Annotated in this window: 46 protein-coding genes and 1 pseudogene; 26 read left to right on the top strand and 21 right to left on the bottom strand. The window is 72.5% G+C overall.

Annotated features, from left to right (window positions below):
- From ABD211_RS13180 to ABD211_RS13155, 6 genes and pseudogenes are all read left to right on the top strand, one after another.
- A pseudogene (locus tag ABD211_RS13180) lies at positions 1–867 on the top strand (hypothetical protein); the annotation flags it as partial.
- 20 nt (positions 868–887) lie between these two features.
- Positions 888–1,184, top strand: coding sequence for a GrpB family protein (locus ABD211_RS13175; protein WP_344130102.1), 297 nt, complete (start codon positions 888–890; stop codon positions 1,182–1,184).
- 161 nt (positions 1,185–1,345) lie between these two features.
- Positions 1,346–2,911 carry a hypothetical protein gene (locus tag ABD211_RS13170; RefSeq protein ID WP_344130099.1) on the top strand — a complete coding sequence of 522 codons (1,566 nt, stop codon included), beginning with the start codon at positions 1,346–1,348 and terminating at the stop codon, positions 2,909–2,911.
- Positions 2,912–3,054: 143 nt separating this feature from the next.
- Positions 3,055–3,813, top strand: coding sequence for a hypothetical protein (locus ABD211_RS13165; RefSeq protein ID WP_344130096.1), 759 nt, complete (start codon positions 3,055–3,057; stop codon positions 3,811–3,813).
- 111 nt (positions 3,814–3,924) lie between these two features.
- Positions 3,925–4,398, top strand: coding sequence for a SigE family RNA polymerase sigma factor (locus ABD211_RS13160; protein ID WP_425560402.1), 474 nt, complete (start codon positions 3,925–3,927; stop codon positions 4,396–4,398).
- Entirely contained in the window at positions 4,388–5,803 is a 1,416-nt protein-coding gene (locus tag ABD211_RS13155; protein ID WP_344130091.1) for an outer membrane protein assembly factor BamB family protein, read from the top strand. Before ABD211_RS13160 ends, ABD211_RS13155 begins: the two co-directional genes overlap by 11 nt.
- 35 nt (positions 5,804–5,838) lie before the next feature.
- Here the strand turns inward: ABD211_RS13155 and ABD211_RS13150 are convergent, their stop codons facing one another.
- Both ABD211_RS13150 and ABD211_RS13145 read right to left on the bottom strand, forming a co-directional pair.
- Complete coding sequence (locus tag ABD211_RS13150; RefSeq protein WP_344130088.1) at positions 5,839–6,816, bottom strand: tetratricopeptide repeat protein; 978 nt, start codon at positions 6,814–6,816, stop codon at positions 5,839–5,841.
- Positions 6,817–6,823: 7 nt separating this feature from the next.
- Positions 6,824–7,585 (bottom strand): class I SAM-dependent methyltransferase, encoded by a 762-nt coding sequence (locus tag ABD211_RS13145; RefSeq protein ID WP_344130086.1) that lies wholly within the window; start codon positions 7,583–7,585, stop codon positions 6,824–6,826.
- A gap of 100 nt (positions 7,586–7,685) precedes the next feature.
- Between ABD211_RS13145 and ABD211_RS13140 the strand changes: the two genes are divergently transcribed.
- Positions 7,686–8,183 (top strand): SRPBCC family protein, encoded by a 498-nt coding sequence (locus ABD211_RS13140; RefSeq protein WP_344130083.1) that lies wholly within the window; start codon positions 7,686–7,688, stop codon positions 8,181–8,183.
- 56 nt (positions 8,184–8,239) lie between these two features.
- Here ABD211_RS13140 and ABD211_RS13135 read toward each other — a convergent pair whose 3' ends face one another.
- Genes ABD211_RS13135 through ABD211_RS13105 form a run of 7 tightly spaced genes read right to left on the bottom strand, consistent with a single transcriptional unit; the run spans position 8,240 to position 15,042 of the window.
- Complete coding sequence (locus ABD211_RS13135) at positions 8,240–9,379, bottom strand: ABC transporter substrate-binding protein (protein WP_344130080.1); 1,140 nt, start codon at positions 9,377–9,379, stop codon at positions 8,240–8,242.
- A gap of 22 nt (positions 9,380–9,401) precedes the next feature.
- On the bottom strand, positions 9,402–10,166 hold the full coding sequence (locus tag ABD211_RS13130; protein WP_344130077.1) for an ABC transporter permease: 765 nt from the start codon (positions 10,164–10,166) through the stop codon (positions 9,402–9,404).
- Positions 10,163–10,939 carry an ABC transporter ATP-binding protein gene (locus tag ABD211_RS13125; RefSeq protein WP_344130074.1) on the bottom strand — a complete coding sequence of 259 codons (777 nt, stop codon included), beginning with the start codon at positions 10,937–10,939 and terminating at the stop codon, positions 10,163–10,165. The genes ABD211_RS13130 and ABD211_RS13125 overlap by 4 nt, the downstream gene beginning before the upstream one ends.
- Positions 10,936–11,793, bottom strand: coding sequence for an ABC transporter permease (locus tag ABD211_RS13120; RefSeq protein ID WP_344130071.1), 858 nt, complete (start codon positions 11,791–11,793; stop codon positions 10,936–10,938). The genes ABD211_RS13125 and ABD211_RS13120 overlap by 4 nt, the downstream gene beginning before the upstream one ends.
- Entirely contained in the window at positions 11,790–12,785 is a 996-nt protein-coding gene (locus ABD211_RS13115) for a TIGR03842 family LLM class F420-dependent oxidoreductase (protein ID WP_344130068.1), read from the bottom strand. Before ABD211_RS13115 ends, ABD211_RS13120 begins: the two co-directional genes overlap by 4 nt.
- 6 nt (positions 12,786–12,791) lie before the next feature.
- Positions 12,792–14,192 carry a dihydropyrimidinase gene (gene hydA, locus ABD211_RS13110; protein WP_344130065.1) on the bottom strand — a complete coding sequence of 467 codons (1,401 nt, stop codon included), beginning with the start codon at positions 14,190–14,192 and terminating at the stop codon, positions 12,792–12,794.
- A 10-nt stretch (positions 14,193–14,202) separates the two neighbouring features.
- Positions 14,203–15,042, bottom strand: a complete 840-nt coding sequence (locus ABD211_RS13105) for a nitrilase-related carbon-nitrogen hydrolase (RefSeq protein WP_344130062.1) — start codon at positions 15,040–15,042, stop codon at positions 14,203–14,205.
- 135 nt (positions 15,043–15,177) lie between these two features.
- Between ABD211_RS13105 and ABD211_RS13100 the strand changes: the two genes are divergently transcribed.
- The 3 genes from ABD211_RS13100 to ABD211_RS13090 all read left to right on the top strand — a co-directional run bounded on the left by ABD211_RS13100 (position 15,178) and on the right by ABD211_RS13090 (position 17,748).
- Positions 15,178–16,560, top strand: coding sequence for an aminotransferase class I/II-fold pyridoxal phosphate-dependent enzyme (locus ABD211_RS13100; protein WP_344130059.1), 1,383 nt, complete (start codon positions 15,178–15,180; stop codon positions 16,558–16,560).
- Between the two features lie 91 nt (positions 16,561–16,651).
- The gene (locus tag ABD211_RS13095; RefSeq protein WP_344130057.1) at positions 16,652–17,116 is read left to right on the top strand and encodes a CAP domain-containing protein; all 465 of its coding nucleotides are present in this window, start codon (positions 16,652–16,654) and stop codon (positions 17,114–17,116) included.
- A gap of 89 nt (positions 17,117–17,205) precedes the next feature.
- Positions 17,206–17,748 carry a CAP domain-containing protein gene (locus ABD211_RS13090; protein ID WP_344130054.1) on the top strand — a complete coding sequence of 181 codons (543 nt, stop codon included), beginning with the start codon at positions 17,206–17,208 and terminating at the stop codon, positions 17,746–17,748.
- Between the two features lie 16 nt (positions 17,749–17,764).
- Here ABD211_RS13090 and glgC read toward each other — a convergent pair whose 3' ends face one another.
- Positions 17,765–19,000, bottom strand: coding sequence for a glucose-1-phosphate adenylyltransferase (glgC, locus tag ABD211_RS13085; protein WP_425560401.1), 1,236 nt, complete (start codon positions 18,998–19,000; stop codon positions 17,765–17,767).
- A 72-nt stretch (positions 19,001–19,072) separates the two neighbouring features.
- On the opposite strand from glgC, the gene glgA reads away from it, so the two are divergent.
- Positions 19,073–20,566, top strand: coding sequence for a glycogen synthase GlgA (gene glgA, locus ABD211_RS13080; protein ID WP_344130051.1), 1,494 nt, complete (start codon positions 19,073–19,075; stop codon positions 20,564–20,566).
- The gene (gene glgB, locus ABD211_RS13075; protein WP_344130048.1) at positions 20,559–22,670 is read left to right on the top strand and encodes a 1,4-alpha-glucan branching protein GlgB; all 2,112 of its coding nucleotides are present in this window, start codon (positions 20,559–20,561) and stop codon (positions 22,668–22,670) included. The genes glgA and glgB overlap by 8 nt, the downstream gene beginning before the upstream one ends.
- Here the strand turns inward: glgB and ABD211_RS13070 are convergent, their stop codons facing one another.
- The 4 genes from ABD211_RS13070 to ABD211_RS13055 are packed head-to-tail and all read right to left on the bottom strand — an operon-like array spanning position 22,671 to position 26,231.
- The gene (locus ABD211_RS13070) at positions 22,671–23,303 is read right to left on the bottom strand and encodes a response regulator (protein WP_344130045.1); all 633 of its coding nucleotides are present in this window, start codon (positions 23,301–23,303) and stop codon (positions 22,671–22,673) included.
- Positions 23,300–24,577 (bottom strand): sensor histidine kinase, encoded by a 1,278-nt coding sequence (locus ABD211_RS13065; RefSeq protein WP_344130042.1) that lies wholly within the window; start codon positions 24,575–24,577, stop codon positions 23,300–23,302. The genes ABD211_RS13070 and ABD211_RS13065 overlap by 4 nt, the downstream gene beginning before the upstream one ends.
- Positions 24,568–25,308, bottom strand: a complete 741-nt coding sequence (locus tag ABD211_RS13060) for an ABC transporter permease (RefSeq protein WP_344130039.1) — start codon at positions 25,306–25,308, stop codon at positions 24,568–24,570. Before ABD211_RS13060 ends, ABD211_RS13065 begins: the two co-directional genes overlap by 10 nt.
- Complete coding sequence (locus tag ABD211_RS13055) at positions 25,305–26,231, bottom strand: ABC transporter ATP-binding protein (RefSeq protein WP_344130036.1); 927 nt, start codon at positions 26,229–26,231, stop codon at positions 25,305–25,307. The genes ABD211_RS13060 and ABD211_RS13055 overlap by 4 nt, the downstream gene beginning before the upstream one ends.
- A gap of 455 nt (positions 26,232–26,686) precedes the next feature.
- Here ABD211_RS13055 and ABD211_RS13050 point away from each other — a divergent pair, with 455 nt between their 5' ends.
- The gene (locus ABD211_RS13050; RefSeq protein WP_344130033.1) at positions 26,687–27,991 is read left to right on the top strand and encodes a hypothetical protein; all 1,305 of its coding nucleotides are present in this window, start codon (positions 26,687–26,689) and stop codon (positions 27,989–27,991) included.
- Here ABD211_RS13050 and ABD211_RS13045 read toward each other — a convergent pair.
- Positions 27,977–29,143, bottom strand: a complete 1,167-nt coding sequence (locus tag ABD211_RS13045; RefSeq protein WP_344130030.1) for a hypothetical protein — start codon at positions 29,141–29,143, stop codon at positions 27,977–27,979. The two genes, ABD211_RS13050 and ABD211_RS13045, sit on opposite strands and share 15 nt — an antisense overlap.
- A 179-nt stretch (positions 29,144–29,322) precedes the next feature.
- On the opposite strand from ABD211_RS13045, the gene ABD211_RS13040 reads away from it, so the two are divergent.
- Positions 29,323–30,258, top strand: coding sequence for a GNAT family N-acetyltransferase (locus ABD211_RS13040; protein ID WP_344130027.1), 936 nt, complete (start codon positions 29,323–29,325; stop codon positions 30,256–30,258).
- Between the two features lie 73 nt (positions 30,259–30,331).
- Here the strand turns inward: ABD211_RS13040 and ABD211_RS13035 are convergent, their stop codons facing one another.
- Both ABD211_RS13035 and ABD211_RS13030 read right to left on the bottom strand, forming a co-directional pair.
- Complete coding sequence (locus tag ABD211_RS13035; protein WP_344130024.1) at positions 30,332–30,892, bottom strand: rRNA adenine N-6-methyltransferase family protein; 561 nt, start codon at positions 30,890–30,892, stop codon at positions 30,332–30,334.
- A gap of 68 nt (positions 30,893–30,960) precedes the next feature.
- Positions 30,961–33,012: an acyltransferase family protein gene (locus ABD211_RS13030; protein WP_344130021.1), complete on the bottom strand. Its 2,052-nt coding sequence runs from the start codon at positions 33,010–33,012 to the stop codon at positions 30,961–30,963.
- Between the two features lie 92 nt (positions 33,013–33,104).
- On the opposite strand from ABD211_RS13030, the gene ABD211_RS13025 reads away from it, so the two are divergent.
- Positions 33,105–33,668 carry an arsenate reductase/protein-tyrosine-phosphatase family protein gene (locus tag ABD211_RS13025; protein ID WP_344130018.1) on the top strand — a complete coding sequence of 188 codons (564 nt, stop codon included), beginning with the start codon at positions 33,105–33,107 and terminating at the stop codon, positions 33,666–33,668.
- Here ABD211_RS13025 and ABD211_RS13020 read toward each other — a convergent pair.
- Positions 33,608–34,804, bottom strand: coding sequence for an acyltransferase family protein (locus ABD211_RS13020; RefSeq protein ID WP_344130016.1), 1,197 nt, complete (start codon positions 34,802–34,804; stop codon positions 33,608–33,610). The genes ABD211_RS13025 and ABD211_RS13020 overlap by 61 nt on opposite strands.
- Before the next feature lie 143 nt (positions 34,805–34,947).
- On the opposite strand from ABD211_RS13020, the gene ABD211_RS13015 reads away from it, so the two are divergent.
- The 4 genes from ABD211_RS13015 (at position 34,948) to ABD211_RS13000 (ending at position 42,144) form a co-directional block, all read left to right on the top strand.
- Positions 34,948–37,227: a sialidase family protein gene (locus tag ABD211_RS13015; RefSeq protein WP_344130014.1), complete on the top strand. Its 2,280-nt coding sequence runs from the start codon at positions 34,948–34,950 to the stop codon at positions 37,225–37,227.
- A gap of 210 nt (positions 37,228–37,437) precedes the next feature.
- Positions 37,438–38,475, top strand: coding sequence for an acyltransferase family protein (locus ABD211_RS13010; protein ID WP_344130012.1), 1,038 nt, complete (start codon positions 37,438–37,440; stop codon positions 38,473–38,475).
- A gap of 181 nt (positions 38,476–38,656) precedes the next feature.
- Complete coding sequence (locus tag ABD211_RS13005; RefSeq protein ID WP_344130010.1) at positions 38,657–39,397, top strand: SDR family oxidoreductase; 741 nt, start codon at positions 38,657–38,659, stop codon at positions 39,395–39,397.
- Complete coding sequence (locus ABD211_RS13000) at positions 39,394–42,144, top strand: hypothetical protein (protein ID WP_344130006.1); 2,751 nt, start codon at positions 39,394–39,396, stop codon at positions 42,142–42,144. Before ABD211_RS13005 ends, ABD211_RS13000 begins: the two co-directional genes overlap by 4 nt.
- 1 nt (position 42,145) lies before the next feature.
- Here the strand turns inward: ABD211_RS13000 and ABD211_RS12995 are convergent, their stop codons facing one another.
- Positions 42,146–42,658 carry a class I SAM-dependent methyltransferase gene (locus tag ABD211_RS12995; RefSeq protein WP_344130003.1) on the bottom strand — a complete coding sequence of 171 codons (513 nt, stop codon included), beginning with the start codon at positions 42,656–42,658 and terminating at the stop codon, positions 42,146–42,148.
- Between the two features lie 94 nt (positions 42,659–42,752).
- On the opposite strand from ABD211_RS12995, the gene ABD211_RS12990 reads away from it, so the two are divergent.
- Together ABD211_RS12990 and ABD211_RS12985 are read left to right on the top strand one after the other, a co-directional pair.
- Positions 42,753–43,118 (top strand): PadR family transcriptional regulator, encoded by a 366-nt coding sequence (locus tag ABD211_RS12990; protein ID WP_344130000.1) that lies wholly within the window; start codon positions 42,753–42,755, stop codon positions 43,116–43,118.
- Positions 43,115–44,008 carry a permease prefix domain 1-containing protein gene (locus tag ABD211_RS12985; RefSeq protein ID WP_344129997.1) on the top strand — a complete coding sequence of 298 codons (894 nt, stop codon included), beginning with the start codon at positions 43,115–43,117 and terminating at the stop codon, positions 44,006–44,008. Before ABD211_RS12990 ends, ABD211_RS12985 begins: the two co-directional genes overlap by 4 nt.
- On the opposite strand, the gene helR is transcribed toward ABD211_RS12985, so the two are convergent.
- Positions 43,992–46,145: an RNA polymerase recycling motor ATPase HelR gene (gene helR / locus ABD211_RS12980; RefSeq protein ID WP_344129994.1), complete on the bottom strand. Its 2,154-nt coding sequence runs from the start codon at positions 46,143–46,145 to the stop codon at positions 43,992–43,994. The two genes, ABD211_RS12985 and helR, sit on opposite strands and share 17 nt — an antisense overlap.
- A gap of 190 nt (positions 46,146–46,335) precedes the next feature.
- Here helR and ABD211_RS12975 point away from each other — a divergent pair, with 190 nt between their 5' ends.
- The 3 genes from ABD211_RS12975 to ABD211_RS12965 all read left to right on the top strand — a co-directional run bounded on the left by ABD211_RS12975 (position 46,336) and on the right by ABD211_RS12965 (position 50,903).
- Entirely contained in the window at positions 46,336–47,556 is a 1,221-nt protein-coding gene (locus ABD211_RS12975) for a YndJ family protein (protein WP_344129991.1), read from the top strand.
- Between the two features lie 679 nt (positions 47,557–48,235).
- Positions 48,236–48,640 carry a DUF6220 domain-containing protein gene (locus ABD211_RS12970; RefSeq protein ID WP_344129989.1) on the top strand — a complete coding sequence of 135 codons (405 nt, stop codon included), beginning with the start codon at positions 48,236–48,238 and terminating at the stop codon, positions 48,638–48,640.
- Positions 48,641–48,791: 151 nt separating this feature from the next.
- Positions 48,792–50,903: a hypothetical protein gene (locus tag ABD211_RS12965; RefSeq protein ID WP_344129986.1), complete on the top strand. Its 2,112-nt coding sequence runs from the start codon at positions 48,792–48,794 to the stop codon at positions 50,901–50,903.
- A gap of 7 nt (positions 50,904–50,910) precedes the next feature.
- Here ABD211_RS12965 and ABD211_RS12960 read toward each other — a convergent pair whose 3' ends face one another.
- Positions 50,911–51,564, bottom strand: a complete 654-nt coding sequence (locus ABD211_RS12960; RefSeq protein ID WP_344129984.1) for an MBL fold metallo-hydrolase — start codon at positions 51,562–51,564, stop codon at positions 50,911–50,913.
- A 779-nt stretch (positions 51,565–52,343) separates the two neighbouring features.
- On the opposite strand from ABD211_RS12960, the gene rsgA reads away from it, so the two are divergent.
- Positions 52,344–53,420, top strand: coding sequence for a ribosome small subunit-dependent GTPase A (gene rsgA / locus ABD211_RS12955; RefSeq protein ID WP_344129982.1), 1,077 nt, complete (start codon positions 52,344–52,346; stop codon positions 53,418–53,420).
- 22 nt (positions 53,421–53,442) lie between these two features.
- The coding region (locus ABD211_RS12950) for a hypothetical protein (protein ID WP_425560400.1) at positions 53,443–53,916 on the top strand (474 nt) is incomplete at its 3' end.

Here is a 53,916-nt window from a genome sequence, read left to right as displayed (position 1 = left end):
CCCGCGCCCCCCGCCGGCGGCGGGGGGCGATCGCGCCGCGAGGGTCAGCGCGGCGCGCCGGTCCTCGTCACGATCCTGGCCGTCTGCGTGCTGCTGCTCGGCGCCACCGTCGTCGGCATCCTCACCGGCAAGCTGCGGCTGCCCACGCAGGCCGCCGGCGAGACGGACGTGCCGTCGGTGTCGGCCGGGCTGCCCACCACCGGGGCCGCGGCAACGTCGGACCCGGTGACCTCGGCGCCGCCCACGACGGCCGGGCCCACCAGCGCCGCCCCGACGAGCGTCCCGCCGTCCACCGCGCCCGTCACCGCGTCCGTCGACCCCGAGTCCGCGCCGGTGGTCAGCGACTCGCTGGCGGCCGAGGGCTCATGGATCAACAGCACGCACTCCAGGTACGACGCGACGTGCCGGCTCGACGGCGCCCTCACCGTGACCACGAACCACATCCCCATCGGGTCGTTCCGGTGTCAGGGTCCGGAGATCAGCCTCACCAACTTCACCGTCGCCGTGGACGCCACCATCCCCGACGCCAACAGCTGCGCCGGGATCTGGTTCCGGTTCATCAACAACCGCGGCTACGCGCTGCAGGTCTGCAAGGACAAGTACGTCTTCCTGACGCACGCCGGCAGCCTGTCGCGGCTACGGACGATGCCCTTCGCCGAGCCGCTCGCGGACGGCGCCAAGGTCCACGTGGTCGTCCGCGCGCACCGGAACACGTTCCTGTTCTTCAAGGGCGACGAGCTGATCGGTCAGCACACCGACAGCACCTACGCCAAGGGCCGGGTCATCCTCGGCGTGTTCGTCCCCAGCGCGACCTCGGTCGCCCCGGTCACGACCCAGTTCAACGACATCACGATCTGGAAGAACTAGCCCGAGCGGTCGGTGGACCTGTGCGCCCGCACCCGCACGCGGCCCGGCGCTACACCCGGGCGAAGTGCGACGCGGCCGACCTGCACCCGGACAGCCGGGGCGCCTACGGCGGCGCGAAGGAGCCGATCGTCACGAGCCTCGTGTGGTCCGACGACGGTCCGGGCCTGTCCGCGACCGGCTCACCGTCCCCGTCGGTGGCCGGCAGCCGGCCCGCGCCGTTGGTGCTCACTCCGCAAGGGGGCGGGCCCGGTCACGCTCGGTGCGACCCCGGACGACTACTGACGCCGCCGGGGCAGGGCCGTCAGTCCCGCACGTAGTAGTGGCCGTTGGTGTCGTCGGCCCGGCGCGCGACCGGTTTCAGGCGGCCCGGTTCCGGACGGCGGTCAGCCGTGCACGATCGGCTGATCCGTCGATCACGGTCCGTGCACCACCATCGGTGGCGTCGATGGCTGCCAGGGGTGGGGGTCTGTGGATGCGCGTGCCCGTGCGCAGGGCCGGGATCGCCGTGCTCTTTGTCGCGATCGCCGCCACGGCGGCCCTCGTCACGAATCTCGTGTGGTACGGCGACGACGATCCGCGGCCGGCGGTGGCCGCTGTGGACGTTCCCGCCGACGGGTACGCCTACCTCACCGATCATGAGCTCGCGGTGGTCCGCGACGCGACGGTGGTGGGCCGCGCGCTGGGCCGGTTCTCGAACGCGGACCCGCACTGGACGGGGGACGGGAAGTTCGCGTTCGCGGTCAGCGGCGATGCCGAGGAACGCGTGGTCGTCGTCGACTGGGCGGGCACGGCGACGGCGGTCGTCTGCGACTGCCTGACCGCCGCACCCGGGACCGACGGAAAGATCGTCTGGGTGTCCCAGGGCAGGCTGTGGACCCTGACCCCGGGCACGACCCAGGCCGAGGCGGGGCGGGCCGTGCCGCCGCCACCGTCCACGGCGGCCGGCGACCCGACCGTGGTGGGCAGTGACGGCACCCGGGTCTTTCTCGCGCAGGAGACGGTCGCGTCCGCGTCGATCACCTCCGACCGGCTGCTCGCGGTCGACGCCGGCGGCGCCGTGAAGGTGGTCGAGCCCGACACGGGCTCCGTGGAGCTGATGCGGCCGGGCGGCGTCGGTCCCACCGGCCCGTTGGCGTATGTGGTCGCGCACCGGGAGGACCCGTGCCGGCACCGCCGCGACGTGCACCTGCTGGGACCGGACGGCACCGTGGAGGTCACCGACACCGCGGCGGTCGGCGGCACCGAGCGGGACGTCGGCCGCAGCGTCGACGACCTGTGGTGGGGCCGCGACGGCCGGTTGTACGCCACCATGTCGAGCTGGCGCTGCGTCGAATGGTCGGGCAACACCATGCCGATCCAGCCGCACGGCCTGTGGCGGCTCGACGGGCGGCGCTGGGTGGCGGTGGATGGCACCGAGAGTCTCGCCTGGCGGCAGCTCGGGGCCGGGCGGCTGGCGTTCGTCGACCTGAACGGGGTGCTGCACACCGAGCACGACGGACGGCGTACCAAGGTGGCCGAAGGGGTGCGCGCGATCCACGCGCCCGTCGTCGGCGGGGCTCCGGACGCTGCCGCGGCGGCCAGCGGTCGGCCCGTCCCGACGTACGGGCAGTTGGTCCTCTCCCCGAACGGGGTGGGTCCGATCGTGCTCGGTGCCACGTCACGCGCCGCGGAGCGGGCCGGGCTCGTGTCGGTCGACGCCAAGGGTGACTGTGTGAGCTGGACCGGGAAGGGCGCGCTGGCGGGGCTGGTCGCGTATCCGGACCAGCAGGGCCGCGCGTCGTACATGTCGGTCTTTGAAGGGTCGCTGCGGACGGCGACCGGCGCGGGCATCGGCACCAAGCTGGCCGACCTGCGCAGGGACTACGGCGGCAAGCTGCGCGAGTACGTGTCGCCGGTGAGCGACAACTACCGCGCGTACTTCGTCGACGAGGGGCCGAACTCGATGGTCTTCCTGCCCATCGACGGGGACCGCGTCAAGGCCGTCCTCATCGGACCGACCGATGGCATGCAAGGGCTCGTCGACTCGGGTGAGGTGTACTGCTGATGGGGTCGAGGACCAGGCGCAACCGCCGGACGCCCGCGGCGCCCCCGGCGATCCCGCCAACCGCGCCGCCGCCGAGCGCGCCGTCGTTGCGTTGGCGCGTGGCCAGGTATGTCGGTGCCACCGCCACGGCCATCCTCGTCGGCGTGACCCCCTTGGTGATCCAACACGAGTTCCTCGACGAGGACACGCCGCGGGTCGCGGCCACCCAACCTCCGGCTACCCAGGCGTCGGGTGTCGCGCCGAGCGGTCCGGCCGCGCCACTGACCGTGGGGATCACGGCGGGCGGGAGCGCCTGCTTCGGCGGTTGGCTGGTTGGTCAGGCGCCGGGCGCGATCGCTGCGCCCAGCGTCGGCGGAGCGGACTCGGCCGGTTGGGACCAGTGGGCCAGGGGCGTGGGCGGGATTCCGGCGACCGCCATCTTCGTCCGGCTGGACCTGCAGGGCCTGGGTGAGGCGGAGGTGATGATCCACGACATCCGCCCGGTGGTGGTCGCGCGGGACGCTCCGGTGTCCGGAACCCTGGCGAAGCCCCAGTGCGGCGGGGACAGGTACTACCGGTTGATGGTCGCCGACCTCGATCAGACTCCGCCGGCCAGGACCTATGAACTTGACGAGGACCTGGCCAGGAGCGTGCCGCCGCAGGAGCGTCGGCCGATCAGGTTCCCGTACGGTGTGTCGCTCAAGGAGTCCGAGTCGATCCTGGTCATCGGCACCACCAACCGCCACGACGTGCGGTGGCGCATCGAGATCGACTGGTCCTCACAGGGGCGCACCGGCACGTACGTCGCGGACCGGAAGGGGCAGCCGTTCCGCGTGACGGGTGCGGGCGGGGCGATCGCGACCTGCCTGTGGGGGCTCGAGGGCGGGCTGATGGACGGCTCCGCACCCGACTGTCCGGGCTAGGCAGTAGACGTCGGTCTTCCCAGTTCAGACCCCATGCCTCGGGGCGCCGACCTATGGCATCCTGCCGGGATGCAACCTGGCGCCGGGGCGCCCCGTGTTCTGAAGGTGACAGTGTCAGACTTCGAGGCGTTCTACCGGGGCACCGCCCCGCGACTGATGCGGTTCGCCTACGGCCTCACGGGTGGTCTCGCCGAAGCGCAGGACTTCACCCAGGAGGCGTATGCCCGTGCCTGGCAACGCTGGTCCGCCCTGCAGAAGTACGAGAATCCCGAGGCCTGGCTGCGGCTGGTGGTGACCCGGCTGGCCACCGACTGGTGGCGGCGGCTGCGCGTGCGCAGAGCGGAGCCACCACCCGAGCCCGACGTGGTCGCGCCACCGGACGAGGAGCTGATGATCCTCGTCGCGGCGTTGCGGACGTTGCCCATCGACCAGCGCAAGGCCCTGGCTCTGCACTACCTGCTGGACCAGTCGGTGGCCGACATCGCCGTCGAGATGTCGGCGCCGGTCAACACGGTGAAGTCCTGGCTCGCCCGCGGTCGGGCGAGCCTGGCCGCAACCCTGGGGGAGCACAGCCATGTCAACTGATCTGGACCGTCTGTTCGGCAAGCTCGCCGACCGGGTCGACGCGGTGGCCCCGCCGGCCCTGGACCAGGTGCGCCGCCGGGCCCGGCAGCGCCAGCGCGGCACCGCGCTCACCGTGGTCGCCACCTGCCTGGCCGTCATCAGCGCGGCCGTGGGCATGAAACTGCTGCTGACCCCGACCCCGTCGGTCGACCCGACGCCGCCGGCGCTGCCACCGGCCACCTCCTTCACCGCGTTCGACGGCTCGGTCGCGCCGGTGCTGCGGTACCCGGGCCCGGTCCGGTTCGGGGCCACGTCCACCATCGGTGACCGTGCGTACGCGATGTGGATGGCCGAGGACGGCACCGAGTGGGTCGGCGGCATCGACCTGACCACCCGTCGGCCGCTGTGGCCGGCGCTGTCGCTGGGCAAGTTCGGCGACACCAACGGCATGCAGGTGTCGGCGGGAGCGATCCTGCTGCTCACCGAGCAGGGCTACGACAATCCGTTGATCAAGGATGGTGCCGACACCATCGTCGTGGTCGACCCGGCCACCGGGAAGGTCGCCTGGACCCTGCCGTACAGCTTCAACGACTGCGACTGGGCCGTGTTCGCCGACACCGTGGTCCTCAGCTGCCCGGACAAGGGCACCGTCCAAGGACTTGACCTGCGGACCGGCGAGGCTCGCTGGAGCACCACCGGGGCGGCCGTGGCTGACGGCGTCAACGCCGTCCAGGGGCTGGACGGGTTCTTCCCCCGGCACGGCTGGTCGGAGGAACCGAGCACCAGCGACCAGGTGGTGCTGCACCTGACCGACGGTCAGGTGCAGGTCCGCGACGCGGCCAGCGGCGCGGTCGTGAAGCAGCTGTCGATGCCGGTGCTGAACGGCGGCCAGGAGGTGGTCGTCGACGGCGTGCTCTACCAGTTCACCGGCACGACCAGCAGGAGCATCGCCCTGGACGGCTCCGCGGCGCCGGTCGACGCAACGCTCCCCGTCCCGGCCGGTGAGGCGCGGTTGTACCCGTGTGGCGCGGGCGGACGGTTCTGCGCGGTCGCCAACGTCGGCGACGAGCGGGCCACGGTGACGATGGTGGACGTGCCCGCCGGCCGGACGGTGTGGCAGGTCGAGGTGGCCACGCAGGCCCGCGACCTGATCCCGTCGGCCGCCGGGCTGCTGGTGCCGGGGCAGCGGTCCACGGTGCTCGGACTGGACGGGAGCACGCTGGCCGAACTGGACGGCAACGCCATGTGGCTGGAGTCGGGCAACCTGCTGGTACTCGACGGCAAGACCGTCGTGGGGTACCAGCTGGCCACGCGCGAAAAAATCGAGCTGGCGCAGCTGCCCGGCGCCCGGTACTGCTCCTGGAACAGCACCATGCTGACCTGCCCGACCACGGAAGGCATCGGGGTGTACCGCTACGCGGGTTGACGGGACGGGGGCCGCCCCGCTTCGGCGGGGCGGCCCTAGTTGGCCCACTTCCAGACGGTGTGGAAGCCCTCGACCTGCCGCATCCAGAAGTACCCGTACGCGGGGGTGCTGCCCAGGTAGGGCCCGATCTGGTCGAGGAGGACGCGGGTGCCCTTGCGGTCGTGCTCGCCGAGGAAGTTGGCCAGCGCCAGCCAGTGCCGCACGGTGATGCCGCGGCCGGTCAGGCGCGGCTCGCCGGCGCCCCGCCACTTCGCGGCGCACGCCTGGATCTCCGCGATCACCTCGGGCCGGTGGAAGTAGCTGCGCTTCGCGGTCAGCGACTCCGACCGCGAGTCGAACCCGTACTCGCGCAGGGCGTACTCGAAGTGGGCGAGCAGCGGCAGCATCACCACCGGGGAGCCGGCGGGCGCGGCGGCGGCCGGCCCGCGGGCGGCGGCGAACATCTGCTCGTGCGAGCCGTACCACTTGGCGCAGAGGAACGACACGGCGCTCAGGTGGGCCTCGAAGTTGACCGGATCGCGCCGGACCGCCTCGTCCATCGCCCGGTGGAAGTCGGCGTGCTCGCCGCCGGCGAAGTTCGTCGACATGCGGGTCACCCACGGGTACGGGTCGTCCGGGTTGAGCGCGATCGCCCGCTTGCTCGCGTCGGCGGCGAGCGCGGAGAGCCGGTGGAACTCCGCGAACTGCTCCGGGCTGGTGTTGCGCGCGGACGCGCTGCCCCGGGCGCTGCCGGCCTGCCCCAACAGCGCGTCGGCGCGCAGGATGGCGACCGTCGGGTCGTCCGGCGCCGTGGCCTCCCAGGAGTTCAGCCAGCGGGGGGAGTCCTCGGCGGCGTCGCCCAGGGCCGCGAGCCGCCGGCCGCGCAGCTCCCAGTCCCGGCCGGTGGCCGCGAGCAGCTCGCGGGCCGCCAGCCAGTCACCCGAGAGCGCGCGGTCGCGCGCCCTGCGTAGCTCCAGGTCGGCCTGGGCGAAGTCCTGGTCGGGCGCGGGCGGTCTGCGGAAGAGTCCGAGCATCCGGCGATCATAGAACCTGTCCCCGCGCCGCCCAGGCCCCCGCGGAGAGCGTGAACGACCCGGCCGGCAGCAGGCGGGCGCACGCGTCGCGGATCGTGTCGCGCCGGTCGTCGGGCTGCGCGGCGAGGTACGCGCCGGCCGGCCCGACACCGAGCGTGAACGGCTCCCACCACTGCTCGAACGACGCGAAGTCCACGCTGATCGTGAGCATGGTCGACGTGACGTCGACCAGCCCCGCGCGGCCGAGCAGTTCGTCGAGCTGACCCGGCCCGGTGCCGGCGAGCCGCGCCTCACCCGGCGCGTCCGGGTCGACGGACAGGGCGGCACGCCAGAACACCGTCAGCGGCGCCGTACCGCCGACGAAGTCCCACACGGTCGCCGCGACGGTGCCGCCGGGCCGGGTCACGCGGGCCATCTCGGCGAGCCCGGCCACCGGGTCGGCCATGAAGTGCACCACGAGCTGCGCCGCCGCGCGGTCGAACGCGTCGTCGGGCCAGGGCAGTTCCTCGGCGACGCCGTGCCGCGCGTCGACGCCGGGCAACCGTTCCCGTACGGCCGCGACGAACGGCTCGGACGGGTCGACCGCGCTGACCGACCCCCCGCCCAGCCGCGCCGCGAGCACGGCGGTCAACGCGCCCGGACCGCAGCCCACGTCGAGCGCGCGCAGGCCGGGTTCCAGCTCCAGGTAGTCGGCGAACGGCACGGCCAGGGGCTCGGAGAACCGGCCCATGAACCGCGCGTAGGCCTCGGCCGCCACGCTGAACGACATGCGGCCACCCTAGCCATCGCCGGGGCCGCGCTGACCGTTCGCCGGGCGCGGGAACCGTTCGGGCGGCGTTTCCGTCCGGCGCGACCGTTAGCATCGGGGGATGCGGCGTGCGGAGGCGGCGGTCTCGATCGACGTACCCATCGAGGTGGTCTGGGCGGTGTTGACCGACCTGGCCACCTATCCGTCCTGGGATCCGTTCATCGCCGCCGCCGAGGGTGGCGTCGCCGTTGGTGACCCGATGGTCCTCCGTGTCCGCCTCGCCAGCGGCCGGCAGGTCACGTTGCGCGCGAAGGTGGGCCGCAGCGTGCCGCCCACCCAGATCGGCAGCGCCCGCACCGCCATCCTGGAGTACGACCTGGTCGGCCCCCTCGCCGCGATGAACGCCGTGCGCTCGCGCCGGCGCCACACGCTGCGGCAGGCCGCCGACGGCGCGACCGCCTACCGGGTGGAGGAGTGGTTCCGGGGCGCGGCGGCGCTCGGCGTGCCTGTCGGCCGGGTGCAGGCCGCGTTCCGGGCGCAGGCCCAGGCGCTCAAGGAGCGCGCCGAAGGTCTGCGCCACGCGGCGCAGCCCGCACCCGAACCCGTGCCCACCGCCTGACGTCGACGCGCCGATGGCCCGGCCGACGCGCGACCGGGCCATCGGGGCGACACGTGTCAGGCGCCGCCCTCGTTGAGGGTGACCTCGATGGGCTTGAAGCCCGCGCCCGCCACATCGGCGCCGCCGGCCTTGAGCAGGTCGAGGGCCTTCAGGACGTACTCGTTGGTGTAGGCCGTGCCGGCCGGTTGCTTGGTGAGCACCGTGGCGCCGTCGGCGTTCTTCGTGGTCAGGGCGATGTCCACGGTGGACTTCCAGGCCGCCTCGTCGAGGGCGCCGATGCCCGCCGGCGACGGCCAGACCAGCTTGTTGATCTCGTTGAGCTGCCAGGTCTGGTGGCTCTTGCCGAGCTTGGAGCCCTTGGCGACCACGATGTCGACGCACTTGGCGGCGTTGTCGCGGCAGAAGATCCAGCCCTTGAGGCTCGCCGCGAGGAACTTCACCGTCTGCTCCTGGTACGCCGTGTCGCTGGTCAGCTTGGCCGTGTTGGCCCACAGCGCGTCCTGCAGCATGGCGGTGCCGACCGTGTTCCAGTTCAGGACGGTGAAGTCGGTCGGCTGGTAGAGCTTGCCGGTCTTCGGGTTCTTCGCCTCCAGCACCTGGGCGTACTCGTTGTAGCTCATCGCCTGGGCGGCGTCGATGTCGCCGCGCAGCAGCGCCTGCATGTCGAACTGCTGCTGCACCAGCGTGACGTCCTTGCCCGGGTCGAGCCCGGCCCTGGTCATGCCGGCGAACAGCTCGTACTCGTTGCCGAAGCCCCAGTTGCCGACCTTCTTGCCCTTCAGGTCCGCCGGGGAGGAGATGCCCTTGTCGGCGAACGACACCTGGTACGTGCCGGAGCGCTGGAACACCTGGGCGATCTCGGTGATCTCGGCGCCCTGCTCGCGCGAGGCGAGCGCCTTGGGCACCCAGCTCACGGCGTAGTCGGCGCGCCCGGTGGCGAGCACCGTCTGCGGGACGATGTCGACACCGCCCTCCAGGATCTCCACGTCGAGGCCCTGCTCGGCATAGAAGCCCTGGTCGACGGCGGCCAGGTAGCCGGCGAACTGGGCCTGGTAGAACCACTGCAACTGCAGCTTGATCTTTACTTTCGCGCCATTCGTGGGTGTGGGTGTCGTCGGGGTGTCGGCCGTACCGCAGGCGGCGAGCAGCGCGGTCAGCGCCACCCCCATCGCCGCGGTTCTGAGGAAGGTGCGCATCGGTTCCTCCGGGTGTCGGTCATCAGGCGGCGTGGCGGCGCTGCCACGGCGTGGCAAGTCGTTCGATGAGCAGCGTGACCAGGTAGAACAGCAGGCCGAGGGCGCACGCGCCGAGCACGAACGCCCAGGCGCGCGGGTAGGCGGTGTTGGCGGCGGCCGAGGTGATGCGCGAGCCGAGGCCGTCCTGCAGACCCCCGAAGTACTCGCTGACGACCGCCGCGATGACGGACAGGGCGGACGCCTGGCGCAGGCCCACGCACAGGTACCCGACGGCGCCGGGGAACCGCAGGAACCGCGACACCTGCGTGCCGGTCGCCGCGTAGGCGCGCATGAGCTCCAGGTGGGTCGGGTCGACCTCGGTGAGGCCGCGCAGCGTGTTGAGGAAGACCGGGAAGAACACGACCAGGGCCACCACGAGCCGTCGCGGCAGGCTGGACGTCGACTCGTACGCGTTGTTGAGCAACGGCGCCACCGCGATGATCGGCAGCGCGTTGAGCACGGCGAGGATCGGCGTCCACAGCCGGTGCACGGGCGGGAACCGGCTCGCCACGAGGGCGGCCAGCACCGCGAAGACGCTGCCGATGACGAGCCCGACCAGCGCGTTCGCCCCGCTGGCCAGGGCGGTGCGCCAGATGACCTCGCGGCTGGTCCAGAACTGCTCCCCGATGACGCTCGGCGCGGGCAGCACGAACGGCGCCACCCGCCCCAGCGTCACCACCGCCTCCCACGCGGCCAGCCCCGCGACCCCGACGACAACCGGGGCGGCCACCGCACCCACCCGGCTCACGGCGCGTCCGCGACCGGCGCGCCGCGCAACGCGCGGCGCACCTTCGTCACGTACTCGAAGAAGGTGTCGCTCTGGCGGGTGACCTCGTGGCGCACGCCGAGCGACACGGGGATCTCCGCCGTGATCCGTCCCGGGCGCGGCGACATGACCACCACGCGGTCGGACAGGTACACCGCCTCGGTGATCGAGTGGGTCACGAAGATGACGGTGGTGTCGGCGCACAGGCGCAACAGCTCGTCCTGCAGCCGCTCGCGGGTCATCTCGTCCAGCGCGCCGAACGGCTCGTCCATGAGCAGCAGCGGCGGCTGCACGGCCAGGGCCCGGGCGATCGCGACCCGCTGCTGCATGCCGCCCGACAGCTGGGCCGGGTAGTGCCCGGCGAAGTCGGCCAGGCCGACGAGGTCCAGCAGCTCCTCGGCGCGGGCCCGGCGATCCGCCGACGGCATCCGGCGCAGCTGCATGGGCAGCTCCACGTTGCGCCGCACGGTCCGCCAGCCGAACAGCCCGGCCTGCTGGAACGCGATGCCGTAGCGGTGTTCGGCCCGGGCCTGCGGCGCGGGCAGCCCGTCCACGGTGACGGTCCCGGACGTCGGCGCGGTGAGATCCGCGACGAGCCGCAGCAGCGTCGACTTGCCGCACCCGGACGGCCCGATGAGCGACACGAACTCGCCCGCGGCGACGGTCAGGTCCACCTGCGACAACGCGGTCACCGCGTCGGGTCGTCCCGTGTTGAAGACCTTCGTGACGTCGCTGACGACAACCGGAGCGCTCACGACCGGTCACCCCGCAGCACGGCGGGCGTGGCGAGGCGTTCGCCGCCAGCGACCAGGGCGGTGACGAGCAGGCCGAGGGCCGCCACGCCGAACATCGCCGTGTAGACCTTGGCCGGGTCGCTGGTGGCCGAGCGGGAGTACTCGATGAGCAGCCGGCCGACGCCGCCGCGCGTGCCGGTGGAGATCTCGCCGACGACCGCGCCGACCACGGCCGCCGCGGCGGCCAACTTCAGCGCCGTCCACAGGTAGGGCCGCGCCGCCGGGAACCGCAGCGTGAGCAGGGTGCGCCACCAGGAGGCGCTGTACGAGCGCATGAGGTCCACCTCGATCTCGGTGGGGGAGTGCAGGCCGCGCAGCACGCCGACCGCGATGGGAAAGAACGCCAGGTACGACGCGACGACCGCCACGCTCATCCACGGCTGCCACGGGTAGGGGCCGATCGACAGCGCCCCGCCCCAGCCGGCGATCACCGGGGCGAGCGCCACGAGCGGCACGGTCTGCGACACGATCACGTACGGCAGCAGGCCCCGCTCGATGACCCGCAGCCGCTGCATGGCGACGGCCAGCAGCACCCCGACGACCGCCCCGAGCGCGAACCCGACCGCCACCTCGCCCAGGGTCACCAGCACAGCGGAGGCGACGGCCCGCCACACGGGCGGGCCGCCGGCCACGTCGGGGTCGAACAGCCGGCCCACCATCGTCCACACGTGCGGCATGGCCAGGTCGTCCGCGCGGGGCAGCAACCGGGTCCCGAACACCACCGTCCCGTCGGGGTTGCCGACGGCCTTGTAGCCCTCCCACACGCCCACGGTCAGGAGGAAAGAGCCGACGACGGTCGCCACACGGGCCTTCATGACAGCGCCGGGATGATGGTGTCGCCGTACGCGGCCAGGGTGCCCTCCTTGTCGTCGTGTTGCAGGTAGATGGCGAACTGGTCGACGCCCAGGTCGCGCAGGGCGCGCAGTTTCCCGATGTGCGCCTCGGGCGGGCCCAGCACGCAGAACCGGTCGACGATCCCGTCGGGGACGAAGTCGGTGTGCGTGTTGCCGGCCCGGCCGTGCTCGGCGTAGTCGTAGCCCTGACGGCCCTTGATGTAGTCGGTCAGCGCCGTGGGCACCGCGCCCGTGTCGCCGTAGCGGGCCACGATGTCGGCGACGTGGTTGCCGACCATGCCGCCGAACCAGCGCGTCTGGTCGCGCTGGTGGGCGAGGTTGTCGCCGACGTAGGCGGGCGCCGCGACGCAGAACTTCACCGACGCCGGGTCACGCCCGGCCCGCTCCGCCGCCGCGCGTACCGTGGAGATCATCCAAGCGGCGATGTCCGGGTCGGCCAACTGCAGGATGAACCCGTCCGCCACCTCCCCGGTCAGCGCGAGCGCCTTCGGCCCGTAGGCCGCGACCCACACCTCGAGCTCGGACCCGGCGGCCCAGGAGAACTGCAGCGTCTCGCCGCGGTAGGAGGTCTCCTTACCGGTCGCCAGGTCACGGATGACGGACACGGACTCGCGCAGGCCGGCCAGGTTGACCGGCGGCAGCCCCAGGGTGCGCAGCGCCGAGTCGCCGCGGCCGATGCCGCAGATGGTGCGGTTGCCGTAGAGGTCGTTGAGGGTGGCGAAGGTGCTCGCCGTGACGGTCAGGTCCCGGGTGCCGGGGTTGGTCACCATCGGGCCGACGATCACCTTCGACGTGGCGGCGAGGATGGCGCTGTAGATGACGTAGCACTCCTGCCACAGCAGGTGCGAGTCGAACGACCACACGTGGCTGAAGCCGGCGGCCTCCGCCTTGACGGCGAGGTCGACCACCTCCCGCGCGGGCGGGTCGAGCTGGAACACGACGCCTATGTCCATCCGCGCCTACACCAGGTAGCTCGACAGGCCGCGACGCAGGTAGCGCCCGTGGCCCTTGCGGCCGTGGTACTCCCCGCCCGACACCAGCACCGTGCCCCGGGAGATCACCGTGTCGACGGCCCCGGCGATCTCGTACCCCTCGTAGGCCGAGTGGTCCATGTTCATGTGGTGCGTCTCGACGCTGATCCGGGTGCGCCCGTTCGGGTCGTAGACCACGACGTCGGCGTCGGAGCCGGGGGCGATGACGCCCTTGCGCGGGTAGAGCCCGAACATCCGCGCCGGGGTCGTGGCGATCGTCTCGACCCAGCGCTCCACCGACAGCTTGCCGTCGACGACGCCCTGGTAGAGCAGGTCGACCCGGTGCTCGACGCCGCCGATGCCGTTGGGGATCTTCGAGAAGTCGCCCAGGCCCAGCTCCTTCTGGTCCTTGAAGCAGAACGGGCAGTGGTCGGTCGACACGATGGCGAGGTCGTTGCTGCGCAGGCCCTTCCACAGGTCGCGCTGGTGCGACTCGTGCCGGCTGCGCAGCGGCGTCGAGCACACCCACTTGGCGCCCTCGAAACCCGGCGCGCCGAGCTGGTCCTCCAGCGTCAGGTACAGGTACTGCGGGCAGGTCTCGGCGAACACGTTGCGCCCGGCGTCGCGGGCGGCCGCGACCGCCTCCAGGGCCTCGGACGCGGACATGTGCACGATGTAGAGCGGCGTGTCGCCGGCGACCTTGGCCAGCGAGATCGCCCGCCGCGTGGCCTCGGCCTCCAGTTCGGACGGTCGCGTGAGCCCGTGGTGGATCGGGTCCGTCTCACCGCGCTCGAGCGCCTGCCTGATGAGGACGTCGATGGCCGGCCCGTTCTCCGCGTGCATCATGATCATGGAGCCGTTGCCGCGGGCCTTCTGCATCGCGCGCAGGATCTGGCCGTCGTCGGAGAGGAACACCCCGGGGTACGCCATGAAGAGCTTGAAGCTCGTGATGCCCTCATGGTCGACAAGCTGGTCCATCGCCTTGAGGGCCTCGTCGTCCACCCCGCCGACAATCATGTGGAACCCGTAGTCGATGTGGCAGTTGCCGTCGGCCTTGCCGTGCCAGGCGGCCAGGCCGTCGAGCACGTTCTCGCCGTAGCGCTGCACCGCGAAGTCGATGATCGTGGTGGTGCCGCCGAACGCCGCGGCCCGCGTGCCGGTGTCGAACGTGTCCGAGGCGAACGTGCCGCCGAACGGCAGCTCCATGTGGGTGTGCGCGTCGATGCCGCCGGGGATGACGAGCTTGCCCGTGGCGTCGATGACCTGCTGGCCGGCGTCGTCGGGCGCGTGGCCGGGCGCGAAGAGGGCGACGATCGTCTCGCCGTCGATGAGCACGTCCGCGGCGTGGGTGCCGGTCGCCGTGACGACCGTGCCGCCTGTGATCAGCATGAGGAACTCCCTATGCCTGGGTGAGCGGGCCGTAGGCGTCGGGGCGGCGGTCGCGGTAGAACGCCCAGCGGTCGCGCACCACGGCGATGAGGTCCAGGTCGAGGTCGCGCACGATCAGCTCCGGGGCGTGGGCGTCACCGACGTCGCCGACGAACTTCCCCTCCGGGTCCACGAAGTACGACGTGCCGTAGAAGTCGTCGTCGCCGAGGTCCTCGATGCCGACCCGGTTGATCGCCCCGATGAAGTACTCGTTGGCGACCGCCGAGGCGGGCTGCTCCAGCTGCCACAGGTACGACGACAGGCCCCGGCTGGTGGCCGACGGGTTGAACACGATCTGCGCCCCGGCCAGGCCGAGCGCGCGCCAGCCCTCCGGGAAGTGCCGGTCGTAGCAGATGTAGACGCCGACCTTGCCGACCGCCGTGTCGAAGACGGGGTAGCCGAGGTTGCCCGGCCGGAAGTAGAACTTCTCCCAGAAGCCCTTGACCTGCGGGATGTGGGTCTTGCGGTACTTGCCGAGGTAGCGGCCGTCGGCGTCGACCACGGCGGCGGTGTTGTAGAGGACGCCGGGCTGCTCCTGCTCGTACATCGGCAGGATCATGACCATGCCCAGCTCGGCGGCGAGCGCCTGGAAGCGCTCGGTCGTGGGGCCGGGGATCGACTCGGCGTAGGAGTAGAACTGCGGGTCCTGCACCTGACAGAAGTACGGGCCGTAGAACAGCTCCTGGAAGCAGATGACCTTCGCGCCCTGGGCGGCGGCCTGCCTCGCGTACTCCTCGTGTGCCTTGATCATGGATTCCTTGTCGCCCGTCCAGGTTGTCTGGACCAGCGCTGCGCGGACGATGCTCGCCATGACGTTCCTCCGGAGAGACGACCCACGCTTGCCCGGCTGACGTGGGATGCCGTAGAAACTAAATGACACAAAGACAGCCGTACAATGTGGGAACTGTCAAGCGTTGGTTTCAAACATGTTACTTGGGCGGCGGCCATGCTGGAATTGATCGCGGCAGCCGTGACCGACCGGGGGGCACGCGGCATCGCGGCCGCCGTCAGCCGTTTGATCCACAGCGGCGAGCTGCCGGCCGGCTCCCGCCTGCCCACGGTGCGCGAGCTGGCCCGGGCGCTGGGCACCAGCCCGACCACCGTCAGCGAGGCGTGGACGTCGCTGACCCGGGCGGGGCTCATCGCCACCCGCGGCCGGTCGGGCACCGAGGTGCTGTCCAACGAGCGGCTGCGCTCCCGCCTGCGGTACTCGCACATGTCCGGCGTGCTCGCCGGCGCCCCGCAGGACCTGTCCACCGGGGTGCCCGACCACGACCTGCTGCCCGACCTGACCGACACGCTGCGCCGCCTCGGCGACATGCGGCTGACCACGAGCTACCTGGACGACCCGGTGCTGCCCGCGCTGGAGGAGCACCTGCGCTCGGTCTGGCCCAACAAGGTCGACCAGCTGATCGTCCTCGACGGCGCCCTGGACGCGCTGGACCGGACGCTGCGCGTCGCCGTCGGCTTCGGCGAGCGGGTGCTCGTCGAGAACCCCGCCTTCCCGCCCGTCCTCGACCTGCTCGACCAGCTCGGCGCCACCGCCGTGCCGCTTGCGCTCGACGGGTCCGGGGTCACCCCCGCGTCGTTGGATGCCGGCCTGCGGCTCGGCCCGGTCGTGGCCGTGATCCAGCCCCGGGCGCAGAACCCGACCGGGGTGAGCATGACCGCCGCGCGGGCCGCCGAGCTGGCCGAGGTCCTGGCCCGCTACCCCGACGCCATCGTGATCGAGGACGACCACGCGGCCGACATCGCCAGCGCGCCGATGGTCAGCCTGGGCGCTCACCTGCCCGACCAGACCGTGCGCATCCGCAGCTTCGCCAAGAGCCTCGGCCCCGACCTGCGGTTGGCCGCCGTCGCCGGGCCCGCCTCGGTGATCACGCCGCTGGCCGACCGGCGCCTGCTCGGCCCGGGCTGGTCCAGCCGCCTGCTCCAGCACATCCTGCTGGACCTGCTCACCACCCCCGGCACCACCGCCCTGCTGGCCGGCGCCCGGACCGAGTACGCCCGCCGGCGCGCGGCGTTGCTGGCGGCCCTGGCCGACAACGGCGCGCACGCCACCGCCGACGACGGCATCAACCTGTGGCTGACCGTCGCCGACCAGCAGGCCGCCCTCGTCTACCTGGCCGCGCACGGCATCGCGGTCGCGCCGGGCACCCCGTTCGAGGTCACCCCGTTGCCGGCGGCCCACCTGCGGGTGACCGTCGGCCTGGTCCGCGACGGCTTCGCTGAGCTGGGCGCCGTGCTGGCCGAGGCGTCCCGCGCGGGCGCCCCGCCGTCCCGCATTCCGGGACGGCGGGGTCGTTCGCTACCCAGGGGATCCCGCTGATATTTTGCACCCTATGAAATTTATGCCCGTTTTTAAGATGTTTTGTCACATTTCTATCGCCTGTGCCGCCGGCATCGCCGGCGGCGGCCTGATGGGCGCGGAGGCGACGCCCGCGGCGACGTCCGCCGCGACGTCCGTGGCGACCTCCGCCGTGAGCGGATGGTTCGACCCGGACGAGGACAGCGTCCTCGAACTCACCAACCGGGTCCGCCGCGCGCACGGCTGCTCCCGCCGGCTCCGGTACAACGACGACCTGGCCTACGCCGCGTACCGCCACAGCCGTGACATGGCGCGGCGGCGCTACTTCAGCCACCAGAGCCGGGACCGCCGCCACCCGGACGACCGGATCCACCGGGCCGGCTACAACCCCCGTAACGGCTGGGGCGAGAACATCGCGTACGGCTACCGCAGCGCGTACTCGGTGGTGGACGCCTGGATGAACAGCCCGAGTCACCGCAGGAACATCCTGAACTGCGAATTCCGCTCCCTGGGCGTGGGCGTCGCCGTGGCCGGCGACGGCACGCTGTTCTGGACCCAGGACTTCGGCGGCAGGTAGGTCGCGCGCCCGCACCGGACATCGCGGCCCATCCGGGAGGAACGTCTGTTCGAGCCCCGGCCCGCGCGGACGCTGTTAGGTTCCGGCTTATGGGACGCACATCACTCGCCATCGCATGCGCACTGGCCACCAGCCTGGCGCCGCTGGTCCCAGCGGGCCCGGCGGTCGCCTCGAGCGCCGTCATCGCCAAGCCGGACCCTGGCACCGGCGAGGTGGAAGGCTCCAGCTTCGTCCCGGGTTCGTTCCCGAACGAGGAAGCGGAGGTCCTTGACCTCACCAACCAGGAGCGCCGCAAGGCCGGATGTCAGGCGCTGCGCGCGGAGGACACACTCCACTCCTCCGCCCTCGAGCAGAGCCGGTACATGGCCGCCTCCCAGAACCTCAGCCACGAGGGACCGGGAAACAGCCAACCGGACGACCGGATGGAGGAAGCGGGCTACGACACGTCACAGGGCTGGGGCGAGAACGTCGCCTACGGCCAGGACACGCCGGACGAGGTCATGGACTCGTGGATGAAGAGCACACCGCACCGGAAGAACATCCTCAACTGTGACTTCAAGGCGCTGGGCGTGGGCGTGGCGCGGGCGATCGACGGCAACCTCTACTGGACGCAGAACTTCGGCGGTCAGTAGAGGTTGCCCGTCCGGGTCACGGCTCGACGATCTGGCCCTTGCCCAGGACGACGATGCCGTTGTCGGTGACGTGGTAGCGCTGGCGGTCGCGCTCGAGGTCGACGCCGATCTCGACGCCCTCCGGGACGATGACGTTCTTGTCCAGGATGGCGTTGCGGACCACGGCGTGGCGGCCGATGTCGACGCCCTCCATGAGCACCGAGCCCTCGACGTGCGCCCACGAGTGGACGTGCACGTTCGGCGAGATGACCGAGTTCTCCACGAGGCTGCCGGAGACCACGGCGCCCGGCGACACGATCGAGCCGATGGCCCGGCCGAGCCGCTCCTGGTAACCGTGCACGAACTTGGCCGGCGGCCACGGACGGTTCTCCGTGTAGATCGGCCACTGGTAGTTGTACAGGTTGAAGATGGGGTGGATCGCGATGAGGTCCATGTTGGCCTCGTAGTAGGAGTCCAGGGTCCCCACGTCGCGCCAGTAGCCGGAGTCGCGCTCGGTCGCGCCCGGCACCTTGTTGTCGCGGAAGTCGTAGACGTTGGCCTCGCCCTTGGCGACCAGCGTGGGGATGATGTTGCCGCCCATGTCGTGCTTGCTGGTCGGGTCCTTCGAGTCCTGCGTGATCATGTCGACCAGCGCCTTGGCCGTGAACACGTAGTTGCCCATCGAGGCGTAGATCTCGTTGGGGGAGTCGGGCAGGCCGACGGCGTCCTTCGGCTTCTCCCGGAACGCCTTGATGCGCTTGCCGTCCTCGCCGACCTCGATCACACCGAACTGCGTGGCGGTCGACAGCGGCTGGCGGATGCCGGCGACCGTGACCGCGGCGCCCGACTCGATGTGCTGGGCCACCATCTGCGACGGGTCCATCCGGTAGATGTGGTCGGCGCCGAAGACGATCACATAGTCGGGGTTCTCGTCATAGATCAGGTTGAAGCTCTGGTAGATCGCGTCGGCCGACCCGGCGAACCACCGCGGGCCCAGCCGCTGCTGGGCGGGCACGGGCGCGATGTAGTTGCCCAGCAGGTTCGACATGCGCCAGGTCTTGGTGACGTGCCGGTCCAGCGAGTGCGACTTGTACTGCGTCAACACGACGATTTTAAGGTAGCCGCCGTTCACCAGGTTCGACAGTGCAAAGTCGATCATGCGATACAACCCGCCGAACGGGACGGCCGGCTTCGCCCGGTCGGCGGTGAGGGGGAGCAGACGCTTGCCCTCGCCACCGGCGAGCACCATCGCGAGAACCTTCGGTGCCACCATGCCCCGAACGTTAGCGATCAAATGCCGGCAGCACCACCCGGAAGGTCAGGTCCGATGGACTAGTGTGCGGGCGTGAGGATCCTTTTCGTCGCCTCCGAGGGCCTGCCGTTCTCGAAGACGGGCGGACTCGCCGATGTGCTGGCCGGGCTGCCCAAAGCGCTGGTGGCGCTGGGGCACGAGGTGGCCGTCGTGCTGCCGCGCAGCCGCGGATCCGTCGAGGCGGCCCGGGTCACGCCGCGCGTCGTGGTGCCGAGTCTCACCATCGGACTCGGGGACCAGTTGCGGTTCCCGGTCGTGCTGGGCGACATGGTCCTCGACGGCGTGCAGTACTTCCTCGTGGACGATCCGGGGTACTTCGATCGTGAATTTCTTTACGGCGACGCGGCCGGCGACTACCCCGACAACGCCGAGCGGTACGCCACGCTCAGCCGGACCGCCATCGAGATCGCCAAGCAGGTCTGGTCACCGGACGTGATCCATTGTCACGACTGGCAGGCCGCGCTCGTGCCGGTGCTGCTGCGCACGGTCTACGCCGGCGACCCGGCGCTGGCCGCTGTGCGGTGCGTGCTGACGGTGCACAACCTGGGCTACCACGGCCAGTTCCCGCACGCGGCGCTCGCCCGCATCGGCCTGCCGGAGTCGCTGTTCCACATGGACCGGCTGGAGTTCTACGGGGACATCAACTACCTCAAGGGTGGGCTGATCCACGCCGACTACCTCACGACCGTCAGCCGGCGCTACGCCGCCGAGATCCAGACCCGGGAGGTCGGGCACGGGCTGGACGGGGTGCTCGCGAAGCGGGCCGACCGGCTGGTCGGCATCCTCAACGGCGCCGACTACGCGGAGTGGAACCCGGCCGCCGACCCGCGCACCGTCGCCCCGTTCTCCGCCGAGGACCTCGCCGGCAAGCGCCTGTGCCGCGCGGACCTGCTCAGCGAGTACGGGCTGCCCGACGCGGCCGGCCCCGTGCTGGGCATGGTGTCGCGGCTGGTCGACCACAAGGGGTTCGACCTGGTCGCCGGGGCGCTGGACGCCCTGGTCGGGCTCGGTCTGACGATTGTCCTGCTGGGCTCGGGCGAGGCCCGCTACGAGACAGCGTTCCGGGAGTTCGCGAAGCGGCACCCGAAGCGCATGGGCGTCCGCATCGGCTACGACGACAAGCTCGCCCATAAGATCATCGCGGGCTCGGACATGTTCCTGATGCCCTCGCACGAGGAGCCGAGCGGCCTCACCCAGCTCTACAGCCTGCGCTACGGCACCGTCCCCATCGTCCGCGCGACCGGCGGCCTGGACGACTCGATCGAGGCGCACAACCCGCCCCGCGCCGTCGGCACCGGGTTCCGGTTCACCGACTACACGACCGACGCGATGATCGACTGTGTCCGGCGCGCGCGGGCCACCTTCGACGACCGCCCCCGATGGCGGCAGCTGCAGCTCGCCGGCATGACCAAGGACTTCGCCTGGCCGCGCTCCGCCAGGGCGTACCTGGAGGTCTACGACGCCGCGCGGGCGCTGACCGCCGACCAGCTCGTCCAGCCGCCCGCCCTCGGGAGTGCCGATGTATGACGACCTGATCTCCGGCGCGACGCACAACCCGCACGGCGTCCTGGGCGCCCATCCCGACGGGGACGGCACCGTGATCCGGACGCTGCGGCGCGGCGCCGGCTCCGCGTCGGTGCTGGCCGACGGGGCCTGGTACGCCATGACCCGGGTGCACGACGCGGGCGTCTTCGAGGTGCGCGTCCCCGGCCAGGTGTCGGACTACCTCCTCGACGTGGAGGGCCGCCAGCTCGACGACCCGTACCGGCACCTGCCCACGCTCGGCGAGTTCGACCTGCAGCTGATCAGCGAGGGCCGGCACGAGCGGCTGTGGCACGCCCTCGGCGCGCGGCCCAACGCGATGGGGCCGGGCGTCACCTTCGCCGTGTGGGCGCCCAACGCGCGCGGCGTGCGCGTCTACGGCGACTTCACCGGCTGGGGCGCGCACGAGGGCTGGCCGATGCGCTCCATGGGCGCCTCGGGCGTGTGGGAGCTGTACGTCCCCGACGCCGTCCCCGGCCAGCTCTACAAGTACCGCATCCTGGGCAACGACGGCGTGTGGCGGGAGAAGACCGACCCCCTGGCCGCCCACACCGAGGTGCCGCCGGACAACGCCGCGCGCGTCTTCCGCTCCGCCCACCAGTGGGGCGACGGCGACTGGATGGCCGCCCGGGCGGCCGGCAACCCGTACGGCGGGCCGGTGAGCATCTACGAGGTGCACCTGGGCTCGTGGCGCCCCGGCCTCGGCTACGTCGAGCTGGCCGACGAGCTCACCGCGTACGTCGCAGAGATGGGCTTCACGCACGTGGAGTTCCTGCCCGTCATGGAGCACCCGTACGGCGGCTCGTGGGGTTACCAGGTCTCCGGCTACTACGCCCCGACGGCCCGGTTCGGCGACCCGGACGGTTTCCGGCTGCTCGTCGACCGGCTGCACCAGGCCGGTATCGGCGTGATCCTCGACTGGGTCCCGGCGCACTTCCCGAAGGACGACTGGGCCCTGGCCCGCTTCGACGGCACCGCACTGTACGAGCACGCCGACCCGCGCCGGGGCGAGCACCCCGACTGGGGCACGTACATCTTCGACTACGGCCGGCCCGAGGTGCGCAACTTCCTCGTCGCCAACGCCCTGTACTGGTGCGAGGAGTTCCACGTCGACGGCCTGCGCGTCGACGCGGTCGCCTCGATGCTCTACCTCGACTACTCCCGCGAGCCGGGGGAGTGGGTGCCCAATTTCCAGGGCGGCCGGGAGAACCTGGAGGCGGTGTCGTTCCTGCAGGAGCTCAACGCGACCGTCTACAAGCACCACCCGGGCGTGCTCATGGTCGCCGAGGAGTCCACCGCGTGGCCCGGCGTGACCAGGCCGACCGACCAGTCCGGCCTGGGCTTCGGCTTCAAGTGGAACATGGGCTGGATGCACGACACCCTGTCCTACCTGGCCAAGGACCCGGTGCACCGCAAGTGGCACCACGGCCAGATGACCTTCTCCACCGTGTACGCGTGGAGCGAGAACTTCATCCTGCCGATCAGCCACGACGAGGTCGTGCACGGCAAGGGCTCGCTCGTGGGCAAGATGCCCGGCGACTGGTGGCGCCAGCTCGCCACCGTGCGCGCCCTGCTGGCGTTCATGTGGTCGCACCCCGGCAAGCAGCTGCTGTTCATGGGCTCCGAGCTGGGCGACCCCCGTGAGTGGAGCGAGGAGCGCGGCCTGGACTGGGGCCTGCGCGCCGACCCGGCCCGCGCCGGCATCGGCAACCTCGTCCGCGACCTCAACGCGGCCTACCGCGCCCACGCCGCGCTGTGGTCGCGCGACATCACCCCGGACGGCTTCACCTGGATCGTCGGCGACGACGCCGACCACAACGTGTTCGCCTTCGAACGCCTCGGCGCCGACGGCACCCGCCTGGTCTGCGTGGTGAACTTCTCCGCCCTGCCGCAGGAGGGCTACCGGCTCGGCCTGTCCATGGGCGGCCGATGGAACGAGGTCATCAACACGGACGCGGAGAACTACGGCGGCTCCGGCGTGGGCAACCTCGGCAACGTGTGGGCCGAGCAGGTGCCCGCGCACGGACTCGCCCAGTCGGCCGTCCTGCGCCTGCCGCCGCTCGGCGCCCTCTGGCTCCGCCCCGAGTAGTCAGCGCCGGCCCGGCGTGAGCAGGCCGCGCTCGAACGCGGCCGCCACGGCCGAGGCGCGGTCCTTCACGCCCAGCTTGGCGTAGATGTGCAGCAGGTGCGTCTTCACGGTGGCCTCGCTGATGAACAGCTGCACCGCCGCCTCCCGGTTGGTGGTGCCCTGCGCGATGAGGCCCAGCACCTCCAGCTCGCGCTGGGACAGCGGCTCCTTCGCTGGGCTGCGCAGCTGGCCCAGCAGCCGGGCCGCCACCGACGGCGACAGCACGGCCTCCCCGGCGGCCGCCGCCCGCACGGCCCGGAACAGCTCCTCGCGCGGCGCGTCCTTGAGCAGGTAGCCCGTCGCGCCCGCCTCGATCGCCGGTAGCACGTCGCTGTCCGTGTCGTAGGTGGTCAGCACCAGCACCCGCGACGGCACCCCGCGCTCGCGCAGCGCGGCGATCGCGGCCACGCCGTCCATGCGTGGCATGCGCAGGTCCATCAGAATCACATCCGGGAGTACGGCCGACGCGACGGTGACGGCCTCGTCCCCGGTCGCCGCCTCGCCGAGCACGTCGAACCCCGCATCGCCGGCGAACATGCCGCGCAACCCGTCCCGCACGACCGGGTGATCGTCGACGATCAGAATGCGGATCACGCTGCGGCTCCCGCGAGGATGGCCGGGACGCAGGCCGAGATGGCGGTGCCGGCGCCCGGTTCGGACTCCACCTCCAGGGTGCCCGCGACGCGGCGGACCCGCTCGCGCATGCCGGCCAGCCCGAACCCGCCGTCGGCGCGCTCCGGCCGCGCCCCCGCCGGGTCGAACCCGGCGCCGTCGTCGCGGACGTCCAGGGTCACGAGATCCTCCATGTAGGACAGGGTGAGGCCGACGCGGGACGCGGCCGCGTGCTTGGCGACGTTGGCCAGCGCCTCCTGCGCCGTACGCAGCAGCGCGACCTCGATCTCCGGCAGCAGCGGTTGGGCCACGCCGGTCGTCACCAGTGTCGCCGCGACGCCGCTGTCCGTCGACCAGCGGGCCACCACGTCGCCGAGCGCCTCCGGCAGCCGGGCCGCCTCCAACGGCTGCGGCGTCAGCGCGTGCACGGAGCGGCGCGCCTCGGCCAGGCTGTCGCGGGCCAGCCGCGCGGCGGTGCGCACGTGCCGCCGCCACTGCTCGGGGCGCTCCGCCGCCTGCTCGGCCGCCTCCAGTTGGGTGACGATGCCGGTGAGGCCCTGGGCGAGCGTGTCGTGGATCTCGCGGGCCATGCGCTGGCGCTCGTCGAACGCGCCCGCCTCGCGGGCCTGCGCGATCAGCTTGGCGTGCAGGCCGGCGTTCTCCGCCACGGCCGACTCCAGCTTCTCGTTCGCCTCGGCCAGCGCGGTGATCTCGCGCTTGCGGCGGGCCGCCTGCGCGTCGGCGACCCAGCTCAGCGACATCATCGCGGTCGACAACGTGATGTTGAAGAACAGCACCACACCGAAGATCGCCACGCCGGCCGTGCCCGCCTGGAGCGTCTGGAGGCCGCCCGACTGCGACAGCGCCGTGGAGGTCGCCGTGGCCACGACGCCGACGTAGCGCCACCGCCCGACCAGGGCGTACGCGGCGTGCAGGTAGCCCGTGAACGAGAAGAACCCGAACAGCGGGCTGTGCAGCACCAGGAGGAACGACAGGATGGCGAGCACCGCGAAGTACAGACCCATGAGCACGCGCCGTTGCTGCCATCGCGGGTGCAGCGTGACCATCCAGAACATCCACAGCCCCACCGCCGCGGCCAGCACCGTCGTGCGCGGTAGCGACTCGACCGGCCAGAACGGCGAGGTCAGCCACGTCAGCAGGATGGAGACGCCCAGCGACACGTACGGCACGACGCGCAGGACCCGGTCGAGCTGGCCTTCCCACCCGTCGAGTCGGCTCGCGTCGCTCACTCCCATCGGAACAGTCTGGCGGCCGCGAGCCCGAACGCCACCACGTAGGCGACAAGGACCAGCAGCGAGCCTGCGCCCGGCCAGGCGCCGGACGCCGCGTCGTGCAGCGCCTGCTCGCCCGCGCCGAGCGGGGTGAAGTCGCCGATGCGGCGCAGGACGGGCGACATCGTCTCGCGCGGCGCCCACAGGCCGGCGAAGAACATGAGCGGGAAGAACAGCACCGCCCCGATCCCGTTGGCCGCCTTGCCGTTCGGCGCCACGGCCGCGACGAAGATGCCGACGGCGAACACGGCCGCGGCCGTGAAGGTGAACGCCACCGCGAAGCCGACGATCTGCCGCGGCAGCGCCACGTCGAACGCGACGCGCCCCACCGTGAACACGAGCGCGGCGGACACCAGCGCGATGGTCACGTTGGCGATCAGTTGGGCGGCGAGCATGTTGGTGGGGTGCACCGGCGTCGTGGACATGCGCCGCAGGATGCCCTTCTCGCGGTAGGTCGCGAGCACCGCCGGCGCCGCCTGCAACCCCAGCATGGCCAGCACGAACGTCGCCGCGATGGTCACGTACAGGTCGATCACGCGGGCGCCGCCGAGCGCCGGGTCGACCTTCTGGAACTCGTCGACGTTGCCGAGGATGCCGACGAGCACGGACGGGAACGCGATCGCGAAGAACACCACCATCGGCTCGCGCAGGAACAGCTTGAACTCGGTCACCGTGAGTTTCCTGAGCGCGGTCATGCCTTGGTCTCCTCGTCGGCGTTGATGGAACGGCCGGTCAACGCGACGAACGCGTCGTCCAGGGTGGCCTGCTCGACCCGCAGGTCGGTGGGCCGGATCTTCTCGCGGGCGAGCACGGTGACGACCGCGAGCAGCACGTCGTCGTTGCCGGTGACCAGGACCCGGGAGCCGTCGCGGGTGACGCTCGTGACCTCCGGCAGCTCCGTGAGCAGCCGGTCGTCCAACGGCTCCGACGGGCGGAACCGGATGCGCTGCTCGGCGCCGACCCGGGCGACGAGCCCGGCGGGCGTGTCGAGTGCGACCACGCGCCCCGCGTCGATGACGGCGAGCCGGTCGCAGAGGCGCTCCGCCTCCTCCATGAAGTGCGTGACCAGCACGATCGTGACGCCCCGGTCGCGTACCTCCTTGATGAGCTGCCACGTGTCGCGGCGCGCCTGCGGGTCGAGCCCGGTCGTCAGCTCGTCGAGGATCGCGATGCGCGGCCGACCGATCAGCGCGAGGGCGATGGACAGCCGCTGCTTCTGGCCGCCGGACAGCTTGCCGAACCGGGTCCGCAGCTTCGTCGCCAGCCCGAGGTCCGCGACCAGGTCGCGCCAGTCGGCCGGGTCGGGATAGAACGAGCTGTACAGGTCGAGCGTCTCGGCCACGGTCAGCTTCTCGGGCAGCTGGCTCTCCTGCAGTTGGATGCCGACCACCTGGCGCAGCCCCGCCCGATCGGCGCGCGGGTCGAGCCCCAGCACCGAGATCCGGCCGTCGTCGGGCGCGCGCAGCCCGGCCACGCACTCCACGGTCGTGGTCTTGCCGGCCCCGTTCGGCCCCAGAATCCCGAAGATCTCCCCCTCGTCGACCGCGAACGACACGTCGTCCACGGCGACCTGATCGCCGTACCGCTTGCGCAGCCCGTCCACCTCAATGATCGGCATCCCTCGCCGCCCTTCGTCGACTACCGCTCCAGCGTCCTGCGCGTCGTCGTGCCGCGAATCGACCACCCAGCGCCCCGCGCGCTCAACCCTGGTGGATCTCCCGGATCCACCGATCGGTGGATGCCCGCCGTGCTCCGGGGCGGATCGGCAGGGCAATCCATTACGGAGAGTGAGGCATGCTCGGCGGTCACAGATCGTGACCGAGGCTCCTTCGTGGCACCCACCCCCTAGCGCCTTTGCTCTGCTTCCCCATAGGAAGCGCGGCATCACCTGCAACAACGCAAACGGGCCGCCAGCGCGGTCCTCGCTCTGTGTAACTGATTCCTATAGGGAAGCAGAGCAAAGTGGGAAGGGTGATAGGTGTGGATCGGAGCAAGCATTACGCGTCGTAACCAACGCATAAGGCCTGCTCCAATGTGGACGCCGCGGGCTATGGGCGCGGTAGGGTCGCGATCGTGGCGGGTAGCGAGGGCGGCAACGACGGGCGGCCGGAGAAGCGTGGGTCGGTGGGGTTCGCGTTCGTCATGGGGGCGGTGGCGGGAGCCGCGCTCGGGGCGCCGTGGGGCGTGGCGGCCATCGTCGTGGCGGCCGCCGTTGGGGCCTGTGTCGTGGCGGCGGCCGACCTCGTCGCACGGGATCGGCAGCGGCCGGGCGAGATTCCGGCGCTGTGGTCGCGGATCCTCGGCAGCGTGGCGGTCGCGGCGCCGTTGGGGTGGGCGCTGGGGAAGGTGACGGGCGCCGGGCCGGTTGTCGTCGCGGCGGCGGCCGGGCTCGTCGCCGGAGCGCTCGCGATCCGGCCGCACAAGGTGCTGCTCGGGCCGGTGGTCGGCGTGGCGGTCGGGGTCGCCCTGTGGGCCGTGTGGGCGGACGCGCCGGGGGCGGTCGCGGCTGCGCTCGCCGTGCTCTGCTTCCGTACCCTGTCAGCTCTGATTTTCAGACAACCGCAGGTGGACCTGCTCGCCGAGCGGGTGGGTCCCGAGGCGCTGCCGTTCGTGGTGCCCGTCGTGACGCACGGGTCGCACGTGGGCACGGGCTACGTCAGGGAGCTGGCCGAGCGGATCGGCGGCGCCTACACGGCTGACGCGGCCGACGTCGGGATCGTGGGGTCGCTCGACGAGCTGGCCGGGCCGGGGTTCGACCCGGCCGCCGTGGATCCGCTCGTGCGCGAGTTCTACGAGCACACGACCCGGTTCACGCTCGACATCGTGCCCGAGTGGCGGCTGTGGGTGCGGCCGGGCTACCTGCTCTACCGGTCGACGGTGGCGCGGCCGCTCGGGCAGGCCAACGTGCCGATGAACCAGCGCGAGACCCAGCGCGGGGTGCGCAGCCGCATCGACACGATCAGCGCCGCCGGCGACGGGGTCGTGTCGACGCGCGGCTGGATCCGGTCGTTCGCCGACACCGACGAGCCGATCTACGTGGGCATCTACACCACCTACCGGCACGAGGACCGTGGCTACGTCAGCGTCGGCTTCCCGCTGCCGCACGCCAGCTTCACCGCGACGCTCGCGCCCGGCCCGCGCGCCGACGGCGGCCTGTCGCTGGACAGCACCGGCGACACCGACCACCCCGGCCACTACCTCACCTACGTCGACGCTGAGAACGGCGAGCTGACCAGCCTGGCCGTGCACGGCTTCGCCGAACGGCTGGAGGTGTACGTCCGCGACGGGCAGTTGCGCGCCGAGCACGCGTTCCGCGTCTTCGGCCTGCCGTTCCTCGTCCTGCACTACCGCATGAGCCGCAAGTCAGCGCAGGGTTGACCCGCTCACCGTCGGCTTGCGGGCGCCGATGAAGAAGATCCCCGGGTACGTCTCGAAGCCGTCCGACGGGTTGCGCCGCAGCGTCGAGGACTCGATCGACATCGTCCCGGTGTGGTCGTTGGAGACGAAGAAGACCGCGCCGCCGCCCTCGTTCGCGTGGTTGTCCTGCACGATCGTGCCGGCCAGGCGCAGCGTGAACGTGTTGCCGTCCAGATAGATCGCGCCACCGCTGCCGCCGCCCGGGGTGCCGCCCCGGGCCGGGTTCGCGCCCCGGCCGACCGCGTCGTTGTGACTGAACAGGCTGTTGAGCACCACCCAGGAGACGCCGATGCTGCTCAGCGCCCCGCCGTTGGCGCACACGCCGCCCTGCCCCTTCGCGCCGCCGAACGTCGACTGGGTGATGTAGACCGGCCCGTCGCCCCACTGGTCGAGCGCCCGGATGGCCGCGCCGCCCAGGTCCGGCCCGGTCCGGTCGCACCGGTTGCGGACGAACCTGGCGTTGACCACCTTGAACTGACCGCCGCGTACGAAGATGGCGCCACCGCCGCCGCCCTCGGTGTCGTCGCCCGTCGAGTTGCCGTCGGCGAAGGTGATGTTCTGCACCACGAGCTGCGGGTACTGCTGGTCGTCGCAGTGCGACGTCGTCCAGGTCTGCGCCTCGTCGCACGTGTTCTGGTAGAGGATGCGCCGCTTGCCGCCGCCGCTCAGGGTCACCAGGCCGCCGCCGTCGAGCACCACGGTCCGACTGGTGTTGCGTACCTTCGCCGTCGCGGACATCGTGATGGTCACCGGCGCCGGCCCGCAGTCGAACGTGATAATCCCGCCGGCCGCGACGGCCTTGACGACGGCGGCGGACGTGCAGCTGGCCGCCGTCCCGTTGCCGACCACCCGGGTCGGCTTGCCGGTGTCCACGGCCTTCGCCGCCGCCGGCACGCTCGCGCGTCCCTTCGGGTTGCCGGCCTTGAGCCGCGCGACGGGCTTGGTGGTGGTCGCGGCCGCCGAGGTCGGCGCGACCGTCGGTGCCGGCGGCGTGGGGGTGGCCTGGCCGGGAGGAGTCGCGACGCCGGGCACCTCCGGGTCGCCCGAGCACCCGCCGAGCAGCCCGGCCAACAGGACAGACACCACCAGCGGAGTACGACGAGACGACGACATCCGCCAGATCGTAGTGATCCGGGATGCGCTCCGCATGGCTAGTGCTCTGGCCGGCAAGGTGCGGCACCGCGATCACGGGTCGACAGACGTGAACGTCGCACTACAGAGGGCGCCGCCGAGTAAACACGCGACGTTACGGCCCTTGGATACCGGGTTGACGGCAGTGATGTACTCAGCACGTGCCCGAGCACTTCCTGCGCACCTTCCGGCCCGACGACGCATCAGCGGTTCACCGGCTGCATGCCCGACATGCCACGGCTGACCTGGTTGATGTCCACTCCACGATGGAGTGCCTCCTGGATCCGGACGGTGTGCGAGGCGAGATGGAGGCAGCCGATTGGGCGGTCGTCGCGGTCGACGCGTCCGGTTCCGTGGTCGGGTGGGGTTCGTTGCGATCTTGGACAGAGGACGACGGAACCCGTGTCTATCTCAGCGACGGCTACGTGGCACCCCCCGCACGGCGGCACGGCCTTGGCCGGCTGCTGCTGCGCGAGTCCGAGGCCGTCGCGGCTCAGCTCTCTGCCGGCCATACCGAGAGCAGCCCGGTCGTGCTCGGAGCAAACGCATCGACCGTCCAGGGCGACCGGATGGCGCTGCTCGAGCGCAGCGGGTATCGGCAGGTGTTCACCATGGTCGAGATGGAACACGACGGGTCACCGGTGCAACCTCGGCAGATGCCTGACGGCATCACCGTCCGAGCCGCAACGGTCGCCGACGCCCGAGCGCTGTTCGCCCTCACCACCCGCGTGTGGGCCGGGCGACCGTTCTCCACGCTTCCGACCGAAGACGGGTTACGCGACTGGCTCAGCAGATCGCAGCTCGCGCTGTTCCAGGTGGCGACCATCGCCGATCGCGTCGTGGGGTTGGTCGCCGCGAGCCGCACACCTGCCCGCATCGAGATCGAGGACGTTCAGGTCGATCCGGACATCCAACGCCGCGGCCTCGCAACCGCGATGCTCACCCGGACGCTCAGGACACTGACCCAGCAGGGCACCGGACCGATCCGGCTGCACACCGAGGGCCACGACCCCGCCGGAGCGCGGTCACTGTACGAGCGGCTCGGCTTCCAGGTGGTCCGTGAGTACCACCGATACCGCAAATCCCTCAGCCGCTAACGACGCAGACGGCTCACCGCGGCTTTCCGCGCACGTCCAACGAGCGCCTTACCCAAGGTCCCGATACGGGGAGTCATGTATTCGGTGGGAACGCTTTAAGGCCGCCACGGGTACGGATGACGAGGACGGCCGAGTCGACCTGCGGCGGCGGCCGGAACGCGTGCCGGGGCAGCGGCCGGCCGAAGCTCAGGTCCCACCGTCGCTTGCCCGGGGCCCGTCGCTCCACGAAGCGGCGCACCGCCTGTCGCTGCAGCACCAGGTCCGCCCCGATGAGGCGGGAGTTCGGCGCGAACAGGGCGCGCAGCAGCGTACTCGTGAGGTGGTAGGGCGGGTTGGCCACGACGTGGAAGGGCCGCCCCGGCAGGCGCAGGGTCGCGGCATCGGCCTCGACCACCGACAGCGACCGACCCGCGAACCGTTCCCGAAGGTGAGCGGCGCGGCCCGGGTGCAGCTCGATGGCGATGACGCGGGCGCCCGTGGCGAGCAGGGGACCCGTGAGGGCGCCGGTGCCCGCGCCGATGTCGAGGACGAGGTCGCCGCGCCGGATGCCGGCGTCGGCGACGATCCGTGCTGCCCAGGAGTCAGTGAGCGGGTGCCAGCCCCACGCCCGCCGCGACCGCTGGCCCGCGGACACGACGCACCGTGTTCATGAAGATACCCATGGCGGGACCGTACGGCGGGCGGCCGGACCGGGGCAAACGGTTAATCGCGCGCCAGAGCGGCGTCGAGGCGGGGGCCGAGGACGTGGGCGAGGGCGGCCGCGTACGTGGTGGTGAGGTGGCTCGCGTCGGCGTGGACCAGGACGTTGCCGACGACCGGCGGGCACAGGGTCGCGGTGCACAGCCAGGGCGCGGGGTCGATGACCGCGACGCCCGCCGCGCGCATCGTGGTCGCGAGCAGGCGGCGCCGGTCCGGGGCCATGATGGCCTCGTCGCGGGTGGGCTGGCACGCGGGGATGTCGCGGCCGGGGGTGGTGAGGCAGTCCGGCGCGTTGCCGCGCGGCCAGACGGTGTCGTTGAGCAGGACGGGCCGCGACCCCGTGGCGGCCAGCCGGTGAGCCGAGCGCACCCAGCCGTCGACCCACGTCCGGTCCACGTCGCCGGTCACCCGCACGGGCCGGTCCTTCTCGCTCGACGCCATCACGACCAGGGCCGGCCGCAGGTCGGCGATGGCGGTGAAGGCCCGTTCGCGCCATACGTCGCACTCCCCGTACGGCCGGCGCAGCACGTTGCTGAAGATCGCGACGGCGGGCACCTTGCAGGCGGCCTTGGTAAGGGCGACCAGGCGCCAGCCGCGTTCGGCGGCGATCGGCTCCAGCGCCGGTAGCCACTGCGCCGCGTGCGAGTCGCCGACGAGCACGACCGTCGTCCGGCCGGCCCGGTCGCCGTACGTGCACCGGGCCACGTCGACCACCACGTCGGCGAAGTCATTGTGGCAGCCGTCCCGGTACGACGTGGGGCGCAGCGTGCTGACCGTGAACAGGCCCGGCACCAGGTTGGCCGGCACGCGGGCGGTGCCGGTGCTCGCGGCGAGCAGGTCGGTGATTGTGGCGTCCGGTGTCGGGGAGGCGGCCAGCAGCGCCCGGGTATCGGGCGCCGGTGGGCCGACCGGCAGCGGCGGCGGCAGCGTGCGGGCGGTCAGCCCGATGCCCGCCGCGCAGCAGGACAACGCCGCGCCGACCACGAGGGCGCGACCCGGCCGGGCGCGCAGCGACGGCCGGAACCGGACCGGGTTCTCCACCAGCCGGTGGGTGACCGCCGCCAGACCCAGGGCCAGGACGCTCAGCGCGAGGCCGAGGGCGACGCTGCCCGGCAGGCGCAGCGCGACCGGCACGATGAGCAGGACGGGCCAGTGCCACAGGTACCAGCCGTAGGAGAGCCGACCGATCACCTGGCACGGTCGGGCGTCGAGCAGCCGGGCGGCGCCGCGACCCGGTCCAGCGGCGATGATCAGGGCCGCCCCGGCGACGGGCAGCGCGGCGGCGTAGCCGGGGAACGCGGTCCCGGCGTCGAACGTGACCGCGGCCGTGAGGATCGCGCCGAGCCCGACCCAGGACGCGACGGCCGGCAGGCGGAGCGCGGTCAGCGCGAGCAGGGCGCCGGCCGCGAGCTCCCACGCCCGCGTGTGCGCGCCGAAGTACGCCCACGGCGCCGCCCGGTCCGTCTGCCACACGCTCAGCGCCAGCGACCCGACCGCGACCGCGGCGAGCACCCAGAACACGGCCCGCCGCCGCCGGGCGCAGAGCAGCAGCAGGACCGGCCAGACCAGGTAGAACTGCTCCTCGACGGCCAAGGACCAGAAGTGCTGCAGCGGGGAGGGCGGCGAGGTCGACTGAAAGTAGTCGATCCCGGCCGCGGCGGTGCGGTAGTTCACCGTGTACAGGGCGCTGGTGATCGCGTCGCCGGCCAGGCCGCGCAGCCGGGTGGTGGGCATGAGCAGCCACGACGCGGCGACGGTGACGACGATGACGAGGACGGCGGCGGGCAGCAGCCGGGTGGCGCGCCGGGCGTAGAAGCGGGACAGCCGGATCCGGCCGGTGCCGTGCAGCTCCTGGGACAGCAGCGTGGTGATCAGGTAGCCGGAGATCACGAAGAAGACGTCCACGCCCACGTAGCCGCCGTCGAGCATCGGCACGCCCGCGTGGTGCAGCACCACGAGGAGGACGGCCACGGCGCGCAGGCCCTCGATGTCGGGCCGGAACCCGGGCGCGACCCGGTGCGACGTGACGGGGCGCGGCGCGGCGATCGTGACCATGCTGCCCGCTACAACGATCCGGAGCCGGCGTCGGCGACGGGGTGGCCGCGGTCCGTTACGGTCACCCCTGACGGTGACGAGGGGAGGCCCGCGTGGGTCACGTGCTGCACGTCTGCACGGCCAACCAGATCCGCTCGGCGATGGCCGAGCGGATGATGCGCGCCGCGCTGCGGGCCCGCCACGGCGACGCGGCGGCGGGCCTGCGGGTGGTGAGCGCCGGGGTGAACGCGTGGGACGGGGCGCCGATGTTCCCGGAGGCGCTCGACGAGCTGCGCCGGCGCGGCATCGACGCGGACGACTTCCGCTCGACCGTCATCGACGCGGACATGATCGACGAGGCCTACCTGGTCCTCGTCGCGACGCCGTGGCACCGGGACATGGTCCTGACTGTGGCGCCCGGGGCGGAGGCGTCCGTGTTCACCTGGCGTGAGCTGGCCTGGCTGCTCGCGGACGTCACCCGCGAGGACGTCGCGGGCCGGACCCCGCACGCGCGGGTCGCGGCGGTGGCCGCGCTGGCCGCCGAGCGGCGGGCCAAGCTCGGCCCGGCGCCCGACCCGGTCCACGTGGCGGACCCGATCGGCGGCCCGGTCGAGGGTTACCGGCGCGCCGCCGACGAGATCGAGGCGGCGCTGGCCCCGCTGCTCGTGCTGTTGTAACGCGCGGCGACGCGCTGGCCGGCCGCGTGCTGGCCGACGCGCCCAGGCGCGGGCGGCTGGCCGATGCGCCGCGACCAGCGGTGCGCGGGCCGTTCGACGAGCCGGTGGAACGCCCACCCGAGCAGCAGGCTCGCCGGCAACGAGATGAGCAGGGTGTACCCGGCGTTCGCCCGCCCGCCCAGCAGCACGGCGACGCTGACGACGACCGGCTCGTGCACGAGGTACAGGCTGAACGAGACCGCGCCGAGCCAGCCGACGACCGGGTGTTCGCCGAGGCGCCGCGCGGCCGGCCAGGCGACGAACAGCAGCACCAGCAGGGCCGCGCCGAGCACGGCCGTGGCGGTCACGACGCTGCGGACGGCGGTGCCCGCGGTCGCGGGCGCGATCCACCGGGCGTTGAGCAGCAGCAGCGCGCCGACGCCCAGGGCCCACCAGGCCGCGCGCGGCATCCACCGGGCCGCCGCGAGGAGCCGGTCGGCGCCGACGGCGAGGCACACGCCGACGGCGAACATGGGCAGGTACGTCGCGGCGGCCCCGAGCCCGGGGACGGCGGGGACGGCGAGCGCGCCCACCAGCAGCCACGGCCAGTACCGGCGGCCCATGAGGGCGACGGACAGGAACAGGGGCAGCAGGCACGAGAACGCGATCTCCCAGCGCAGTGACCACAGCGCCGAGTTCAGCGGCATGGCGCGCGCCAGCGTGAGCGTGTCCACGATGGAGGCCGGGCCGGCGTGCTGGTTGAGCCAGCCGCTCGCGCCGTCGGTGACGACGCGTGGGACGAGCCACGCGATCGCGGCCGAGACCAGCACGGCCGCGGCGAGCGGCACGCACAGCCGGACGAACCGGCGCGGGAAGTAGGCCACCCACTGGCCGGGCACGCCGTCGCGCAGGAACGGCAGCGTGAGCACGAACCCGGACAGGACGAAGAACAGGAACACCGCCTCGCGCCCGGCCCACACCAGGTGCAGTGGGGTGTACGTGAGCCACCACGCCGCGGCGCCGCCGCGCGCGTTCGCGGCGTAGAGGGACGGCTGGGTGAGCAGCGCGTGGTGCGCGACGACCACGAGCGCGGCCAGCCCGCGCAGCCCGTCCAACGAGCGGTGGCGGGTGTGTGCCGTTCCTCCGGTGGTTGCCACGCGTCGGGTAACGACCCGTCCCGGCGCGGGACACGGCGGGCCGGGGACACGATGGAGACCTAGTTAGTAGGGACGTTGGACTATTGACACCGCACCCATCGAGACTGTCCAATCTGGCTACTTTCCAACGAAGGGACGCCGTCATGCCCATCTCCCGCAGGGGATTCCTCGTCGCGGGTGCCGCCGGCGCCGCGGCCGTCGCGACCCAGGCCGTCCCCGGCGTCGCGTCCGCCGCTGGCCGCGAGCGGTACTCGTGGCGCAATGCCGAGATCGTCGGCGGGGGCTTCGTGCCGGGCATTGTCTTCAATCAGACCGAGCCGGGCCTCGCCTACGCCCGCACCGACATCGGCGGGGCGTACCGGTGGGACAGGCGCCGGGAGCGCTGGGTGCCGCTGCTGGACTGGGTGGGCTGGGAGCAGTGGGGCTGGACCGGCGTGGCCAGCATCGCCACCGACCCGGTCGAGACCGACAGGGTGTACGCGGCCGTCGGCACGTACACCAACGACTGGGACCCGAGCCCCGGCGCGATCCTGCGCTCCCGCGACCGCGGCGCCACCTGGAAGGCGAGCCCGCTGCCGTTCAAGCTGGGCGGCAACATGCCCGGCCGGGGCATCGGCGAGCGGCTGGTCATCGACCCGAACCGCAACAGCGTCCTCTACCTCGCCGCCCCGAGCGGGAACGGCCTGTGGCGCAGCACCAACTCCGGCGTCGCCTGGGCCAAGGTGGAGAGCTTCCCGAACGTCGGCAACTTCGTGCCGGACCCCAACGACGTCGGCGGCTACAACGGCGACAACCAGGGCGTACTCTTCGTGGTCTTCGACCCGAGGACCGGTGGCCGCAACCGCGCCACGAAGACCATCTACGTCGGCGTCGCGGACACCGGGAACATCCTGTACCGCTCGACGGACGCGGGCGCGACATGGGAGCGGGTCGCCGGCCAGCCCACCGGCTACCTCCCGCACAAGGGCGTCCTGGACCACGAGGGCGGCTTCCTCTACCTGGCCACCTCGAACACCGCCGGGCCGTACGACGGCAGCAAGGGCCAGGTGTGGAAGCTGGACACCGCCACCGGCGCGTGGACCGACATCACCCCGATGCCGCACGACTGGTGGGAGGCCGAGGTCGGCTACAGCGGCCTGACCATCGACCGGCAGAACCCGGGCACGCTCATGGTCGCCACGCAGATCAAGTGGTGGCCGGACGTCATCTTCTTCCGCACCACCGACGGCGGCGCCACCTGGACGCGGTCGTGGGAGCTGGGCAACTGGCCCGAGCGCAACGACAGGTTCACCATCGACATCACCGAGGCGCCCTGGCTCACCTGGAACAACACCCCGGCCCTGCCGGAGAGGGCGCCCAAACTCGGCTGGATGACCGAGTCGCTGGAGATCGACCCGTTCAACTCCGACCACCTGCTCTACGGCACCGGCGCCACGATCTACGGCACGGACAACCTCACCGACTGGGACGCCGGGGGCACCATCCAGATCTCCGTGCGCGCACGGGGCCTGGAGGAGACCGCGGTGCTCGACCTCATCAGCCCGCCGGTCGGGGCGCAGCTCATCTCGGCGGTCGGCGACGTTGGCGGCTTCATCCACAGCGACTTCACCAAGCCCGGGCTGATGTTCGCCAACCCGACGTTCGGCTCGACGACCAGCCTCGACTTCGCCCAGCTCCTGCCCTCCACCATCGTGCGGGTGGGCAACCCGAGCGGCAGCTCCATCCACTTCGGCATCTCCACCGACGGCGGGGCCACCTGGACCCCGGCCGGCGCCGAGCCCGCCGGCGTCACGGCCGGCGGCAACGTGGCGGTCAGCGCCGACGGCACCCGCGTCGTCTGGTCGCCCGACGGCGCCGCGCCGCACTACTCGGCCGACGGCGGCGCGACGTGGACCGCGGTGTCCGGCCTGACCGGCGGCGTCGTGCAGGCCGACCGCGTGTCGGCGACGTTCTACGCGTACTCGGGTGGGGTTTTCCATACGAGCACCGACGGCGGGGCGAGCTTCGCCGCCACCGCCGCCGCCGGCCTGCCGGCCAGCAACGTGCGGTTCGCGGCGGTGCCCGGGGTTGCGGGCGACATCTGGCTCGCGGGCGGTTCCGCCACCGGCGAGTACGGGCTGTGGCACTCGACCGACGGCGGCGCCACCTTCGCGAAGGTCGCGTCGGTCGAGGAGGCCGACAACATCGGCTTCGGCAGGCCCGCGCCCGGAAGGTCCTACCCGACGCTGTTCAGCAGCGCGAAGGTCGACGGCGTGCGGGGCATCTTCCGCTCCGACGACAAGGGCCGGCGCTGGACGCGGGTCAACGACGACGACCACCAGTGGGCGTGGACGGGCGCGGCCATCACCGGCGACCCCCGCGTCTACGGCCGGGTCTACGTGGCCACCAACGGCCGCGGCGTGATCGTCGGCGACCGTAGGTAGCTGCCGCGAGTGCGCAACGGGCGGGCACCCCATCGGGTGCCCGCCCGCTCCGCGTTGTCGCCGGACGGGTGGTGCGACACGCGGACGGGGGTCGCCCGTCGTGGTGACTGATCCGGTTACAGCGCGTTAGAGCCGATGTGGCCGCCGTTGCGGCGGCCCGGGCGGTGCGTCGTTGGACGCGGCACCCGATCGGCGACCTGTGGGGGCGCGATGGCCGGCGGCGGCAGCAGGACGGTGGGCCGACGCGCCATCGGTTCCGCGCCCCGCTCGGTGGGTGTGGACGCCGTGCGGGTCATCGGCCTGGTGGCCGTCGTCGCCGGCCACGCGTACGAGGGGGGTCTGCGGTCCGCGCTGTATCCGTGGCACGCGGCGGTCTTCTTCGTGCTCAGCGGGTACCTGTGGACGTCCGCGCGGCCGTTTGCGGCCGAGGTGCAGCGCCGGGTCCGGTCGCTGGCGCTGCCGTATGTGGCGTGGCTGGCGGTCATCGTCGTGGTCCTGGTCGTCTGGCAGATGGCCACGGGGAAGCCGGCGGCCGGGCTGCCGGGGACGCTCCTGGACGGCGAGCCACCGTTGCAGGGATGGTGGTTCGTCACGGCCCTCATGGCGGCCTGCCTGCTGTACCGGCTGGCTGAGCGGGTGCCGTGGCGCTGGCGCGGGCTGATCGTCGCGGCGGCGTTGGCGGCGGCGTATCCGGTCGGTCCCGCGATCGCGGCTGTGCCGCTCTCGGTGGGTGTGGCTGTGCCGTGTGTGGCGTTCGTGTTCGCCGGCGACGCGCTGCGTCGCTACCGGTCGCGGGTGTCGGCGCCGTTGCCGACCGGTGCGCTGCTGGTGCTCGTCGGGGCGGTGGTGTTCGCGGCCGGGCTGAGCCCCGTCCTCGACCTGTACAGCGGCCAGCTCGGCACGCCGGCGCTGGGGTTCGCCGCGGCGGCCGCCATCTCGGTCGGCCTGGTCCTGATCGGAGAGGCGTCCGTCGACCGGCTGCCCGTCCGGGTGCGCGCCGCCATCGTCCAGCTCGCCGCCGCCGGCATCGTTGTCGTGCTCACCCACTCCGCGGTGTTGTGGCTGCTGAGCGAGCACGAACCGCCGCACCTCGCCGTCGCCGTCGCCGTGGTCCTGCCGTGGCTCGCCGGCCTTGTGCTGGCCCGTACCCGTCTGGCGGTTCTCACCAACGGTTCGGGCCCGCCGCTCGTCCGGCTGCGCCGGCTGCCGGTCCGGGCGCCCATTCCGGGTCACCGCCCCGTTTCGTAAGACGATCGTCCTTAAGGGATTCGTGCAGCCTCTGCGCCCCCTGGCAGGCGCAACTGCCGCACGAATCCCTTGTGGATGATCCGGTCGGCAACCGCTCGGTCGGATAGCCGGTGCCGCAAGCCGACCACGATCGCTAGAGTACGGACGGCACCACACTCGGTGACGGCCAGCGGGAGGGCGCGTGTCGGACGCTCCGGCGGTGATCATCACGGGTGGCCGCGGGTCGATCGGCCGTGCGACCGTGGCCCGCCTCGCCGCGCGGGGCTGTCGCGTGGTGGCCCTCGACCGCGAGCCGCTACCCCCGCAGACCGCCGCGCTGGTGGCCCACGAGCTGACCGTCGACCTGCTCGACGACGCGGCCGTGGGGGCGGCCCTCGCCACGGTGGACGAGACGCCGAGCCACGTGATCGGCATCGCCGGCGGCGGCGACGCGGAGGAGCTGTCCCAGGCCGACCCCGCCACCGAGGCGCTCGACATCTTCGCCCGGGTGGTGGCCGCCAACCTGCACATCGCGTTCGTCACCATCCGGCACACGGTGCCGCTGCTGCGCCGGGCAACGGGCAGCCGGTCCATCACCCTGGTCGGCTCCATCAACGCCTACGGCGGGTACGGCGCGCCCGGTTACTCGGCCGCGAAGGCCGGGCTCAGCGGCCTGGTGAACGCGCTCGCCACCCCGCTGGGCGCGGAGGGCATCTCGATCAGCTGCGTCGCGCTCGGCACGGTCGACACCGACAACCTGCGCCACCTCGACGAGGTGCGCGGCCTGACCTACCACCCCGACCGGATCGCGGCCCGCGCGCCGCTGCGGCGCATCCTCACCCCCGACGAGGTCGCCGCCGCCCTCGTCGCCTTCGCGCTGGACACGCCGGGCCTCACGGGCACCACCGTCACCCTCGACAACGGACAGACCCGCATCCGATGAGCATGCCGCGACGACTGCGCGTCCGGCTGCGGGCCGCGTTCGCCGAGGTCGGCGACGACCTCAACCGGTCCGCCAACGCCCTGCTGGTCGGGCTCGTGGCCGGCCTGCTCGGGCTGCTCATCTGGCTGGGCGCCACCTCGGCGCAGGCCAGCGGGGCGACCAAGGGCTTCCTCCCGCTGCTGCAGGACCAGGCGGTCAGCGCCGTCACCCTGGCCCTCATCGGTGTCGCCGCCTGGCTCGGCTTCCGGCTGCGGTTCCGGGACGCGAAGCTGCGCTATCTGCGCCCGTACCGGCGCGCGAACGGCGCGGCCGACCCGTCGCACGAGACGCTGGTGCGCGCCGTCCTCGACCACCTGACCGCGGTGCGCCCGCGCCGGTCGCTGCTCGTCATCGCCGAGCCCGACCGGTTCGCCGAGCTGACCACAGCGCTGCCCCGGCTCATCGCCCGGCGTGGGCTCGTGCCCGTCGTCGTGGATGTGTCCGATGTGGATGGCGCGGTCCGGGTGCCGGCCCTGAGCCGGGAGGCGTTCGTCAGCCGGCTGGCCAGCGCGACCGGCGACGAGGTGCGGGCGCAGCGCGTGTTCACCCGGGAGGCCGACCGGGGCAAGATCGTCGTCCTGGTGGCCGGGCTGGACCGCGTCGCGGCCGCCAAGCCGCGCGCCGCCCGCCGGGCGATCGTCGAGGAGCTGCTGCGCAGCTGCGTCGAGGAGCGGCTGCCGTTCGTGGCCGCCGTCGCTGACGAGCTGGCGCCCCGCATCAGCGAGGTCGCCTCGGTCCGGATGGGCCGCACGGTCGACCTCGCCGGGCTGCGCGCGACGTTCCGCGCCCGGCTCGTCGACCGTGGCGTGCCCGACGACCCGGCGCTCGCGGCCGCGGTCCGGCAGGCGTTCGCCCTGCGCGACCCGACCACCGACCCCTGGTACCTGGCGCGCGCCGCCGACGCGGTGGTGGCCCGGCTGCGCGCGGGCCAGGAGCCGGGCGAGGCGGTCCGCGCGCTGTTCGCCGCGCCCCGCGCCTACGTGCGGCAGTTGGGTTGGCTGCGGGAGGCCGCGCTCGGCGGCGAGCACGACCTGGCCGGGGCCCGATCCTCGGCCGTGCTGCGGTCGCTGGCCGCCGTCGGCCGGCTGGCCCACCACCGGCAGGAGGTCACCGTCCGCTGGCGCGACGCCGCCGGCCAGCTCCCCCCGGCCGACGAGCTGGCCTTCGCGGCGGCGGTGTCGACGCTGTCCCGGCGCGGCGTGCTCACGCTGGGCGGGGACATGTCCGACCCGGAGCTGCGCTTCGCCCATCCGGACTGGCTCGCCTTCGCCGGCGCCGTGGGCCTGCGGCTGGACCCGGACGCCTGGGCGGGCCTGCTCACGGCCGGCGCGCCGTCGGCCACGACCGGCGCGCTCACCGCCGCCCTCGTGCTGGAGGGCACCGACGCTGCCTCGTTCGTCGCGGTGCTGCGCGACCTGAAGCGCGGCGAGACCGGCGACGTCACCCTCGACATGATCACGGCTGTGGTCGTCGCGTTGCAGCACCTGGGCGTGCGGCCCCGGTACGGCCCGCCGGAGGTCGCCGCGCTGGACCGCGCCTGGCGGGCCGCCACCGACCAGGCCAGGCTGCAGTTCGTCGCCGCGGCCGAGGCGCACCCGGCCCTGGTCCGCTACTTCTGGGGCCAGGTCGTGCCGCCGCGTTTTCAGGTCAACTCGTACCGGCTGCGCCGCGCCGTCTGCGCCCGGCTGGCCGGCATGGGCCCGGTCGCCTGGCGGCAGCTCGCGGACCCCTGGCGTGCCCTGGTCACCGGCGCGGACGGCGCCGACCTCAGCGCCGTCGCGCGGCTGACGAAGACGGACTGGGTGCGCGTGGGCCTGCCCCTGGCGTCGGCCGGCTGGATTCTGCCCTCGCTCGCCGATCACCTCACGGGCGCCGACCAGCGCGCGTGCCTCGCGCTCATCGAACGCGTCCGGGAGATCTTCACCGCCCCCTACGGCCCCGACCCCGGCCTGGAGATCTCGCTGGCCGAGGGGTTCAAGTTCGCCAGCGTCGCGCGCGGGGTGGCCGCCCAGGCCACCGAGCCGCCGTGGCTGGACGAGGCCCGGGCGCTGCTCGGCGTGGCCCGTTCCTGGACCAGCGAGCAGGTGCTCTGCCAGGCCATGGCGCTAGCGGCGGCCGACGGGTTCGCCTTCGCCGCCCGGCACGCCGCCCGCGACACCCACCCGTTCGTCCGCGAGGCGGTCGCCCTCGCGGCGCGCGCCCGCCGGGAGGCGGCCACGACCGCCTCGTCGCGGGAGTGGACCATCACCCGCGACATCTGGTTCGACGACGTGGCGGCGCTGGAGGACGGCGGCTTCCACCTCTCGCCCGAGGCGCACCGGCTGCTCGCGCTGTCCACGCTGCTCATCGACCTGGCCGAGGGCTCGCAGGACCTCGCCGCCCGCGCGCACGCCACGGACGGGGCGCCCGACCGGGTCAGCGCCGAGGTGCGCGACGGGGTGCGCGCCCGCGAGCTCGCGCTGACCGCGAACACGCTGCCACGCTGCTTCGTGTCGTCCGCGCACGCCGCGACGATGCTCGACGTGGACTGCGACTGCGCGTTCGACCTGTGCGGCGCGAAGATGCGCGGGCCGGTCGGCCACCGGCAGATCTCGAAGGCGTTCGCGCGGCGGGCCGAGGTGACCGCCGGGCAGCGCCCGGTGCAGCGCGGCCGGCGGCCGTTCGCCCGCCGGGCGCTCGGCCACCTGTGGCAGCGGTGGGACGACTGAGCTAGCGGACGCCCCGCGCCAGGTACGCGCCGATCTTGGGGTTGACCTGCCAGCGCCACACGCCGTCGAGCTCGCTCAGCACCATGTCGTGGCTCCACTCCTGCAGGTGCGCCTCGTGGACGTTGCCGTTCTCGGGCCCCTGCGGGTACTCCACGATGGGAATCGACAGCGCCACGAAGCGCGCGTGCGCGCGGGCGGTCGCCCACACCCCACGGGCGTCGTCGAGCGTCAGGTGCTCCAGCACGTCGCCGAGGATCACCACGTCGTACGCCATGGGCCAGGCGAAGTCACGGATGTCGGCGCGGTGGATGACGTCGTACTTCGCGTGGAGCGCGAACCGCTCGACGTACGGCTCGAAGATCTCCACGCAGCTCCACGACGCGCCGGGCGTGAGCGCGCGCAGCAGGTTCGAGTAGGTCCCCATGCCGGCGCCGACGTCGAGCACCGTCGCGGGTCGCAGTCGGGGGATCTCGTGGGAGATCCAGGCCTTGCCCTCGATACGGCTTCTCGGCATGCTCCGCCCTCGCGTTGGAACCGGATTCCGTTGTGGCACAAGCTTATCGGACCACCCGCTTGCGTCTAGTACTATATCTGTTACAGTACTCCATGTGCTTGAGGAATTGAACGTGGACGACGCCTTCGCCGCGGACATGCTGCGCGGACACACGGAGACGATCGTCCTGTCCGTGCTGAGCCGCGGCGACAGCTACGGATTCGAGATCTTCAAGACCATCCGGGACGCGACCGGCGGCGCCTACGAGATCAAGGAAGCGACGCTCTACGCGAGCTACCGGCGGCTGCTCAAGGACGGCCTCGTCGAGGCCTACTGGGGCGACGAGACCCAGGGCGGCCGCCGGAAGTACTACCGCATCACCGACGCGGGCCGGGCCGTCTACCACGCCAACGTGCGCACGTGGACCGTCACGCGCGGCATCATCGATTCCTTGCTCGACCTGGGAGGGCGACCGTCATGAGGGTGATCGAAACGGGACTGGAGATCCACCGGTTGCTCGATGAGGCGTTCGCCGGCATCGAGGTCACGCCCGAGGTGCAGGACCTTAAAGAGGAGATCCGGGCCAACCTCGTGTCCCGGGCCGGCGAGTTCGCCGAGGCCGGGCTGGCCCCGGGCGAGGCCGCCCGCCGCGCCATCAATGAGCTGGGCGACATCCGGGCCGTCGTCGACGAGACGACGTCGATCTCCAGCGGCATCCCGGCCTGGGAGCGCCACCGCGTCCGCCCGACTCCGGCGTTCGTGGTCCGCACGGTCGTCCTGTCCCTGGTCGGGGCCGGCGCGCTCGTCGTGGCGGCGCTGCCCTTCCTCGGCGTGGATCTCGCGCTCGCCGGGGCGCTCGCGGCCGTCGCGGTGGCGGCGGTCGTCGGCGGGTTCATCGTCGGCGACGCGCTGCGCCAGGAGACCACGACCAACTACCCCGTGCCGGGCCGCCCTGCCCGGGCGTACGGCGTGGCGGCCGGCCTCGCGCTCGCCGGCGCCGGCGCCGGCGCGCTGTGGTCGCAGGGCCTCGCGCTGGCGTGGCTCGTCGGCGGCGTCGCCCTGTTCGTGGCGGCGATCGTCATCTTCGCGCAGCTCGGCGCCACCCAGACCAACCGGCACAAGCCGTGGGTGGTCCAGTGGGGCGCCGAGCACGGGGACCTGGCCGACAACTTCTCCGAGGACCCGGCGGCCGCCGCCCGGTTCGGCATCTACACGGCGTCCATCTGGATCGCGGCGTTCGCCGCCTTCGTCGTGCTGGGCATGACGGTCGGCTGGGCGTGGTCCTGGCTCACGCTGGTCGCCGCCCTGGTGGTCATGATGCTCGTCCTCGCCCGGATGCTGTTCGGCACCCGGGTCAGCTCCGCAGGATGACGAGCTGCCGGGTCGCCCGGGTCATCGCGACATAGCGGTCGACGGCGCCCTCGATGCCCCCACCGAACCGCTCCGGGTCGACGAGCACCACCAGGTCGAACTCGAGCCCCTTCGCGAGCTCCGGGGTCAACGACCGCACGCGGGGCGTGGCCGCGAACATCGGATCCCCGATGACGCAGGCCAATCCCTCGTCGTGCGCGGCGAGCCAGGCGTCGAGGATCGACCGCAGCTCCGCCACCGACCCGTGCCGGACGGGCAGGCCGTTGCTGCGGATGGACGTCGGCACGTTCGCGTCGGGGAGCGCGGCCCGGATGACCGGCTCCGCCTCCGCCATGACCTCCGCGGGCGTGCGGTAGTTGATGCTCAGGGACGCCAGGCTGATCCGGTCGAGCCCGATCCGCTCCAGGCGCTCGCGCCACGACTCGGTGAACCCGTGCCGCGCCTGGGCGCGGTCCCCGACGATGGTGAGGCTCCGCGACGGGCAGCGCAGCAGCAGCATCTGCCACTGCGCGTCGGTCAGCTCCTGCGCCTCGTCCACCACGACGTGCGCGAACGGGCCGGCGAGCAGGTCCGGCTCGGCGTTGGCGAACGCGGCCCCGTCGACCAGGGCCTCGTGGAAGTCCTCGCCGCGCAGCATCGTGACCAGACCCATGCCGTACTCGTCGTCGGCGGCCTCGATGAGGTCGTCCACGACGCGGTCCATGCGCTCGCGTTCGGCGGCGAAAGTGGCCTCGTTGCGCCGCCGTCGCCGGGACGCCTCCGGGTCGCCGAGCCGCTGTCGCGCCGCGTCCAGGAACGGCAGGTCCGACGCCGTCCACGCCTGCGCGTCGTCGCGTTGCAGGGTCCGGATCTCGTCCGCCGTCAGCCAGGGCGCGCACCGGCGCAGGTAGGCCGGCACCGTCCAGAGGTCGCCGACGAGGTCGGCCGCCGCGAGCAGTGGCCAGGCGCGGTTGAACGTCGTGACCAGCTCCCGGTTGCGGGCCAGCGACGCCCGCAGCCGGTCCGCCGGGGCGTCCCCGTCGTCGTGCTTGTCGATCAGGATGGTGAGCAGCGCCTCCCAGATCTGGTCGCGCGCGTCGTTGTGCGGCGTGCCCGGGTCCGGCGCCCCGAACGCCTCGGCCCAGTCGTCGGCGGTCAGCCGGATGTCCGACCAGTGCGTCGCGATCGTCATCGGCGCGGTGGGCGCCTCCTCGTAGAACCGGACGGCCGCCTCGACCGCCCCCACCAGCCGCGCGGACGACTTCAGCCGCGCCACCTCCGGGTCGGCCTCCTCGGTCGCGCGGGCGCCCTCCGGGACGAGGTCGCGCACGGTGCACGTCTGGACGCCCTCCTCGCCGAGGCTGGGCAGCACGTCCGACACGTACGTCAGGTAGGGCTGGTGCGGGCCGACGAACAGCACCCCGCCCCGGCGGTGGCCGAGGCGCGGATCGGCATAGAGCAGGTACGCGGTGCGGTGCAGGGCGACGACCGTCTTGCCCGTGCCCGGGCCGCCGTCCACGACGAGCGCGCCCGACGAGCCGGCGCGGATGATGGCGTCCTGGTCGGCCTGGATGGTGCCGAGCACGTCGCGCATCCGGGCCGACCGGTTGCTCCCCAGGCTCGCGATGAACGCGGACTGGTCGTCGAGCGCCGCGCGCCCCTCCAGCCCGTCCGGGGTGAACACCTCGTCCCAGTAGTCGGTGATCCGGCCGCGCGTCCACCGGTACCGGCGGCGGCTCGTCAGGCCCATCGGGTTGGCGTGGGTCGCGCCGAAGAACGGCTCCGCGGCGGGGGAGCGCCAGTCGAGCAGCAGCCGCCGGCCCGCGCCGTCGGTCAGCCCGAGCCGTCCGATGTAGACGGGTTCGGGGTCGTCCGTGCGAACCATGTGCCCGAGGCACAGGTCCAGGCCGAAACGGCGTAGCGTCCGCAGGCGGGCGGTCAGCCGGTAGATCTCCTGGTCGCGGTCCATCGCCGCCTGGCCGATGCCGCCCGCCGCCCGGCGCTCGGCCTCGAGACGCTCGGACAGGCTCGCGATAGACCCCGCCAGGCTGGCCGCCATGGCCGCGAAATGCCGCTCGTCGTCGGCGATCAGGTGCGGATCGGCTTTGGCCGCGAGGCGCTCGGGAAGATCGAAAGCACTGGTGGTGAGCGGATTCATAGCGGCAGCTCCGAACGGTTCGTCCCGCACTCCCCGGCCCATGTTTGCGCAGGTGGCCGGGCTTCGGCCGCCCATTCTGCGCTAACACCCCGGTCTTGCCGCAATCCCCCCAGTGCGGTATATGTTGGAAGTGGCGGGGGGAGCGGATGCTCCCCCATTCCTCGTCGCCGGGCTCCTAGCATCCCGGGCCATGGGGGACCTTCTACTCAAGCTCATCGTTGTGTTGGGCATGTTCGTCGTCGTGCCGATCGGCCTGCGACTCATCGACGACTCACCGGCCTGGCTCCGCCGCGCGTGGCCGGTCGGCGCGGCCTGCGGCGCGGTGTCGCTGTGGCTGCCGCGCGGCCCGGCCGCGGTCGTTTTCGCCACGGGGTACGCCCTGGTAGCGCTTCTTCTCGCGACCCGCGCGCCGGTGCGTCTGGCGCGGCGACGCAGCCTGGCGCCCGCCGAGATCGCGGTGCTGACCGCCCTGGCGGGCCCGGCCATCGCCGCCAGCGCGCTGGTCGCCGAGCGGGCCGGCTACCGCCTGTTCGGCTTCGGCCCGACCACGCTGTCGCTCACCGTCGCCCACTTCCACTTCGCGGGCTTCGCCGCCGCGCTGATCGCGGCCCTCGTGTGCACCTCGATCGGTTCCGATGTCCGCGCCCGCCTCGCCGGCCTGTGCGTACCGGCCGTCATCGGCCTGGTCTTCGTCGGCTACTTCATCGGCGATGCCGTCGAGCTGGCCGGCGCCGTCGTGCTCACCGCCGGCATGTGGCTCGTCGCCTGGGTGACCTGGCACCAACTGCGCGCAACCGCCCCGGACCGGCTCACCGGCTGGCTGCTCGGGATCTCCTCCGTGACCCTGGCCGCGACCATGCTGCTGGCCCTGGACTGGGCGCTCGGCCACGTCGTACCGGTGCCCTACCTGCCGCTCGACTGGATGATCGCGACCCACGGGCTGGCCAACGCGCTCGGCTTCACCCTCTGGGCCTCCTCGCCTGGCGCCGCCTCGCCACCAGACCGTCGGCGTAACAAGTCGCCGCAACGGCGTCACTGCACGAATGCTGAAACGCTGTGGAACCTGTGCGGCACGTTTGGTGCAATCCGGAATGTGACGTCACCTGGTGCCTGTCTCGACGTCGCGTGCTGGTGTCGTGACAATCAAGGTCGGCGTTTCGTGTACCAGGGTGGAGCTGGGCTACACCCTGGTACACGAAACCGCGATCAACGCGCGCGCACCCTGCGCGTTCATCCACCAGATGGCGATCATGACGGCGTTGCTGTCATCGACTTCGCGATAGGGCCTAGACCCACAGATAAAGGCCGTATCCGGTGCTCAGTCTCGGGGCGGCCCAAGCGAAGAACTCCTCGACCCAGGTATCGCGGGCGTGGATGTCCGCCGGTGGCGCAGGCGGGCGCGGCGCCTTGAGAGGGCGGCGGGGACGGTCCGGTTGAACGCGCGGATGGCTTCGCCGGCCAGCGCGACGTGTGTCGCCAGTACCCGGGAATGGTTTTCTTGGTCGGGCGTTGGGGCGTCGTCGGTCCTTGTGGCCGGCGGCTCGCCCGGGGGCGGGATCGCCGGTGTGGCGGGTAGTGCGCGTGCCCGGGCGCAGGTGTCGTGGAAGCGGTCGGTGCGGGTCCAGGCGTTCGATCTCGTCGTCGCGTGGTCGACGTGGTGGAGCAGGGGTCGCCTGGGCCTCGGTCAGCTGTTGCGCCGCTTCGTGGGCGGCGAGCCTGGCCAGGTAGTGGCCGAGGTAACCGGCGGTTGTCTCCGTGTACCACCATTGCCAGCGGTCGACGGCCCGGCGGGCGTCGTCGGGTAGGAAGGTCCGGTAGGCCGCCGCGCGCCAGTCCGGCGGGAAGCGGGGATTGGCGCCGATCACCGCCGTGCGGAAGCAGGGCCAGTGCCCGTTCTCTGTGACCGGGATGTCGAGACGGGCGGGGAGCTGGTCCTCGACATCCGGTGCGGAACCCTGGGCCCTGCTGAGCGCGCGGAGTTCGTCCAGGTCCGCGCCCGGGCGCGGGCGCGCCGGAACCCGGTCGATGCCCACGTGTCACATTCTGCCGGGCCGCGTCGTCCCAGTGGCGAGACCTTTGGGGGGACGTACATGCGTAAAGCCTTTGCCGGACTGGCGGTCCTGCTCGTGCTCGTCGTGGTGGCGGAGTTCTACTTCGCGGCGAGCGGCGGGTTCAGCGACGCGCCCCGGTCCGAGTCGTACCGGCCGCACCACGTGCTCGGGTACGTGCTCTTCCTGCTGCCGTTGGTGATGGCGGTCGTGGCGGCGGTGGCCCGGCTGCCCAGGCGGCTGGTCGGCCTGTCCGTGCTGGTAGCCGGGCTGACGTCCGTGCAGGTGGTGATCGCGAAGGTGGCCCTGGCGCTCAACGACACGGTCGGTCCGGCCGTCTTCGGGTTGCACGCGGTCACCGCCCTGGCCCTCCCGGCGGTGGCGTGGCTGATCGTCCGGCAGGCGCTGGCTCTGGCCAGGCCCGCGACGGCGGATCCGGCGCGGTGACGTCGCCCGCCGGGCAATGCGCGAAGGCGGCACATCGGCCGGGCGGCTCGGGTGTACTGGTGGTGGTAGTGCGACAAGACCGCCGGGAAACCGCAACGAGGTCGGCCGAATGTTCGCGAGGCGACTCGTCACGTCCGTCAGCCTGTTAGCCGTGGCCGCGACGCTGGCGTGCACCCCACGGCCCGGCACGCGCCTGCCGGTGTCGGGCGGCGCCGAACTGCCGGCGCCGGCCGGTCTGTCGGTGACCGCGGACTCGCAGGGTCTGGCCGTGTCGGTCGGCTGGCAGGGCGTGGACGGCGCGGCGGGCTACCGGGTCTACCGGGCGACGGCTGCGGCCATGGTGGCCGACGACACGACGCTCCTCGCGGCGACATCCGTCCCGTCGTGGCGTGACGACCGGGCGACCGCCGGACAGACCCTGTACTACCGGGTGCGGGCGGTGGACGCGGGTGGTGTCGCCGGTGCCGCCTCGGCGGCCGCCATGGTCACCACGTCCGACGGCATGGCGGACAGTCGCGCCCGGGCCCTGGCCTGGCTGAACGGGCAGCAGGAAGGGGCGCAAGGGTTCCGGACCACGTTCGACGGCACCTACGGGCCCGCCTACAAAGGTCGGGTCGAAGGTCGCGTCGCGGACCTCGACGAGCTTCCGCCGGTGATCACCGCGCCGTACGTCGCCTTCTCCCAGGCGTACTCCAGCGGTTATGTAGGCCCGGTGAGCGGGACGTGGGGGAACGTGGCACCGCGGACGCAGTACCGGGTCGACGTGTACTCCCGGTCCGACGTCGACTACCTCCAGGGGTCGTTCGCCCTGCGGGCGGACGGCACGTGGACCAGCGGCAAGACCAGGGTCCGCGCGGGGGCGAAGTCCGCCCGCCTGGTCCGGGTCGCGGACAACGCCCAGGTGGCGCGCTCGGGATGGCCCCGGAGGGTCGTGTCCGGCGTCGCCGTCGAGGTCTACACCCGCGTCGACACGGACCGCCACCTCGCCACGGTGCCGCTCGGCGCGGACGGGACGTTCGCCGCCGACGGCATCGACGCGGGGGGCGGGCGGCTGACGGCGCGCCTGGCCAACACGGCCACCGGCCGCGCCCTCAACTCCACCGAGTGGGCCGGCGACGTGGGTTATCCGAGCCTCGTCAGGTCGTTCACGATCCCGTTCAACGATCCGGCGTACGGGTACGCGGGCGGGGCGGTCCGGGGCGGCTTCCGGCCGGAGCAGCGCTCGTGGATCTACGACGACGCGCTGGCGGTCTTCGCCTTCACCGCCACGGGTCAGCGGGACCGGGCCGGCGGGATCCTCCGGCAGTTGGCGGACCTGCAGCAGGGCGACGGCGCGCTCGCGTTCTCCTACGACGTCCGCCGCGGGCAGCCGTTCGACCAGTACATCCGGTCGGGCGCGTTGGCATGGGTGGGCAGCGCCGCGCTCGCCTATGAGGAGAGCACCGGCGACCTTGCCCACCGGTCGCTCGCCGTGGGCGTCGGCGAGTACCTGCTCAGGCAGCAGGTGAGCCCCACCAACGGGTTCGATCCCAGCGACCAGCGGTTCGGCAGCGTGCTCGGCGGCTACGGCCGTTATGACGAGAACTTTGTGTTCGTCGCGGGCCCGATCGCCTGGGCGAGCACCGAGCACAACATCGACGCGTACTTCCTCCTCCGTGACCTCGGCTACCTGACCGGCGACGACCGGTACGCACAGGCCGCGTCCATGGTGAGGCAGAGCCTGCTGACGCATCACTGGAACAGTGCGGAGGAGCGGTTCAACCAGGGCGTGTCCGGTGCGGGACCGGACACCGCCGATGCCCTCGACCTCGGATCGTGGGGAGGCCTGTTCCTGCTCGCGGTGGGCGAGCGGACGAAGGCGGAGCGGTCCGCGCAGTACGTCGGGCGGTTCCGGGTGACGGGCGCGGACATCAGGAGGTCCAGCGACCCCGGCTCGTTCAACGAGACCTACACCAGCGCCGGCCCGATCGACGGCTACCAGCCGTACGGCCGGGGGTACGACGACCCGCCCCGGGTCGTCTGGGCGGAGGGGACGCTGGGCGCCGCGCTCCTGAGGCTGCGACTCGGGCACGACATCAGCGCCGACCTGCAGAGCATGCGACGCCTTCAGGCCGCCGATCCGGCGGGTGGGTTCGTCCAGGTGACCCAGGGGAGGGCGGCCCCGCCGTACGAGTTCCACGTCTGGCCGTCGGTCGCCGGCACCGCCTGGGCCGTGCTGCTGACCCGCGACCCCGGCCTGCTGTGGCGGCCCGACCGGCGGTGACGCGGCCTCACCAGCCGCGGGCGCGCCACTCGGGCAGCGACGGCCGTTCCGCGCCGAGCGTGGAGTCGTCGCCGTGGCCCGGGTAGAACCAGGTGTCGTCCGGCAGCCGGTCGAAGAGCTTGTGCTCGACGTCGTTGATGAGCTGGGCGAACCGGTCCGCGTCGCCCTGGGTGTTGCCGACGCCGCCGGGGAACAGTGCGTCGCCCGTGAACAGGTGCGGCGTCCCCGCCGGGTCGCGGTAGACCAGGGCGACCGACCCGGGCGTGTGGCCCACCAGGTGGATCACCTCGAGGACGGCGTCGCCGACGCGGACCTCGTCGCCGTCGCGGAGCGTGCCGGACACGGTCGGCAGCTCCGCGGCGTCGGCCTCGTGGGCCAGGCTGCGCGCGCCGGTCGCCGCGACGACCTCCTCGAGCGCGAACCAGTGGTCGTAGTGCTGATGGGTGGTCACCACCGTGGCCAGCCCGGCATCGCCGATCAGCCCGAGCAGCCGGTCGGCGTCGTTCGCGGCGTCGATGAGCAGCTGCTCCCCGGTCCCGGCACAGCGCAGCAGGTACGCGTTGTTGTCCATGGGCCCGACAGAGACCTTGGTGATAGTCAGGCCCGGCAGCTCACGAACCGCCCCGGCCCCGCCCGGCTGCACATGCCCGCTATACGTCATCCCCCGACCCTATCCCTCCACCCGCCTACCCACTCCCCTCCAACGCCGCTCCGCCCGCGTGGAGGTGACCGTGCGTCCGGTCGGGCGGACGCGTGCGTCCCGTCAGATGTGCGCTTCTGGCGAGTGGCGGGCTGAGCGTTTCGCCAGATGTGCCCATGTGGCGGGGTTGTTGGCGTGCTCGCCCGCCAGATGCTCACAGTTGGCGAGGCCAGGGGCCATCGACGCCGCCAACTGTGAACATCTGGCGAGGCCAACCGCGACTGACGTCACCACATGTGCACATCTGGCGGACCGTGGTGCGCCCCACCCCGCTACGTGTGCGCATCTGGCGACCTCCTCCCAGCCCACCCCGCCAGATGTGCACATCTGGCGAGAGGACTTGTGCGCGAGCGAGGCCACGGCGTGCGAACGGGCGAGCAGGCGGGTCGCGCGGAGCGCCGGGTGGCCGGGTGGGGCGGCGTGGCCAGCGGTGCGGGTGTGGCGTGCGGCACGTGGCTGGCGAGGGTGACGTGCGGAAACGACCCAGGGCCGAACGATATTCGGTTTCCCGGCGTGCGTCGGACGCTTACCGTCGTCGGCAACGGGGAATCGTCCCGATCGGTGAACGACCGACCTAACGGTGAGAGGAGGTGGGCCACATGTCCGTAACGACCGATCACGGTGCCAGCGCCCCCTCCAGCGCGCCGGTGCCCTGTCGCGGCTGTCCCGCAGCGTCCGACTGACACCCCGCACGTGCCGCCGACAGGTTCGCGCACACCCCTCGATGACAAGGATCTCCGATGACGTTCGATCTGGCGTCCCTCGGTTGGGACGACGCTTACGCAGCCGTTTTCGCCCCCGTGAACCGGGCCGACGCCCGACCCGGCCGGGTCACCCGCGTCGACCGGGGCGCCTGCACGGTGATCAGCCCCAACGGTGCCGAGCGCGCCACGTTCGCGGGCACCTTACTGGCCGCGGCGCGCCGGGACCCGGTCGCGCTGCCCTGCGCGGGCGACTGGGTCGTCCTGCGGGCCTGGCCGGACCGCCGCACGACCGTGGAGGGCGTCCTGCCGCGCCGCACCGCGATCGTCCGGTCCGCCGCCGGCACCACCTCACACCAGCAGATCCTCGCCGCCAATCTGGACGCCGCCGCCGTCGTGGAGCCGGTGGACCCGGAGCCCGACCTCGGCCGCATCGAACGCATGCTGTCACTGGCGTGGGCGTCGGGCGCGCAGCCCCTGGTCATTCTGACGAAGTGCGACCTCGCCGCGGACCCCGCCGCGATCGCGGCCCAGATCGGGGAGATCGCGCCGCGCACGCCGGTGTACGCGGTCAGCACCGTCACCGGCGACGGGCTCGAGCGGCTGCGCCCGTTCGTGGCGCCCGGCCGCACCCTGGGTCTGATCGGCCGCTCGGGCGCGGGCAAATCCTCGCTGGTCAACGCGCTCGCCGGGGCGACCGTCATGGGCACCCAGGAGATCCGCCGGATGGACGGGCGGGGCCGGCACACCACGACCTACCGCGCGCTCATCCCGATCCCGGGCGGTGGCGCGGTGCTCGACACCCCGGGCTTACGCGGCGTCGGCCTCGGTGTCGACGACACCATCGACGGGCTCGACGCCGCTTTCGACGACGTGGCCACGCTCGCCGCGCGGTGCCAGTTCGGCGACTGCCGTCACCTCGGCGAGCCGGGGTGCGCGGTGGCGGACGCGCTGGCCGTGGGCGAGCTGACCAACCGGCGCCTGGAGAGCTGGCAGCGACTGCATCGCGAGATCGCCGTCGAGACTCGCCGCAACGATGTCCGCCGGATGGCCGACGAGCGGGCAAGGTGGAAGCGTAAGGCGCAGGCCCAGCGGCCGCGGGGGGTCCGTCCCTGACCTGCGCGGAACGGGGGCGACGATGGTGGCGCAGCAGTTCGGCCCGGCCGACGCGCAGACGCAGACGTTGCCCGTCGTGCCCGCGGCGCCGCCCAACGACCCGCTCGGCTGGCGTGACGTGCGGCTGTCCCGCGAAGCGGTCGTCGAGGGCGACGAAGCGCTGCCGGTCAGCCGTACCCGCCTCATGATGGTTTTCGGGGTGTTGGCGGTGACGGCGCTGACCACGGTGGTCGCCCTGACCCGTGGCTCGGAGCACCCGGCCGGTCCGGCAACCGTCGGGTCCGCGTTCGGTGACGGTCCGAGCTTCGGGAGTACGCCGCAACGCGCGCCGATCGAGGCGCCACCGCCGCCGCGACCGTCGGCGGAGCATCCGGGTCCGACGCGGCCGTCGGCCGACGGGGCGTCCCGCGTGGCGCCCGCGCGGGAGGCGGCCGACCGGGTCACCCGTTCGCCGGCGCGCGTGTCGGTGTCGCCGGTGGCGCCCCGTCCGGGCGGC

It is taken from the genome of Luedemannella flava (assembly GCF_039528515.1).
GTDB lineage: Bacteria > Actinomycetota > Actinomycetes > Mycobacteriales > Micromonosporaceae > Luedemannella > Luedemannella flava.
The sequence above is the reverse complement of the archived record's forward strand: the minus strand, read 5'-3'. Positions and strand labels throughout refer to the sequence as shown.

Excerpts from the sequence above, each read along its gene's own strand:
- ABD211_RS13105 (WP_344130062.1), bottom strand. The coding sequence starts at position 15,042 with ATGGCGAGCATCGTCCGCGCAGCGCTGGTCCAGACAACCTGGACGGGC.
- ABD211_RS13120 (WP_344130071.1), bottom strand. The coding sequence starts at position 11,793 with ATGAAGGCCCGTGTGGCGACCGTCGTCGGCTCTTTCCTCCTGACCGTG.
- ABD211_RS13045 (WP_344130030.1), bottom strand. The coding sequence starts at position 29,143 with ATGTCGTCGTCTCGTCGTACTCCGCTGGTGGTGTCTGTCCTGTTGGCC.
- ABD211_RS13150 (WP_344130088.1), bottom strand. The coding sequence starts at position 6,816 with ATGCTCGGACTCTTCCGCAGACCGCCCGCGCCCGACCAGGACTTCGCC.
- ABD211_RS13030 (WP_344130021.1), bottom strand. The coding sequence starts at position 33,012 with ATGGTCACGATCGCCGCGCCGCGCCCCGTCACGTCGCACCGGGTCGCG.
- rsgA (WP_344129982.1), top strand. The coding sequence starts at position 52,344 with ATGACGTTCGATCTGGCGTCCCTCGGTTGGGACGACGCTTACGCAGCC.
- ABD211_RS13135 (WP_344130080.1), bottom strand. The coding sequence starts at position 9,379 with ATGCGCACCTTCCTCAGAACCGCGGCGATGGGGGTGGCGCTGACCGCG.
- ABD211_RS13145 (WP_344130086.1), bottom strand. The coding sequence starts at position 7,585 with ATGTCGTTCAGCGTGGCGGCCGAGGCCTACGCGCGGTTCATGGGCCGG.
- ABD211_RS13060 (WP_344130039.1), bottom strand. The coding sequence starts at position 25,308 with ATGACCGCGCTCAGGAAACTCACGGTGACCGAGTTCAAGCTGTTCCTG.
- ABD211_RS12970 (WP_344129989.1), top strand. The coding sequence starts at position 48,236 with ATGCGTAAAGCCTTTGCCGGACTGGCGGTCCTGCTCGTGCTCGTCGTG.
- ABD211_RS12985 (WP_344129997.1), top strand. The coding sequence starts at position 43,115 with ATGAGGGTGATCGAAACGGGACTGGAGATCCACCGGTTGCTCGATGAG.
- hydA (WP_344130065.1), bottom strand. The coding sequence starts at position 14,192 with ATGCTGATCACAGGCGGCACGGTCGTCACGGCGACCGGCACCCACGCC.
- ABD211_RS13090 (WP_344130054.1), top strand. The coding sequence starts at position 17,206 with ATGGGACGCACATCACTCGCCATCGCATGCGCACTGGCCACCAGCCTG.
- ABD211_RS13140 (WP_344130083.1), top strand. The coding sequence starts at position 7,686 with ATGCGGCGTGCGGAGGCGGCGGTCTCGATCGACGTACCCATCGAGGTG.
- ABD211_RS13000 (WP_344130006.1), top strand. The coding sequence starts at position 39,394 with ATGAGCATGCCGCGACGACTGCGCGTCCGGCTGCGGGCCGCGTTCGCC.
- ABD211_RS12960 (WP_344129984.1), bottom strand. The coding sequence starts at position 51,564 with ATGACGTATAGCGGGCATGTGCAGCCGGGCGGGGCCGGGGCGGTTCGT.
- ABD211_RS13155 (WP_344130091.1), top strand. The coding sequence starts at position 4,388 with ATGTCAACTGATCTGGACCGTCTGTTCGGCAAGCTCGCCGACCGGGTC.
- ABD211_RS13115 (WP_344130068.1), bottom strand. The coding sequence starts at position 12,785 with ATGGACATAGGCGTCGTGTTCCAGCTCGACCCGCCCGCGCGGGAGGTG.
- ABD211_RS13010 (WP_344130012.1), top strand. The coding sequence starts at position 37,438 with ATGGCCGGCGGCGGCAGCAGGACGGTGGGCCGACGCGCCATCGGTTCC.
- glgB (WP_344130048.1), top strand. The coding sequence starts at position 20,559 with ATGTATGACGACCTGATCTCCGGCGCGACGCACAACCCGCACGGCGTC.
- helR (WP_344129994.1), bottom strand. The coding sequence starts at position 46,145 with ATGAATCCGCTCACCACCAGTGCTTTCGATCTTCCCGAGCGCCTCGCG.
- ABD211_RS12975 (WP_344129991.1), top strand. The coding sequence starts at position 46,336 with ATGGGGGACCTTCTACTCAAGCTCATCGTTGTGTTGGGCATGTTCGTC.
- ABD211_RS13065 (WP_344130042.1), bottom strand. The coding sequence starts at position 24,577 with ATGGGAGTGAGCGACGCGAGCCGACTCGACGGGTGGGAAGGCCAGCTC.
- ABD211_RS13100 (WP_344130059.1), top strand. The coding sequence starts at position 15,178 with ATGCTGGAATTGATCGCGGCAGCCGTGACCGACCGGGGGGCACGCGGC.
- ABD211_RS13015 (WP_344130014.1), top strand. The coding sequence starts at position 34,948 with ATGCCCATCTCCCGCAGGGGATTCCTCGTCGCGGGTGCCGCCGGCGCC.
- ABD211_RS13055 (WP_344130036.1), bottom strand. The coding sequence starts at position 26,231 with ATGCCGATCATTGAGGTGGACGGGCTGCGCAAGCGGTACGGCGATCAG.
- glgC (WP_425560401.1), bottom strand. The coding sequence starts at position 19,000 with ATGGTGGCACCGAAGGTTCTCGCGATGGTGCTCGCCGGTGGCGAGGGC.
- ABD211_RS12995 (WP_344130003.1), bottom strand. The coding sequence starts at position 42,658 with ATGCCGAGAAGCCGTATCGAGGGCAAGGCCTGGATCTCCCACGAGATC.
- ABD211_RS13095 (WP_344130057.1), top strand. The coding sequence starts at position 16,652 with ATGGGCGCGGAGGCGACGCCCGCGGCGACGTCCGCCGCGACGTCCGTG.